42 protein-coding genes and 1 tRNA gene are annotated in these 46061 nt (G+C 56.8%); 21 read left to right on the forward strand and 22 right to left on the reverse strand.

Features of this window, described 5'->3' with window-relative positions; translation table 11 throughout:
- A partial coding sequence (locus AMR42_RS08720) for an AEC family transporter (protein ID WP_099533068.1) occupies positions 1-617 on the reverse strand: 617 nt, incomplete at its 3' end.
- Between the two features lie 454 nt (positions 618-1071).
- Between AMR42_RS08720 and AMR42_RS08725 the strand changes: the two genes are divergently transcribed.
- The 3 genes from AMR42_RS08725 (at position 1072) to AMR42_RS08735 (ending at position 4771) form a co-directional block, all read left to right on the forward strand.
- Positions 1072-2232 (forward strand): sugar phosphate nucleotidyltransferase, encoded by a 1161-nt coding sequence (locus AMR42_RS08725; RefSeq protein ID WP_099533069.1) that lies wholly within the window; start codon positions 1072-1074, stop codon positions 2230-2232.
- Positions 2233-2407: 175 nt separating this feature from the next.
- The gene (locus AMR42_RS08730) at positions 2408-3160 is read left to right on the forward strand and encodes a hypothetical protein (RefSeq protein WP_099533070.1); all 753 of its coding nucleotides are present in this window, start codon (positions 2408-2410) and stop codon (positions 3158-3160) included.
- 129 nt (positions 3161-3289) lie between these two features.
- Positions 3290-4771 (forward strand): tetratricopeptide repeat protein, encoded by a 1482-nt coding sequence (locus AMR42_RS08735; protein ID WP_099533071.1) that lies wholly within the window; start codon positions 3290-3292, stop codon positions 4769-4771.
- Positions 4772-4887: 116 nt separating this feature from the next.
- Here AMR42_RS08735 and thrC read toward each other — a convergent pair whose 3' ends face one another.
- Positions 4888-5991 (reverse strand): threonine synthase, encoded by a 1104-nt coding sequence (gene thrC, locus AMR42_RS08740; protein WP_099533102.1) that lies wholly within the window; start codon positions 5989-5991, stop codon positions 4888-4890.
- A gap of 204 nt (positions 5992-6195) precedes the next feature.
- On the opposite strand from thrC, the gene AMR42_RS08745 reads away from it, so the two are divergent.
- Positions 6196-6888 (forward strand): SAM-dependent methyltransferase, encoded by a 693-nt coding sequence (locus AMR42_RS08745; RefSeq protein WP_099533072.1) that lies wholly within the window; start codon positions 6196-6198, stop codon positions 6886-6888.
- A gap of 160 nt (positions 6889-7048) precedes the next feature.
- Positions 7049-7357, forward strand: a complete 309-nt coding sequence (locus AMR42_RS08750) for a DUF6464 family protein (RefSeq protein ID WP_099533073.1) — start codon at positions 7049-7051, stop codon at positions 7355-7357.
- Between the two features lie 47 nt (positions 7358-7404).
- Here the strand turns inward: AMR42_RS08750 and cbiD are convergent, their stop codons facing one another.
- Together cbiD and AMR42_RS08760 are read right to left on the reverse strand one after the other, a co-directional pair.
- Positions 7405-8490, reverse strand: a complete 1086-nt coding sequence (cbiD, locus tag AMR42_RS08755; protein ID WP_099533074.1) for a cobalt-precorrin-5B (C(1))-methyltransferase CbiD — start codon at positions 8488-8490, stop codon at positions 7405-7407.
- Positions 8491-8629: 139 nt separating this feature from the next.
- Positions 8630-9859 (reverse strand): acyl-CoA dehydrogenase family protein, encoded by a 1230-nt coding sequence (locus AMR42_RS08760; RefSeq protein WP_099533075.1) that lies wholly within the window; start codon positions 9857-9859, stop codon positions 8630-8632.
- Positions 9860-10342: 483 nt separating this feature from the next.
- Between AMR42_RS08760 and AMR42_RS08765 the strand changes: the two genes are divergently transcribed.
- Both AMR42_RS08765 and AMR42_RS08770 read left to right on the forward strand, forming a co-directional pair.
- Entirely contained in the window at positions 10343-10534 is a 192-nt protein-coding gene (locus AMR42_RS08765) for a hypothetical protein (RefSeq protein WP_099533076.1), read from the forward strand.
- Between the two features lie 315 nt (positions 10535-10849).
- The gene (locus tag AMR42_RS08770; protein WP_099533077.1) at positions 10850-11935 is read left to right on the forward strand and encodes a glycosyltransferase family 1 protein; all 1086 of its coding nucleotides are present in this window, start codon (positions 10850-10852) and stop codon (positions 11933-11935) included.
- 224 nt (positions 11936-12159) lie between these two features.
- Here the strand turns inward: AMR42_RS08770 and AMR42_RS08775 are convergent, their stop codons facing one another.
- Positions 12160-12879 carry a heme oxygenase (biliverdin-producing) gene (locus AMR42_RS08775; protein ID WP_099533078.1) on the reverse strand — a complete coding sequence of 240 codons (720 nt, stop codon included), beginning with the start codon at positions 12877-12879 and terminating at the stop codon, positions 12160-12162.
- Between the two features lie 338 nt (positions 12880-13217).
- Between AMR42_RS08775 and AMR42_RS08780 the strand changes: the two genes are divergently transcribed.
- The gene (locus AMR42_RS08780; protein ID WP_158234413.1) at positions 13218-14285 is read left to right on the forward strand and encodes a serine/threonine-protein kinase; all 1068 of its coding nucleotides are present in this window, start codon (positions 13218-13220) and stop codon (positions 14283-14285) included.
- Here the strand turns inward: AMR42_RS08780 and AMR42_RS08785 are convergent.
- From AMR42_RS08785 to serS, 6 genes are all read right to left on the reverse strand, one after another.
- Positions 14189-15313: a glycosyltransferase family 2 protein gene (locus tag AMR42_RS08785; RefSeq protein ID WP_158234414.1), complete on the reverse strand. Its 1125-nt coding sequence runs from the start codon at positions 15311-15313 to the stop codon at positions 14189-14191. The two genes, AMR42_RS08780 and AMR42_RS08785, sit on opposite strands and share 97 nt — an antisense overlap.
- Positions 15314-15610: 297 nt before the next feature.
- The gene (locus tag AMR42_RS08790) at positions 15611-17176 is read right to left on the reverse strand and encodes a phosphatidylserine/phosphatidylglycerophosphate/cardiolipin synthase family protein (RefSeq protein ID WP_143473000.1); all 1566 of its coding nucleotides are present in this window, start codon (positions 17174-17176) and stop codon (positions 15611-15613) included.
- A gap of 141 nt (positions 17177-17317) precedes the next feature.
- Entirely contained in the window at positions 17318-17827 is a 510-nt protein-coding gene (locus tag AMR42_RS08795; protein ID WP_099533103.1) for an inorganic diphosphatase, read from the reverse strand.
- A gap of 377 nt (positions 17828-18204) precedes the next feature.
- Positions 18205-18375 carry a hypothetical protein gene (locus tag AMR42_RS20350; RefSeq protein ID WP_158234415.1) on the reverse strand — a complete coding sequence of 57 codons (171 nt, stop codon included), beginning with the start codon at positions 18373-18375 and terminating at the stop codon, positions 18205-18207.
- Positions 18376-18788: 413 nt separating this feature from the next.
- Entirely contained in the window at positions 18789-19262 is a 474-nt protein-coding gene (locus AMR42_RS08800) for a J domain-containing protein (RefSeq protein WP_099533082.1), read from the reverse strand.
- A 171-nt stretch (positions 19263-19433) separates the two neighbouring features.
- Positions 19434-20729 (reverse strand): serine--tRNA ligase, encoded by a 1296-nt coding sequence (gene serS / locus AMR42_RS08805; RefSeq protein WP_099533083.1) that lies wholly within the window; start codon positions 20727-20729, stop codon positions 19434-19436.
- Positions 20730-20900: 171 nt separating this feature from the next.
- On the opposite strand from serS, the gene AMR42_RS08810 reads away from it, so the two are divergent.
- The 3 genes from AMR42_RS08810 to AMR42_RS08820 all read left to right on the forward strand — a co-directional run bounded on the left by AMR42_RS08810 (position 20901) and on the right by AMR42_RS08820 (position 22557).
- Positions 20901-21242 (forward strand): Dethiobiotin synthetase, encoded by a 342-nt coding sequence (locus AMR42_RS08810; RefSeq protein ID WP_099533084.1) that lies wholly within the window; start codon positions 20901-20903, stop codon positions 21240-21242.
- A 79-nt stretch (positions 21243-21321) separates the two neighbouring features.
- Positions 21322-21954, forward strand: a complete 633-nt coding sequence (gene tsaB, locus AMR42_RS08815) for a tRNA (adenosine(37)-N6)-threonylcarbamoyltransferase complex dimerization subunit type 1 TsaB (protein WP_099533085.1) — start codon at positions 21322-21324, stop codon at positions 21952-21954.
- 111 nt (positions 21955-22065) lie between these two features.
- The gene (locus AMR42_RS08820; RefSeq protein ID WP_099533086.1) at positions 22066-22557 is read left to right on the forward strand and encodes a DUF4168 domain-containing protein; all 492 of its coding nucleotides are present in this window, start codon (positions 22066-22068) and stop codon (positions 22555-22557) included.
- A 121-nt stretch (positions 22558-22678) separates the two neighbouring features.
- Here AMR42_RS08820 and AMR42_RS08825 read toward each other — a convergent pair whose 3' ends face one another.
- Complete coding sequence (locus tag AMR42_RS08825; RefSeq protein WP_099533087.1) at positions 22679-23125, reverse strand: dTDP-4-dehydrorhamnose 3,5-epimerase; 447 nt, start codon at positions 23123-23125, stop codon at positions 22679-22681.
- A gap of 489 nt (positions 23126-23614) precedes the next feature.
- Between AMR42_RS08825 and AMR42_RS08830 the strand changes: the two genes are divergently transcribed.
- Together AMR42_RS08830 and AMR42_RS08835 are read left to right on the forward strand one after the other, a co-directional pair.
- Positions 23615-25384, forward strand: coding sequence for a transglutaminase domain-containing protein (locus AMR42_RS08830; protein WP_099533088.1), 1770 nt, complete (start codon positions 23615-23617; stop codon positions 25382-25384).
- 180 nt (positions 25385-25564) lie between these two features.
- Positions 25565-26650 carry an ABC transporter ATP-binding protein gene (locus AMR42_RS08835; RefSeq protein WP_099533089.1) on the forward strand — a complete coding sequence of 362 codons (1086 nt, stop codon included), beginning with the start codon at positions 25565-25567 and terminating at the stop codon, positions 26648-26650.
- A gap of 32 nt (positions 26651-26682) precedes the next feature.
- On the opposite strand, the gene AMR42_RS08840 is transcribed toward AMR42_RS08835, so the two are convergent.
- The gene (locus AMR42_RS08840) at positions 26683-27405 is read right to left on the reverse strand and encodes an ATP-dependent Zn protease (protein WP_099533090.1); all 723 of its coding nucleotides are present in this window, start codon (positions 27403-27405) and stop codon (positions 26683-26685) included.
- Between the two features lie 80 nt (positions 27406-27485).
- On the opposite strand from AMR42_RS08840, the gene AMR42_RS08845 reads away from it, so the two are divergent.
- Both AMR42_RS08845 and AMR42_RS08850 read left to right on the forward strand, forming a co-directional pair.
- Positions 27486-28241, forward strand: a complete 756-nt coding sequence (locus tag AMR42_RS08845; protein ID WP_099533091.1) for a DUF1995 family protein — start codon at positions 27486-27488, stop codon at positions 28239-28241.
- A gap of 434 nt (positions 28242-28675) precedes the next feature.
- Positions 28676-29434, forward strand: a complete 759-nt coding sequence (locus AMR42_RS08850; RefSeq protein ID WP_099533092.1) for a metallophosphoesterase family protein — start codon at positions 28676-28678, stop codon at positions 29432-29434.
- A gap of 56 nt (positions 29435-29490) precedes the next feature.
- On the opposite strand, the gene AMR42_RS08855 is transcribed toward AMR42_RS08850, so the two are convergent.
- On the reverse strand, positions 29491-30324 hold the full coding sequence (locus AMR42_RS08855) for a M48 family metallopeptidase (RefSeq protein ID WP_099533093.1): 834 nt from the start codon (positions 30322-30324) through the stop codon (positions 29491-29493).
- A gap of 117 nt (positions 30325-30441) precedes the next feature.
- Between AMR42_RS08855 and AMR42_RS21115 the strand changes: the two genes are divergently transcribed.
- The 3 genes from AMR42_RS21115 (at position 30442) to AMR42_RS08865 (ending at position 32738) form a co-directional block, all read left to right on the forward strand.
- Entirely contained in the window at positions 30442-30678 is a 237-nt protein-coding gene (locus AMR42_RS21115) for a hypothetical protein (protein WP_143473001.1), read from the forward strand.
- Positions 30679-30698: 20 nt separating this feature from the next.
- A complete protein-coding gene (locus AMR42_RS08860; RefSeq protein ID WP_199291458.1) occupies positions 30699-31121 on the forward strand; it encodes an Npun_F0494 family protein in 423 nt (140 codons plus the stop codon).
- A gap of 189 nt (positions 31122-31310) precedes the next feature.
- Positions 31311-32738, forward strand: a complete 1428-nt coding sequence (locus tag AMR42_RS08865) for a cobyric acid synthase (RefSeq protein WP_099533094.1) — start codon at positions 31311-31313, stop codon at positions 32736-32738.
- Between the two features lie 61 nt (positions 32739-32799).
- On the opposite strand, the gene AMR42_RS08870 is transcribed toward AMR42_RS08865, so the two are convergent.
- Together AMR42_RS08870 and AMR42_RS08875 are read right to left on the reverse strand one after the other, a co-directional pair.
- A tRNA-Lys gene (locus tag AMR42_RS08870) sits at positions 32800-32871 on the reverse strand.
- Between the two features lie 163 nt (positions 32872-33034).
- Positions 33035-33301 carry a hypothetical protein gene (locus tag AMR42_RS08875; protein ID WP_158234416.1) on the reverse strand — a complete coding sequence of 89 codons (267 nt, stop codon included), beginning with the start codon at positions 33299-33301 and terminating at the stop codon, positions 33035-33037.
- Positions 33302-33305: 4 nt separating this feature from the next.
- Between AMR42_RS08875 and AMR42_RS08880 the strand changes: the two genes are divergently transcribed.
- Positions 33306-34433 (forward strand): GAF domain-containing protein, encoded by a 1128-nt coding sequence (locus AMR42_RS08880; protein WP_158234417.1) that lies wholly within the window; start codon positions 33306-33308, stop codon positions 34431-34433.
- Between the two features lie 249 nt (positions 34434-34682).
- Here the strand turns inward: AMR42_RS08880 and AMR42_RS08885 are convergent, their stop codons facing one another.
- From AMR42_RS08885 to AMR42_RS08905, 5 genes are all read right to left on the reverse strand, one after another.
- Positions 34683-36401, reverse strand: coding sequence for a diflavin flavoprotein (locus tag AMR42_RS08885; RefSeq protein WP_099533097.1), 1719 nt, complete (start codon positions 36399-36401; stop codon positions 34683-34685).
- Positions 36402-36664: 263 nt separating this feature from the next.
- Positions 36665-37954, reverse strand: a complete 1290-nt coding sequence (locus AMR42_RS08890) for a hypothetical protein (protein ID WP_143473002.1) — start codon at positions 37952-37954, stop codon at positions 36665-36667.
- Positions 37955-37970: 16 nt separating this feature from the next.
- Positions 37971-38387 carry a hypothetical protein gene (locus AMR42_RS08895; protein WP_099533099.1) on the reverse strand — a complete coding sequence of 139 codons (417 nt, stop codon included), beginning with the start codon at positions 38385-38387 and terminating at the stop codon, positions 37971-37973.
- A gap of 94 nt (positions 38388-38481) precedes the next feature.
- A complete protein-coding gene (locus tag AMR42_RS21500) occupies positions 38482-39921 on the reverse strand; it encodes a M23 family metallopeptidase (protein ID WP_304441461.1) in 1440 nt (479 codons plus the stop codon).
- 191 nt (positions 39922-40112) lie between these two features.
- A complete protein-coding gene (locus tag AMR42_RS08905) occupies positions 40113-41222 on the reverse strand; it encodes a biotin--[acetyl-CoA-carboxylase] ligase (RefSeq protein WP_234406866.1) in 1110 nt (369 codons plus the stop codon).
- Positions 41223-41415: 193 nt separating this feature from the next.
- Here AMR42_RS08905 and AMR42_RS08910 point away from each other — a divergent pair, with 193 nt between their 5' ends.
- Together AMR42_RS08910 and pgeF are read left to right on the forward strand one after the other, a co-directional pair.
- The gene (locus AMR42_RS08910) at positions 41416-42237 is read left to right on the forward strand and encodes a Uma2 family endonuclease (protein WP_234406868.1); all 822 of its coding nucleotides are present in this window, start codon (positions 41416-41418) and stop codon (positions 42235-42237) included.
- Between the two features lie 152 nt (positions 42238-42389).
- Positions 42390-43178, forward strand: a complete 789-nt coding sequence (gene pgeF, locus AMR42_RS08915; protein WP_099533107.1) for a peptidoglycan editing factor PgeF — start codon at positions 42390-42392, stop codon at positions 43176-43178.
- A 14-nt stretch (positions 43179-43192) separates the two neighbouring features.
- Here pgeF and AMR42_RS08920 read toward each other — a convergent pair whose 3' ends face one another.
- Positions 43193-45844: a glycosyltransferase 61 family protein gene (locus AMR42_RS08920; protein ID WP_143473003.1), complete on the reverse strand. Its 2652-nt coding sequence runs from the start codon at positions 45842-45844 to the stop codon at positions 43193-43195.
- Positions 45845-46061: the final 217 nt, after the last annotated feature.

Consider the following 46061-nt stretch of genomic DNA (forward strand, 5'->3'; position numbering starts at 1 on the left):
ACCAAGGCCAGGGCCACCACAGTCCAAGCGATGGCCGTCAGTCCCCGATCGATCACCTGGGGCAGGGCGATCGATCGCGACCCCAAGCCCGCCAGGGCCCCCCAAACCGCCGGATCCACCAAGCCCGCCCGCACCATGCCCCAACCGTCCCTCGACTGGCCCCCCAGCCGGGCCGCCAGGGCCGAACCCACCCCATAGGCCCCCAAGGTTGTGCCCGCCACATCAAAAAACAGGGCCCAGGCAAATTGCCCACTCCCAACCAAGGCCAGGGCGATCGGGAAGCCCAAATAACCCGTGTTGCCAAACATGCTCCCCAGCCAAAAACTGGCTCGCCGTTGGGGGGCGGTCACCCCTTGCCAGTGCAGCCATCCCCAAGCAAGACAACCGGCCAGGGCGATCGACCCCCAAGCCACCAAGGGAGCCAGCCAGGCCTGGCCGCTCAGATCGGTTTGGCGCAAAAAGGCTACGCAGCTCAGGGGCACGCCCACCCAAAACAACCCTTGCCCGATCGCCCCGGACACCCGCGCCGGGAGCCAGCGGCCCAACAAAACCCCCAAACCCACCCCACCGGCCAAGGTGGCGTATAACTTCCCCAACACAACTGCATCCAACGCCATTCGCTTCCCTGCCTTTGCCCAACAGTTCCCAATTCAGCTCCAATCGCAGACTCAATTCAGATCCCATTCAGACTCAATTCAAATTCAGCTCCCGATCCAATCCCGATCCAATTCCGATCCAATCCAGACCCAATTCAGATTCAGTTCAAAGTCAGTTCAAATTCAGTCCGGTTTAGTTTCGGGCCAAGATTCCACAAAAACTCGCCCGATTTCCATCAAACCCATCCCCACAGCGCCCCAACCGGCCGCCGTTGCCGCCAAACACTTGGGCAATCGCCATTCGATCGATCACATCCTCTCTTTCGCGAACCCCATGGCAAGCGCTACAGTGTCGAAAACCAAATAAGCCACGTCAGAATCTGGCAAGCCTCGCCCATTTCCCTTGGCTTGCTGATCCGACGATCGCACCGTTAAATAAAACGTGAAGCATTCCCGGGGAGAAGCCAGCTAAACCATGAAAGCCATGATCCTTGCGGCAGGCAAAGGCACGCGTGTTCGGCCGATCACCTTCACCGTGCCTAAGCCGATGATCCCCATCCTGCAAAAGCCAGTGATGGAATTCCTGATCGAGCTTTTGCGCCAACACGGCTTTGATCAAGTGGTGGTGAACGTCAGCCACTTGGCTAAGGAAATTGAAGACTATTTCCGCGATGGCCAGCGATTTGGGGTCGAAATTGCCTACTCCTTTGAAGGATTTGTGGAAGACGGCGAGCTGATTGGCAAAGCCCTCGGGTCTGCGGGTGGCCTGCGCAAAATCCAAGACTTCTCCCCCTTCTTTGATGACACCTTTGTGGTGCTTTGTGGCGATGCGCTGATTGATTTGGACTTGACCGCCGCCGTCAAATTCCACAAGGCCAAAGGCTCCCTTGCCACGATCGTCATGAAATCCGTGCCCCGAGATGAGGTGTCCAGCTATGGGGTGGTGTTGACGGATCCGGACGGCCGGATCAAGGCATTCCAGGAAAAACCCGCTGTGGAAGAAGCCCTCAGCACCAGCATCAACACTGGGATTTATATCTTTGAGCCGGAAATTTTCAACTACATTCCCCCGGGCTGTGAGTATGACATTGGGGGCGACTTGTTTCCCAAGTTGGTGGAAATGGGTGCGCCGTTCTATGGCATCACCATGGATTTCCAGTGGGTGGATATTGGAAAAGTGCCGGACTACTGGCGGGCCATTCGCAGTGTGCTGTTAGGGGAAGTGCAAAACGTGGCCATTCCTGGACGGCAGGTGCGCCCGGGGGTTTATACGGGGCTGAATGTGGCGGTCAACTGGGACAAGGTGGAGATCCAGGGGCCGGTGTATATCGGGGGCATGAGCCGGATTGATGATGGGGCAAAAATTATTGGCCCCACGGCGATCGGGCAAAACTGCCACATTTGCAGCGGGGCCACGGTGGAAAACAGCGTGATTTTTGAATATTCCCGTCTGGGCCCGGGCGTGCGGCTGGTGGATAAATTGGTGTTCGGTCGCTATTGTGTGGATAAGACGGGCGCGACGATCGATGTGCAGGCGGCGGCCCTGGATTGGCTGATTACGGATGCCAGACAGGTGATGCCTGCTACACCCACGGAGGAAGGCCAGGCGATCGCGGAGCTGTTGCAGTTGGAGTGAGCCAAGGAGGGCGATCGGGATCGGGCCCCGATCGAGCCAGCCCCTGAAGTGAACTCGGCTGTGGGAATTTCCCGATCGACAATCCAGGAAATTCCCATCGGGTCTGCAAAAGACCGTCTACCCTTTTGCAGGATTGTCAGTTAGCATTGGCGAGAAGTTTTAGACAGGCATCAGTATGGCCGAGGGTCGAGTAGCGTTTTTAGCAGGCTGCGCCATTACGGGATCGCTGGCATTTGCGGTCGCGAAGGGATGGATTGCGGTGGGCGCGCCTCCGTCCTCGGTTCCCGGGCTGTCGGAAAATCCCAGTGGGGTTCCCCTGCTTGAAGGGGGTGGCCAACTGCCCCCGGCCCCCACGGTGACCATGCTGCCCTCACCGCCACCCACGGCCTTGTCCGCCGTCCGCCCCAGTGCCGCTGCGAATGGTGCGGCTGATGCGACGGCCACCCCTCCCACAGGCGACAGCACGATCGCCAAGATTGAGGAGCGGCTGCGGAAAAGCGAAGATCAACTGAAGGAAATTCAAGCGGACTTGCGAGAAGACCGCAAAGATCGGGAGCGTCTAACGGCGGCGGTGGATAAACTGAGCACCGCCGTGCAGGGCCAGGAAAAAAACCTCACTTCCATGGCCTTGGATGACAAGTTGGCGCAAATTGCGGCTAACCGGGGCGAACAGCAACCCCCGGGCCAGTGGGGCAACGGCATCCTTTGGGCCCTGGGGGGCATGGTGCTGACGGTCAGCAGCATTGTGATGGCGGGGGTGATTTCCACCATGGCCCGGCAAAACCGAGGAAGCTATGGTGCGCCGCCCCACAGCCCGCAACCGTTCCACCCCATCCGAGTGGTTCCTACCTATTTACCTCGGGCCCGTCAGGATCAGACGGTGCGCCGGGAGCCGGGGACGGCGGATTTTGTGGAATACGATTACTAATTAGCAAGCGATGGGCCGGTTCTAGGCTTTTGCGAGATAGTTGCAAGGTTTGGGTGGCGATCGAGAAATGACGGTGGGTGGCCTGTGGGTGGCCGGTGATGGCAATGCGTTCCTGATCATGGGGCGGTGATGCACGATCGGGCGTTGAGTTTGGCCCGCCAAGGGGATTGGTCGGGAGCGATCGCCCTGTGGCAACAGATGGCGGCGGCGGCCCCCCATGATGGGGCCACTTGGAAGAATTTAGGAATTGCCTATTACCGATCGGGGCATTGGCTCCAGTCGATCGACTGCTATCAACGGGCGATCGCTCTGCGGCCGGCGGATCCGGGCTTGCGGGTCAACCTGGGAGCGGCCCTCAAACAGGCCCAACAGCTCCCGGCGGCCGTGGCGGAATATGAACGGGCGATCGCCCTGGATCCCAATCATTGGGATGCCCATCGCAACCTGGCCAATGCTTTGGAAAAGCTGGGCGACCTAATTTCCGCCGAAATCCACATTCGGCAGGTGGTGGCAGCGTTGCCCCAATGCGCCAAAGCCCGCCATAGCTTGGGCAACATCCTTTGGGAACAGGGTCGCTATGAGGACGCGATCGCCCAATATAACCAGGCCTTGGCGATCGAGCCGGATTTCCATGAGGCGATCGCCAATCGGGGCATGGTGCAAATGACCCTCGGCCAATGGGAACAGGGCCTGGTGGACTATGAGCACCGTTGGTTTTGTGTGGAAACGGCGCGAGGGCTGCCGCCGGTTCCCTTTCCTCAACCGGTTTGGACGGGAGCGCAACCGCTGGCGGGCAAAACCATTCTGCTCTACTCAGATATGGGCTTTGGGGATGCGCTGAACTTTGTGCGCTATGCTCCCCTGTTGGCGGCCCGAGGAGCGCGGGTGCTGCTGGAATGTCCGAGGCCCCTGGCTCGGCTGTTTGGGACGGTGGCGGGTGTGGCGCAGGTGGTGATTCGGGGGGAAACGCCACCGCCGTTTGATTATTGGTCGCCGTTGATGAGTTTGCCGGCCGCCTTTGGAACCACGCCGGCCACCATTCCAGCGGATATTCCCTATTTTCAGCTAGGCCAATCGCTTCAGTCGCCGCAGTCACTTCCAGGGTTTCCACCGTCAACCCAGGGGCCGATCGGGCCGGAACCTTCACCAATTGCCTCGCCAGCGGGTCAACGGTGGGGATTTGTTTGGGCTTCCGGCAAAACAGGAGCCACAGCCCGCAAGCGATCGACCGCTTTGGCCCAATGGGCGGCCCTGTTGCGATCGCCCGGTTATCAGTTTTTGAGTTTGCAAACGGAAACCAGCCCCGAGGAGCGGGCCTGGCTAGCCGATCGGGGCATTCCCGCCTTGGGCGATCGGCTCACGGATTTTGCGGACACGGCCCACGCGATCGCCCAACTGGATGGGGTGATCACCGTAGACACCGCCACGGCCCACCTGGCCGGGGCGATCGGCAAACCGGTTTGGATTCTGTTGCCGGCCGTGCCCGATTGGCGCTGGCTGCTGAACACCGATCGCACTCGTTGGTATCCCACGGCCCGACTCTTTCGCCAACCGAAAATTGGGGATTGGGCGGCGGTTTTTGACCAAGTACAAAGGGCGCTGGCCCCATGACCAACGCCCCAAAAATAGCCGATTCGCAAGATATGGCATTCGGGCAATTCCCTCCGCCAGACTAACGACTCACGAGAGGGGCCAGCCGGGCGATCGACTCGCCCTAGAAACCCGTCCTAGAAACCCATCGCCTGGGCCACCGCCGCCAACTCTGGCTCAATCCCTTGGTGGTACTGGTTTTGGGAGGTTTTCAGGGCCGTGTCTGGATCCTTCAACCCATTTCCCGTCAGCACGCAAACCACCGTGGCCCCAGCGGGCACTTGATCGCGCACCTTCAGCAGCCCCGCTACGGAAGCCGCGCTAGCCGGTTCGCAGAACACGCCTTCTTCGCCCGCTAGCAGTTGGTAGGCCTCCAGAATTTCCTCATCGGTGACCGCCTCAAAGCCGCCTTGGCTGGCATCCCGCACCGCCAGCGCCTTATCCCAACTGGCGGGCTTGCCGATGCGAATCGCCGTCGCGATCGTGTGTGGATCCAAAACCGGACGGCCCACCACCAGCGGCGCAGACCCGGCCGCCTGGAAGCCCATCATTCGGGGCAACCGCTGGCATCGTTGCTCCTGGTGATATTCACAGAAGCCCATCCAATAGGCGGTGATGTTCCCGGCATTCCCCACGGGCACACAGAGCCAGTCCGGTGCATCGCCCAGGGCATCCACCACCTCGAAGGCGGCGGTTTTTTGCCCCTGAAGCCGATAGGGGTTCACGGAGTTCACCAGGGTGATCGGATAGTCGTTGGCCATTTGACGCACCAACTCCAACGCCCGATCAAAGTTGCCCCGAATCGCCAGCACCTCAGCGCCGTAGAGCAGGGCTTGGGCCAGCTTGCCCAAGGCCACATAGCCATCGGGAATCAAGACAAAAGCCTTGAGGCCACCCCGGCGGGCATAGGCAGCAGCGGCGGCGGAGGTGTTGCCCGTGCTGGCACAAATCACCGCCTTGGCTCCGGCTTCCTTGGCTTTGGTTACGGCCATGGTCATCCCCCGGTCTTTGAAGCTGCCGGTGGGATTCAAACCGTCATATTTCACGTAAACTTTCACGCCACGCCCAATCCGATCGGCCACGGACGGGACGGGAATTAACGGTGTATTACCCTCGTGTAGGGTGACAACGGGCGTGGAGTCGGTAACGGGGAGGTAGCGGCGATAGGTTTCGATCAGGCCGCGCCAGCCTCCCGGGGGCGCTGGAACCTGTGCCGTACTGGCCGTGCGAGGATCAACAATTGAGGCGGATTCGACGACGGGTAAACGAGCGGTCACAGAGCGTCTACAACTCCAACGTGCTTGCAGATTACCCAAACAGTTTAACCTGACAGGCCCGAACGCGGTGACGACGAACCTATCAAAAGCTGGGGTCTAAAAATTGAATCATGGCCGTTGAAATGATGCAAATGGTGATGAAAAGGGTGAGCAAAAGGTGAACAGAATATGGCCTTTCAACTGACGCAGGTGGTTCCTTGGGGGCGATCGTTTGCGGACTATCGGAAAATGTTTTCCCTCACGGGGGAGGATTTGGAGCGATCGATCCTCGACTGTGCCGGTGGGCCGGCCAGCTTTAATGCGACGATGCATCGGTTGGGAAAACGGGTGATTTCCTGCGACCCGATCTATCAGTTTTCGGCGGCGGAAATTGCCCAACGGATTGAGGAAACCTGTCCCAAAATCGTGGCGGGATTGCACGAAAACCACGATTGGTTTGTGTGGTCTGCGGAATTGCCCACGCCGGAAGCTTTGGCGGACTATCGGTTGCAAGCAATGGGGGAATTTCTGGCGGATTTTCCCGCTGGATTGCAAACACAGCGTTACCAACCATGCAGCTTGCCAAATTTGCCCTTTGGGGATGGGGAGTTTGAGTTGGCGCTCTGCTCCCATTTGCTCTTTACCTATTCCGCTCAATTTTCCCTGGAATTTCATCAGCAATCGATCGTGGAATTAGCTCGGGTGGCGCAGGAAGTGCGGGTGTTTCCGTTGCTGGAAAACTATCAGGTGACCCGATCGCCCCATGTGCAACCCACGATCGATCACTTGGTCGATCGGGGCTTGCGGGTGGAAATTGTGCCCACCACCTACGAATTTCAGCGAGGTGGCCATGAGCTGCTGCGAGTTTGGCGCGCACCCTAGCCAGAGCCAACGGGCAAAAAACGCCCTTGATCGTCGGTGCCTGATCGCCAGTGCGATCGAGACTGGCGCGATCGAGGCCAGGGGCAGGAATTAACCACCGGACAAGTTCCCAAAAGCGTGCTATCGATCGGGTGATGTGCCACTCCTTGCTTCGTTATCGATGGTTACTGCTTTGGCGCTATTGATCCTGTTCTCGATCGCCCTGCTTCCACCGTTGCTGTCCCTGCGGGCCGTTCGCCGCTATGAAGCCCTGGTGCAAACCACGGTTGCCCGGGCCCGCCTGACGACCCGATCGCCCCGGCCGTCCTTCCCGGGACCTCAGCCTCCGGAGCTGACCCACATTCCGGGAGCGGGTTATGTCATTGGCAATTTGAGCTGTCGGTTTAATGCCCGATCGCCCCAGTTGCGCTGTGCTGTGAATCCCAGTGGACCCTGTGCGGGTTGCCATTGGTTTGAAGCCACCCCTTAGCAGGTGGTTAATCAGCTAATCAACCAATTAACTAATCAACCAATTAACTAATCAGTTGTTGGAATTGACCAGCGATCGCAAGGGCCGCCCGTGGCCAGAATGTTGCCTGCCCGATCGAACAGGGCCACGGCCACGGCCAAAGGGCGATCGGCGTATTTTTGGGCATAGGCGGCCGATCGCTCACTAATGGCGGCGGCCAGTTGTCCCAAAACGCGCTGGCTCCAGCCCAACCGTTGCAAATCTTGCACCGCTTCGGCCACCGTGCTTTTGGCCAGGATCGATCGCCCCAAGGTGGCATCTCCCCCCGATCGCAGGGCCGCCGCTGCCAAAATTTCCAATTTGCCGTCAGCAATGTGGCTGGAGGTGTTGAAAATGCCCCCAGCTAGCTTCAGCAATTTGCCGTGATATCCCAGCAGCAACACCGATTCTGCTCCCCGCAAGGCCGCTTCCACCAACATGGCCCCAATCCAGTTCCCCACGGGCACAAGGGCGGCGGCGGACAGACCGAGGCGATCGGCCACCTGCTGTCCGTTGCTGCCAATGCAGAAAATCACATGGCGATCGTGGGCCAGAACCGCTGCCAGTCGATCGCGCGATGCATCCAGTTGATCCGTCGCCGTGTGGGGCTGGGAAATGCCACTGGTTCCCAGGAGTGACAGACCCTGCAAAACCCCAAAAGCCTCGTTAGACGTGCGTTTAGCCAAGTCGCGACCCTCTGGCAAAATCAACCGCACCACCGCCACGCGATCGGGCGGAACCAGGGGCAACAGGTTATGTTCCAGGAGCGATCGGGCAAAGCGATAGATCGCCGGCCCCTCAGCCGTTTGCCCAATTCCCTCGCCTCCTTCCAGCCGGAGCGGCGGGCCTTCGCGATCGACGCGATCGATCAATTGCACCCAAGCCCAAACGGGAGTATTTCTGGTCAGATCCAGGTTATCGCCCGGATCGCTGCGGGTGATGGCCAAGGCGGTGCGCTCATCCAACGGGGCGATCGACTCCAGCGCGATTTCTGCGGTTTGTCCGTCCAACAGATCCAGGGTGACCACCGCCGGGCGATCGCCTTGCAACCGCAACAGGGCCCCCCGAGCCGCCGCTGCCGCAAATACCGGTAAGGTGTAGCCCGATCGCGCCATAGTGCTCCTGAAAATGACCCTAACTCACAGTCATTCGATTGAATTTCGATTTGAATTTCGATTTTTGAATTGCGATTGATTATGGATGAAAGGGCGATTAATCAATGCTTATTAATTAATGCCCATTAATCCATAACCGCTAATCAATGGCCATTGGCGATTTACCCACGATCGCCCCCAGCGTTGCCGCCAAAATATCGGGCGTTTGGCCGCTGGTCGCAAAAATGCTAGCCTCGCCCTGCAATCGATAGGCGGGGTTGGTGGCCAAAATGCCTCGCCCCCCTTGGGCCACGAGGGCGACTTGGGTGGCTCGGCCCATCAGGGCGATCGCCTGGGCCCGCAGTTGCAGTTTTTGGGCATAGGGTTTGTCGATCGGGCGGCCATAGACCTGTTGTCGCAATTGGTCAAACTCCCGGCGCAAGGTGTCGTGGGCAACGGCGATCGTCAGCAGGCGTTTTTCCTGGAACAACACCGTTAGCCGATCGAGGGCCGCTTGGGTGCAACCGAGGGCGAAGTAGACCCCTTGCAGGGCGTTCCGGCGATCGAGTTGCTGAATCCAATCGATCGGCTTGAGGCCGATCACGGCCGCTTCGGGAATGAGCCAGCGATCGAACGTGACTGCTGCTGTGTGGGTGGCGTTCATGGCTCCCAACACCATGGGCGGCTGCGGCTGAATGTTGCGATCGCCCGATTCCACCGCCGTCAGCGGCACAATGCCGAACAGCACCCCGGCCGCCGTCGGCACAGCCAACACCGCCTCGGGAAAGTGCCCCACCCCGGTCACCCAAGGAGCCGTGCCCGTAATTTCCCAGCCACCAGCCACGGCACGCCCCTCGATCGGAGGATCATCCGCCCGCCGCAGATGCGAAAAGGCGATGCCCAATTGTCGATCGCCCCGCGCGATCGCCGGTAAATATTGGGTTTTGAGGTTGTCATTGTCTCCGGAGGCAATCAGCGCCGCTGCGGTTTGGTGCTGGGCTTGCAAAAAGGCTAAAGCACCGGAACAGCGAGCCAGTTGCTCCCGAAACCAACCATATTCCGCTTCGTTCAGGCCTTTGCCGCCCCACTCGATGGGCACTTTTAGGGCTAACCAACCCTGTTGCCCCAGCCATTGGAGGGCCGCGGTCAGGGCTTCTGGCTGGCGATCGAGCAAATCGGCCTGGGGCCCCAGGGTGGTCAGCAACTGGGCCGCCGCTTGCTCCAACCAAGGAGGCAAATTGGGCCCGTCCGTCGCGGCCAGCGCCGAGGTCACCGGGTTGGTCTCTGCGTGGTTGGTCTCTGCGTGGTTGGTCTCTGCATGGTTGATGACTTCGCCGTTGGTGTCATGAGGGCCGGTGTTGTTGGGGCTGATGTCTTGAGATGGCTCCACCTTGGTCGATCGGGGATGAGTAGTGGTTTACGGCTATTGTGCTACGGCCGGGAGTTTTCGCCCCCTGGCCAGCGGCGTTTGAGCAGCGTTGTCAACGAAATGTTAACTCTAAAGTTAAGGTTTCTTGCACGAACGAGGCCGCCCGAAACGCACCGTGATAACTTTCTTCTCGGTTAGCAAAGCGCCAACCGCCATCAATATCTCCCCACCCATTCGGAACCTTAATTTCGGTCAATTCGCTTGCTGAAATTAACATCGGAAGATCAGTTCAAGATAATCGCAATTTAATCGCAGATTAATCATGAGCGCTTCCTAAAACTGATGGGTAATACCAATTGATTGGTGAACTATTGATCGTGAATTTCGTAAATTACTGATCAAACTGGTTGACCACATCAATTAGAAATTGGTGAGATCTTGAAGACAGTGACTCCGCTTGCCAACCTGCTTGAATCACGCCGTTTTACTTCTCTGGCAGTAGCGATGTTGACCCACAAAAGCGATGCACCGGTTCGTGAAAGCTTCAGCGATTATGTAGCCGAATTGCAATTGCACATGAGTTTGCAAGCGCGAAACCTGGTTCCTTCATCGGGCCAAGCGGAAGAAAACCGTGATCGCTTGCTGCGAGAAACCCAAGAAACCGTCGAGAAAATGCTATCGCGGCAATTGGGCTAAGGTGCTTTGGTCAAGACATCTTGATCAAGGGGCTTGGTGATTCGCCACCAACAAACCATAACAATCTGAATAAAAACGCTCTTCGGAGTGGTTTTTAAAGCGCAATCAAAACTCAGTTGTTTGTTTTTTCTTTCCTTTTAATTGCTTTTTCAATTCCTTTCTTGAATGCCCGATCGCGCCTTTTTTTAGCGATCACTCTTTTAATTCCGCAAACTACTGTATAACCAAAAGCACGCTCCGATTCTGGGGCGTGCTTTTGGTTTCTGGCCCCAATGAACCTGGGGGGCAATTTTTCCGCTTGCCCGTTTTTGCATCATGACCCTTGCGATTAATTTGAGCTTTGCGATTCCCGAACCAACGGGCTTGGCAACCTACGCGATCGAACTGTTGCCCTATTTGCGATCGCGGGATCCTTTGCTATTTAGCCCCTGGGAAATTGCGGGGTTTCGTAACCAGCTTGTGCCCGCCAACATGACCTCAGACTTAGGCGCAAAGGGTCATCTACGGCGACTGTTTTGGACGCAATTTCGCTTGCCGCAACTGTGCCGTCGATCGGGTGTTGAGCTGCTGTTTTGTCCGGTTCCCGAGGCCCCAATTCAGTTTGGCACTCGGGCCCTGCGTACTCTGGTGATGGTGCATGATTTGATTCCGCTGCGGTTTTTTCCGCCCCGATCGCGCCTGCATCTTTACAGCAAATATTATGTGCGCCGTGTTGCTGAACAGGCCACCCATTTGCTCTGTAATTCCCAGGCTACGGCCGATGATTTGGGCCGTTTTTTCCAAATTCCTGCCCAGAAAATTACTGTCACTCCGTTAGCCCACAACGCCGATCACTATCGATTTTTAAACCTGCCGCGCCGCCCCTATTTTTTCTATGTGGGGCGCAATGATCCTTACAAAAATTTACCGGGGGCGATCGCGGCCTTTGCCCAATTTTTGCGGGCGGCTCCGGCCAACGACTGGCAATTTTGGATTGCTGGGCCCATGAACCCGCGCTATCAACCGGCTCTGGCGGCCCAAATTGCGGAATTGGGTTTGGGCGATCGGGTGCGCTTTTTAGGGTATGTGCCGATCGAGCAATTACCGGTGTTGCTGAACCAGGCGATCGCGTTGGTTTTTCCCACCCGCTGGGAAGGCTTTGGGATTCCGGCCCTGGAAGCCATGGCCTGCGGTACGCCCGTGATCACCTCCAATCTGGCTTCGTTGCCGGAGGTGACGGGCGATGCGGCGTTGTTGATTGACCCGGAGCAGCCCCGTGCCATTGCCGATGCGATGGTGCAGGTGGCCACTGATGACCGACTTTGGCAGGAGCTACACCAACGCAGCCTCGATCGCGCCAGTCAGTTCAGTTGGGCCAAAACCGCAGCCCAAACTCAGGCCGTTTTGAGGCAATTGTTTTAAGGCAATTTCAGCCCCCTTGAAGGCAAGATGCTGGTAATTACAAAACCAGCGAACCCAAGGTGCTGGAATAGCCACTGGTCTGCGCATTCTTCACCACGCCAAGCGCTCAAACAATTCAGGGGACGATCGCCCGATCGCCCCCTGAATCTGGATGCTGGTTTCCTGAGGAAATTGTAATAAATTGTCCCCAGTGTCCGTTATCCAATCAAGCCAATTGACTTAGCCTATTCAGCGGTGGCCAGCTCTTCCGTGCTGCCCCGGCTGCGGCGGCGGGTCAGGGTGTTAAACAACATTTGCCCGATCGCCTTGATCAAATTGCCTTCCAATTCCATGAACATTTTCATGTTCTTGCCAAACGCATCATTGGCTTCATCCACAATGCGATCGGCCGTGGCTTCATCGATCGGCAATTCGTTCAATGCTGCCCGATATTGGTTCTTGAAAGCCTTCTCATCAGAGATGGTTTCAAACTCATAGAAAGCCGTTCCTTGGCCATCGGTCAAGTTCATGGCATTCACGGCAATGTTCTTGAGAATTTGCCCACCGGACAAATCACCCAAATAGCGCGTGTAGGAATGGGCCACCAACAGTTCGGGAGCCGTGGCCGACACTTCCCGCACCCGAGCAATGTAGTCTTGGGCGGCGGTCGAAGGCTTCACTTCTTCACGCCAATTGGAGCCGTAATAGTAAGCCAAATCGCGCTCCAGGCTGCTCTTGCGATACAACTCTTGGAAGTTGATCGGCGCAACAACCGGGTGATCTTTGTGCTTCGTCATTTCCTCTTCCATTGCCGTGTAGACAAAGTAGAGGTTGCCCACCAGTTTGCGATAGGAGCTTTTTTCGACTACGCCTTTCAGAAAGCACTTCACGAAGCCGACATTCTCTGCCATGCTGTGTGATTTTTTCGTGCCTTCGCGTAGTTTGGTTGCTAAATTGACGCTCATGTTAAAGAAGTTGAGAAGTCTGCGAATACCAGTTTGCCAATTTTGTGCGGTTCCTGGGCAAAGGCAGCGGGGGAGAAATCCACACCCCCTACCGAACGCGGGCCCCTAAAACAGTTAGGTTGAAAACAGTTAGGTTGCGACGGTTGCCGACACAGGGCAGCACTTAACCACGGCGAAAGACGGCCAAAGCAAAATCCTGTCTCGATCGCTGGGTGACTCGATCGTTAGATTAGCGGGATTTTCTGAACGTTATGGTTAAGAATCATGACAAGCACCAAAATCATCGGGTTTGATCAAATCAATCATTTTCGTATCTCTCCTCGCTTGAATCCCTGACTGTGAGTTTTTGCCTAAACCCCCAGTGCGATCGCCCGCACAATCCCGATCAGGGGAATTTTTGCCTCAATTGCGGTGCTCCCTTGCTGTTGCGGGGACACTACCGCGCCATTCGCCCCCTGGGCCGTGGCGGATTTGCACGTACCTACCTGGGCATCGATCGCGATCGGTTGGATACCCCTTGCGCCATTAAGCAATTTTTGCCCAGTGCCAAAACCCCCGCTGGCCGCGACAAGGCGATTGAGCTGTTCACCCGCGAGGCCCTGCGGCTGCGAGATTTGGGCGACAATCCCCAAATTCCCGCCCTGTTGGGATTTTTTGAAGAAGGGGGCTACCTCTACCTGGTGCAGGAATATATCGCCGGGGAAACCATCGATCGGGAATTGCAACGATCGGGCCCGTTCAGCGAAGCCAAGCTGCTGGCTTTCCTGCGGGATTTGCTGCCCGTGTTGCAATTTGTGCACGATCGCAGCACGATTCACCGAGATCTAAAGCCCTTGAACCTGATTCGTCGTCAGCGGGATCAGCGAATTGTCCCGATCGATTTCGGCGTGGCCAAAGTGCTGGAAGCCAACACCCAAAGCCGCCCCGGCACGAAAATCGGCACGGCTGGCTATGCCCCCGATGAGCAATTGCGCGGCGGCCAGGCCTATCCCGCCAGCGATCTCTACAGCGTGGGAGCGATCTGCGTGTTTCTGCTGACCGGTGTGGAACCGGAGGAGCTATACAACCCCCTGACGGGCCAGTGGCCTTGGCGAGAACAGTTGGCCCAATGGCGAGATGAACTGTCGGGCAATGGAGATTCGCTAGATGCGTCCCAACGGAAGCACTTGCCGGTGTCTGACTCGGTGAGCGAAGGGCTGGGCTTGGTGCTCGATCGACTCTTGCAACCGGCCGTTGCTGATCGCTACCAAAGCGCTCTGGAAGTGCTGGCGGACTTAGACAACATCATCCGCACCATGCCCCCTTCTCCCTACCGTCGAGAAGAGTCCATGGCGGTCGATCGCGATCGGGCCAAGCGCTTTTGGCTGACTCGAATTGGCACATCTTCCGGCGGCAATTTTTCATAGAACTCGGGCAGTTTGACCTTAATTGTCCAGAGCACTGCCTTTTCGATTTCCAGGTGCGATCGGTAGCGATAAACAAACTTCCAAGCCAACCGATTGGGCAAAAAGATAAAGACCAAAATCTTGGTCAAAATCTTGATGGTGCAATCACGGTTTTCCCGCACAAATTCCCAATTATCACGCCAAATCCAATAGGCCAAATAGCGCAGGGCCAAAAAAGCACGGTTGCGGTGAATTCCCCCATCCATCGCCTTATAAAGCAGAAATTTATAGCGATTATTCAGGGTCATTTGCACCAGCTTGCCAAAACGCTTGCGATCGGCTGGATTTTGACTGAGGCGTTGGCGCTCTCGGTTAATGATCGCCAAGCTCACCTGCTCCATCTTGATCGCATTGGTGGAGGCGGAACCCCTGACCTGGCGATAGTGTACCTGTAATTTCGGCACACAAATAAACTCATAGGATTCCGCCAAGCGCAACCAAAAATCCCAATCCTCGGCCGGGTGCAGCGAGCCTTCGTAGCCTCCCAGTTCAAAATAGGCATCGCGTCGGATCATCGTGTTTGATCCCGACTGCACAATGTCAATCAATAAAATCTGTAAGTAGGTGTTATATTCCGTGTCAATAAAGCCCCCGTCACGAATATAATTTCCCTCCTCATCTACCCAATCAATCCAACTGTAAACGGCTCCGGCTTCTGGGTTGGCTTCAAGGGCATTAACCTGATCTTCTACCTTGTCCGATGTCCACAAATCATCCGCATCAATAAAGGTTAGATATCGCCCTCGGGACACCATGGCCCCATGATTGCGGGCAGCGGCCACACCAGCATTTTCCTGTTCAATCAGCTTCAGGCGGGGGTCTGTGAATTGCCGCACCACGTCGGAGGTGTTGTCGGTGGAACCATCGTTTACAACGATCACTTCGATGTCCCGCAAAGTCTGATTCAGGACGGATTCGATCGTTTCAGCAATGGTTTTTGCCCCGTTATAGGCGGGAATAATAATCGATGCAGTGGGGACGGCATTCATGGGTGGGGCCATCAGAAATCAACTAAACCGGGAAGAAATCGTGCCTTGAGCATAGCCTCAGGCTTGGGGCTGCTGGTAGATCTGGTAGATCTGATTGTCTTCCCCATTTCTGAAGTTCACGCGGAATTGGCCCAATCCGCCTAAAACGCAATTCGTGATTGTTTTCGATCGGGTTTTTGATGGGTCACGATCGGGGCATGGAGGAAGCCGCAAGAACCGCAACGGGCTGGGTCAAGCGCTGAATAAGCTCGGGATGTGCTGAACTCGCTGAATTTACTGAATGGGCTGAGGCAACCCCTAGGAACCACAGCGGGCCCGATCGGCTGCGAGGCGCTCTTTCAGCTTCGGGGTGAGGCCGGTGGTGGCGTTGCTCCAGAGGCGATCGAACTCCCGCTGAAACAGGGTCGCCACGATTGGGTGCTTGACCACCAACAGGGTTTCATCATTGAGGCGATCGGCCGCCGCCGACCAGTTGTGAGAACCGGTCACCACCGTTTGCCCATCCACCAAGCCAAATTTGTGGTGCAGCAGGTCGCCCATGGGCAACTCCGGGGAACCAACGGTGGTGATCGGCGGGTTCCAAGGCCGCTGATTGGGTTCCAGTTCACAGGTTCTGCGGCGCAGGGTCACCCCCAACAGATCCAGCGCTTCGCTATAGTCCCGCGCCAAAAAGCTGGGATCCACCAACACACGCACTTTGGCTCCTCGGCGGTGGGCGGTTTCCATGGCATCCGCGATCGCCTGCTCAGAAAAGACAAACAGGGCCACATCGATCGATCGGGTGGCTGGGCCCACGGTGGCCGCAATCACTCCATTGGTGCGTTCGGCAAAGGGAACGGCGGTTTTCATGGGCGAGAACTGAATGCCAATGGTGGCATCACCCACTTGGGTCGATCGCAGGGGGCGCAGGGGCTTGTTTGTGCCAAAGCGGCTGTCGGGCTGGCCGCCCGGCCCATCTCCCCACATCAGCCCAAATTCCTCCAACAGCCAACCGGCCACCACGGGGCTGTCAATTTCCAACAGATTATTGGGATTGCCACGACTGGCGGGCCGGCCCATGTCGCCATGGACATCGCTGAGGGTGAAGTTGGCGGAGGTGATGATCGATCGATTGCCGTCCACCACGATGAACTTGTGGTGCATCAGGCCTGATCCCTTAGACCCATCGGCGGTGTCGTCGAGGGTGGGCACGCCGGCCTGGGCCAACATCACCATGGCATCGGTTGCCAGCACCTCCGCCTCGCTGACGGTTCCATCGCCGTTGCGATCGCCCAGTCGGAAATAATCTTCAATGCGCGATCGCTCCCGATCGCTCAGTTGCGCCAACTCCTCCGGGCTGTAGCTGCTCCAGGGACGGCTGGCGCTGTTTTCCAAAATTACCCGTACTTGCAGGCCGGCCCGGTGGCGATCGACCAAGGCTTGGGCCAATCGAGGCAAGCGCAATTCCTGCACGGCCACCACCACGGTCGATCGGGCACTTGCGACCAACTGCACCATTCGCCCTTCAAGGTCATCGCCCGATCGCTCAATGCCCCGGTAGGGATCGCGATATTGGCTAGCAGGATTGTGATTAAAAAATGCCCGCACGGGGCCCGGTTGGGCGATCGGGGAAGGACGACTTTCGGCGGAACCGGCTGAGTTGTTGAATTCAGCGGCCGGCGGCAAGGATCCCCCTTGAAACTGAGGGCCCGCCGACCCGCAACCCCACAGGGCGATCACACCCAAAAGGCTAAACGTCCAAAGACTCGCCCAGGATTTCAACCGCCCGATCGCCCATCCGTTCGTTTCCATCACCCCGATCGCCCGTTGAATGGCAACTAGTCCACAACGACTGTTGAGCTGTTGAGCAACTCGTTCAGCCAAAGTTGAGCCACACGAGTTGAGCCAAATCAAGCCAACTTGAATTGAGTCAACTTAAGCAGTTAAGTCAACCTGAATTAAGCCAACTAGAATTCAGCCAACTTGAATTAGACCAACTTGAATTAGGCCAGGTTAACTGTGCAATTACTGGTAAGCAGCCACGCACTTGTCAACCAGCGCCGCCACCTTGTCCGCCTCTTGCCAACCGAGAATTTCCGTCACCTTCTTTTCCAGGTTCTTGTAGGTGCGGAAGAATTCAGCAATTTCTTCCAAGCGGTGGGGGTGAATGTCCTTCAGGGAGTTCACACCGGCATAGCGGGGATCCGCAGCGGGAACACAAAGGATCTTTTCGTCCCGATCGCCCCCATCCACCATTTCCAAGAAGCCGATCGGACGTGCGGCAATCACGCAACCGGGGAAGGTCGGCTCATCCATAATCACCATCCCATCGAGGGGATCGCCATCATCCGCCAAGGTGTTGGGAATAAAGCCATAGTCAAACGGATAGCGCACCGAGGCATACAACACCCGATCGAGGGCGAAGGCTTGCATATCCTTATCGAACTCGTATTTGTTCTTGCTGCCACCGGGAATTTCCACCAGCACGTTCACAATTCCGGGCTTCGGTTGGGCAGGAATGCGCGACAGATCCATGGTCTCGATCCTAAAAGCTTGCTTGAATACTTGCTTGCGCCAGAGCAAACTCCAGTCGATCGCGCCCGATCGTCCATCATCATTGACTCCCTGCAATGGCTGGATTGGGGCCCAGCTTCTTAACCCTCAGGCAATCGAGGGTTGGGCATCGATCCTGACAGACACCGGGCGCGATCGGAGCGCCCCTTTTGGCCCTCCAATAATTGCATGGAGCGCGACCCCAGGGGTAGCAACCGGCGATCGGGCGGCGGAATTGGTCGCTCAGAACGATCGACACTCAGGATCCTGAGCACTGCGAATCTATTTTGCAAATCTGTCCAGTTTGCGAATCTGTCCAGTTTGCGAATCTATCCAGGGCCCAAAGCTCGCTTGAGCGATTAAGGCATTGGCTGTTCCGCACGGAAGACCGCTGGCGTTGGCAGGGCAGTGGAGGGCATTGCATCCCAATTGGAATACACCACCGCCATCCAAGGCAAGGTCAGGGTTAACAGGGCGATCGTCGTTCCCAAACAGCGGGCCCAAACCGCCGAGGGGGGTTCCGTCAACATCGCCGGACGCGACAACAGAACGGGGGACGGAGGATCGTTAGATTTTGAGGCTGAGTTTAGGACAGAGGCTGAGGCTGAATTTTGGGGCGATTTTAGGGCGCGATTGGATGGAGAACGGAGGGGGAAGGCAGAATGCAAAAGCGGTTCGAGCGGACGACTACTACCGTCACTATCCATAGGGAAGTCTGAAATCAGCAATCGGATCTCCGCTGAATAAACCAGCGATCGGGGGCTGGGTTTGACCGTGGCTACGGGTCGATCAGGCAGAAAACCCACCCCTCACAACCCAGCTTGGGCCGCCACCAGCTCGATGGGCGATCGATTCATCCAGTCAAATCGGGCCGCCGGGAGATACCGTGCCGATCATCGTAGCAAGTCCCCGGGCTGGGTTGGTGTTGGGAACTTGACTAAACCTACAATCCAGCAATTTGGGTGAGGGAAATTTCTCCCCGCAAAATTCCCACCACCAACACCAACGCCAAACAGCCCACAAAGGACAGACCCAGCGTAAACAGGGCAAACAGTTCCCCGCCGGATAGGGGGCGATCGGTCGGATCCAAGTACAAATTGGAAGACTCGAAGGAACTGGGGGGCTGCAAATTTTGCCAGGGCTGCACCACCGTCCAGCGGGAATAGCCGATCGAGAGGTCGTATTGCTCCCGGCGATCGGGATTGCTCAACACTGCATAGGCCTGGTTCAACTCTTGAAATTTGACCGTGGCGATCGGGAGCGGCAACTCGGTTGTGTCCGGGTGATAGGCCTTGCTCAGTTCGCGATATTGCCGCCGAATTTCAATCACATCCGCCGAGGGATGCAGCCCCAAAAGGTCGTAGTAGGTCATTTTGGGATCAAGAGAGCCAGACTGTGCCGTTCGATCGCCTGCCATAGTTGACGAACCCAATTTTGATGAACCCAATGCTGAATCAGGGTTAATCAACGGTCAATAGCCGCTAACCAAGATTCCGGTTTGATCGGTTTCCTGATTGTACTGTGATGGCCTCTTCGCCCTTGCTGCGGTGGCGCTGCGGTGGTGCTGCGGTGGTGCTGTGTTGGGCGGCTAACGGGTTGCCGCTCCCAGCACCGTTTTGCCGCCCAGGTAGGGTTGCAGGGCTTCCGGCACAGCGATCGACCCATCCGGTTGTTGGTAATTTTCCAAAATTGCCGCCATCGTTCGGCCCACAGCCAGCCCGGAACCATTGAGGGTATGCAGGAATTGGGTTCCCTTTTTGCCCGCCTCCTTAAACCGCAAATTTCCCCGACGGGCTTGGAAATCGCCACAGTTCGAGCAACTGGAAATTTCTCGATATTTGTTTTGGGAGGGCAGCCAAACTTCCAAGTCGTAGCACTTTTGGGCCGAGAAACCCATGTCTCCCGTGCAAAGTTGCAACACCCGATAGGGCAGCTTCAGGGCCTGCAACACGCCCTCCGCATCCTGGAGCAATTGTTGGTGTTCTGCCTCCGAGGTTTCCGGCGACACAAACTTAAACAGCTCCACTTTGTTGAACTGGTGCAACCGAATGAGTCCGCGAGTGTCGCGCCCATAGCTGCCGGCTTCGCGCCGAAAACAGGGCGTGTAGGCGCAGTGGTAAATCGGCAACTGATCATCGGTCAAGATTTCATCGCGGTAAAGGCTGGTGACCGGCACTTCAGCGGTGGGCGCGAGCCACAGATCATCGCGATCGCACTTGAAACTTTCCTCCGCAAACTTGGGCAACTGGCCCGAGGCGGTTAACGAGGCGGAGTTAATCAGGATGGGGGGCAACACTTCCTGATAACCGGCGGCAATGTGGCGATCGAGCATGAAGCTAATCAACGCTCGCTCCAGGGCGGCCCCTTCGCCAATCAGCGCCACAAACCGGCTTTGGGCAATGCGGGTGGCCCGTTCAAAGTTCAACCAACCTAGTTTTTCGCCAATTTCGTAGTGGGGCAAAATGTCCGATCTCGTGGGGATCAGTGCCTCGCCCCACCGCCGAATTTCCACGTTGTCGTCCTCATCCTTCCCGATTGGGGTGGTGGGGTCGGGCAAGTTGGGAATGGTCATCAGGGCGCTTTCAATTTGCGCTTTCAAGTCCCGTTCCTGGGGTTCCAGCTCTGCCAATTGGGCCTTCAGTTGGTTGCCTTCTTCCTTCAGGGCCGCCACTTCTGCCCCCTGGGGATCGGCCCCTTGCTTCATCTTTTGGCCCACCAGTTTGCCAATTTCGTTGCTGCGGGCCTGGAGATCATTGCGCCGCTGTTCCAAGTCACGCACTGCCTGATCGAGTTCCAAAATCGGAGCAATGTCGTATTGGCCACGGTGGTTCAGGCGTGCTTGGACATCATCAGGATTCGCACGCAGTAGCTTCAGGTCTAGCACGATCGATGGGGGCTGTTTTCAGTAATATCTTGAGGTGCAACCATTCTATCGGCTGGTTTACCCTTGCTCGATCGCCCCGGCCCATTTCTCGGTGTCTTGGGTTAATTAACCGCTGGCCCTGTTGGCATGAACGCTATCTGTTGATTCAACTGATTCAACCCAACCCTGTCTATGGATTACGAAACCGCCCGCGGCTTTTTGATTGGCCAAGGCAACGCGAGTTCTGAAAATGCCGATGCATTTTTGAATCGGCTGAAGGCAGGCAAACCCCCAATTCCCGGACAAGTTACCTCCATTCTGTTGGCCCTGAAAATGGTCTACAACGCTTTGGAAGGAACTCCCAGCCTCAGCCGGGAGCTGGCCGGGCCGCTCTATCGGATTGCGGTAGAAAGTCGCGAGGCCTATGAACAGGGCGATCGACAGGGGGTGAACTGGCCGCCGCTGTTGGATGAAGACCTGGGGCGGATCGCGCGGGCCGCAGGCAGCATCTTTGCCGGAAGCTGGCAAGATTAGAACTTCAACAGTCTTTCCACATTTCAACATCAGCTTTCAAGAGCATTTCAACAGCATTTCAAGAGCACAAGATTGCCGCATGACTGAGGGGAACCGTTGGGGCATCGCCATCCACACCGCCAGCGCCCAGTTGGGATTGGCTAAGGGAGACTCGCCCCGTGACATGGTGGGGCGGGTTTGGGAGCTGGGCACAAAACTATCCAGCGATTTCCACGATCGACTGTCGGAGTTTGTGTATCCCCTGCCTTGGTCGGCGGTGCAGCTTTTGGCGGTGGCGATCGGCCCCGGCGGTTTCACCAGCACCCGCATTGGCGTGGTGGCGGCCCGCACCCTTGCGCAACAGTTGGATCTCCCGCTGTTTGGCTATTCCACCCTGGCGGCGGCGGCCTGGCGACAGCGCCAACGGGCCCAACCGGGTGAATGGCTGGCGGTGCAAATGCCGGCCCGACGAGGAGAATGGCATGGGGGCATTTATGAGGTTACGGCGGCGGGCTTGGTGACCCATTTGAGCGATCGGGTCTTGGCTCCGGAACAGTGGGAAACCACGATCGCCCAGCAACCGGCTCCCTGTGTGATCGTGACGGCAGAGGCAGATTTGGGCCAAGACGCGATCGCCCTTTTGCAACTGGCCCAACAGGATTGGGCAAAGGACGTTCGGCCCCATTGGTCCACGGTATTGCCGCACTATGGCCAACATCCGGTCGATCGATAGGGCGATCAACCGCAATTTCAGCGCCATCGATCGGCTCAAATAAACGGCCCAACTTCATCAGCTAGAACCAATCAGCAGCTCCAGCCCATCAGCACAACCGCAGACAGACCCATGGCCAATCAATCGAGCCAGTTTTCGCGTCTTCCTTGGGGCGATCGCCTCCGCCAAGCCGGGCGATCGGTGGGCAAACTGTTCCTCTCGATCGGGTTAATTGGTTGCCTAATCGGCGGGCTTTGGGGCAGCGCCTTGATCCCCGCCTGGGCCGCCACGGAACCGATCCCGCTGGCCGCGCCCGGGTCAGCCGCCCCGATTTCACCGGATGCCAGCGCCGTGCCGGCCGAAAAGGTGACCCAATTCGTGCGGGCCTATTTGCAAGTGCTGGCCCTGTTGGATCGGCGGGAAGGAGAGCTGCGCCAAGCGGAAACCGAACCGGAAGCCAGCCGCTTGGAGCAGGAAATTGAGCTGGAGGCTTTCGAGGCGATCGAGCAGGCGGGTTTGAAACCCCAGGAATATGTGCAACTCCTGAGCTTGGCGAACAACGATCCCGATTTTGGAGAACGAATTGCAGCCCGGCTTCAGGAATTGGAAGCTGAACCCCGTTGAAGTCAGCGATCTAGGCGATCTAGGCGATCTAAGTGATCTATCTGTTGCGTCAGTCCTGATGTAGCGATCGAGCCAACAACCGATCGAGCGGGCGATTCAAGCGAACGATTCGAGCGGGCGATTAAGCCGCCGCTTCCACACAATTCAACAGCGCCGCCAAGGACTGTTCCGCCACTGCCAAATCGTAGGGAAAGGGTGGTTTCATGGGTCGGTAGTCAAGGCGATGGGCTGCTCCATGACGCACCACAGCATTCACCACCAAACAGGGATCTTGGCTGAAGTTCAAAGCACCATGGGGCACACCGGGCGGAATGGTTAAAACCACCGGCACACGATCGCTCAAAGGAATGTATTGATAGCGACGGTTTTGCAACACCACCATCACAAAACTGCCCCGCACCACCAACAATTGATCGGTCTGAAACCGATGCACAAATAAATCATCCCGCGCCATGGCTGGCACTTGCACCAACATTGTTTCATGGCAGGATTGGGGCGTGTAAAACTCTGCCATTCCCGACTTCATGGAGTCGAGCCGCTTCACTTGGATTGTTTGAGAAAGTCCCATGATCTATACCTCAAGAGCATTTGAGCGATCGATCACAATGGCGCTGGCGGTTAGTCTAACGCATTTTTTAAAAAGTCGTGGGCACTGGTTTTTTCTGGCTAATTTTTAGTTTTTTGATCTTTTTGATACAAAATTTCCGTTAACCCAAGATTTCTCAGCAAAATTCTTAGGCGAAACTTTCCCGTTAAATGCCAACACAGGCTCTGGGTCAAAGCTCAAGATTCGCGCCTCCCAAAAGGTCAGCAAAGGCATGACATAAGCCACGCAATGGTAAACATCGGAGAGCAATTGATCGCGATTGATTCTGAAGGTTTTCTAAAAAGTCTGCTGAAGATTCTGGGGCGTTTTTGGGAGCGATCGATGGCAAACCCCAAGCCTAGCTGTCAGTATTGGAAGGTTTCCAATCCGGTGCAATTGATACAGTCTCCGAGAACGGGTTATCGTACAAATTAATCGCGCCGCCGCCGTTGAGGCTGCCCCCTAAAAACCGTGTTTGCGAAATCCCGTCAGTCGCCATTTCGATCGCCCCATGACACCGATCGCTCCAACGCCGAGGCCACCGACTCCCCGGCCCCGCCCGATCGCCGCCATCGCCTTTGTCGTCCCTTGGCGACCTATGCCTTGCGCGGCCTGGCGATTCATCAGGATCAGGTGCTGGCCTTGGATGCGGCCCGGGGCCATCTGCTGCTGGTGGACTTGGCAACCGACTGCACTGAAGTTCTGAATGTTTATCAGGTTGGGGATTTTCTGGATGCGATCGGGCTGGCCATTGGGCCGCCGTTGGCCGGGGCTGATGTGCCTTCGGTCTGGTTCACGCGCGATCGGGAAGTGCTCGCCTGCAATTGGGGCCAGTGGGAACCCAAACCCATGTACACCCTGCCCGAGTGGGTGGAAGGGGTGGCGATTTATCGATCGACCCTATACGTGTCCTCCCAGCGATCGGGCTGTATCTATGTGCTGGATTTGAACACAGGGCGTGAAATTACCCGGTTCTATGCCCCCGGGATTGGGGTAGAAAATTTGGTGGCAAGGGGCGAAGAACTTTGGGTGTGCGATCGCCTGGAGCAAACGGTTTATTGTCTCGATCGGGCGACGGGGCTGGTGAATTTCAGCGTCCTGACTCCCTACGAATCGCCCACGGCTTTGGCTTTTGATCAAGCGGGAACCCTCTGGGTGGCCTACTCGGGCGAAGAACCCTACATCCGCGACAACCCCAACGATCCGGAACCCCTGCAAGTGGCGTTCCGCGATCGGGTGACGATCGGCCCCCTGGACTATGGCTTTTATCCCGATCGGGGCTATGCCCTCTCCAACGGCTACCGGATTGAGATGTTCTATGTGGAAGAACTGTCACCCTTGGAAGGGGTAGATTTCAGTCTGCTGAAGGATTTGGAGTGGCGCATTTCCTTGCCGGCCAACACCGATCGGCAAACGGTGCAAAGCGTCGAACCCGTGGGGATGCCCTTTGAAATTGAACTGTTGCCCGACGGTCAGCAGGTGGCGGTCTTCAAATTTGGCTCGATCGAGCGGGGTGAAGGGCGGCTGTTTGGTTGGAAAGCGATCATCGATGTGCGGGGCATTCGCTACCAACTCACACCGCCGGATGTGGAACGGTTGCCCTCCCTGGCGGACTGCCAATTGCCCGCAGACTACACCGAAAAATATTTAGTTGATAACGACAATTTGGCGATGGATCAGCCTTCGGTGCGGGCGGCGGCCCGCGAGGCGATCGGCACCGAAACCAACTTGCTGCGGCAAATGTTGGCCATTCGGAACTATGTGTACGATCGCCTGGGTTATAGGATTCGTCGCAGCATTGAACCGCCCGATGCGGTGCTCGATCGCGGCTATGGCTGTTGCGGTGAATATGTGGGCGTGTTGCTGGCCCTGTCTCGGCTGAATGGCATCGCCACCCGCACCGTAGGTCGTTACAAGTGCCCACAACCGGCCGATCGCACCCAAGTGGCGCTCTATCCCGACTACAACCACGTTTGGCTAGAGTTCTTCATTCCCGGGTTCGGCTGGGTGCCCATGGAGTCCAACCCCGACGACATCCAAGAGGGCGGCCCCTATCCCACTCGCTATTTCATGGCCCTGCCTTGGAACCATGTGGAAATTGCCAAGGGATCTCGATTCCAAGGAATCCAGTTGGGTGGGCAACCCCTGGCGGAATTGTCGGATCTGAAGGTGGGTGATTTGGCGCTCAACCATGTGCGGTTCCGAATTTTGGAAGAGCTGGATCCACTCGATCGCCCCTAAAGTCCACGGCATCCGCGAGATCTCGTGTAGATCTCATGGGGATAGATCTACACGAGATCTGCATCGGATCCACAGGCTCCATTTTTGCGCTGATACTTGCAAGTGATTGGCAAGAAGCAAGCGAACGTCATAGGATGACCTGTGGCTGACCTTGCCCTTTGCCTTGTGGATTGCCCGACCATGACCGACGCTGCCGCCCGTTTGGATTTGGCCATTTTGCATTTAGACTGCGTAACCCGTCGCTATCAAACCGGGCCGGCTGCGGTCGATCGGGTAACGCTGACCCTGATGCAGGGCGAACTTCTGGCATTGTTGGGCCCCTCCGGCTGCGGCAAAACCACCTTGCTGCGACTCATTGCCGGGTTGGAAATGCCGAATGAGGGGGCGATCGTACTGTCAGGGCGGCCCGTGGCGGGGCCGGGCGGCTGGGTTCCGCCGGAGCGCCGCCAACTGGGCATGGTCTTTCAGGATTACGCCCTGTTTCCCCACCTGACCGTGGCCCAAAATGTCGGTTTTGGGCTAGATCGATTGCGGAAACAGGCTCCCCAGGCATTACACGATCGGGTGGCCGAGGCGATCGCCCTGGTGGGATTAGAAGGCCTGGAAAAACGCTATCCCCACGAACTGTCGGGCGGCCAACAGCAACGGGTGGCCCTGGCTCGATCGATCGCCCCGCAGCCGTCCTTGATTCTGTTGGATGAGCCGCTGAGTAATTTGGATGCTCGGGTGCGCCAACGGTTGCGCCAGGAAGTGCGAGCCATTTTGAAACGGGCCGGGGCCGCCGCCGTTTTTGTCACCCACGATCGGGAAGAGGCCATGGCGATCGCCGATCGAGTGGCCGTGATGCGTCGGGGCCAAATCGAGCAAATCGACAGCCCTGAAGGTCTCTATTGGGAGCCTGATTCCCGGTTTGTGGCCGGGTTTGTGGCAGAGACTAATTTCCTGATCGCCACCCGATCGGCCCAAGGTTGGCAAACGGAATTGGGGCTAATTTTGCCGGAACAACTGGGCAACGATCCTCCGGGCGATCGGGTGGAGCTGGCGATTCGCCAAACGGATGTGACCCTGGAAGCCGATCCCCAAGGCCACGGCCAATTGCTGGAGCGCCAATTCCTAGGACGGGAATATGTTTACCTGGTGCAATTGCCCAGCGGTGAGCGGTTGCAAGTGGTCACGGACTGGCGGTGCAAGCTGGAACCGGGCGATCGGGTGTATCTCAAAATCACCAGCCCCCGATTGCGGGCCTTCCCGATCGGCCCAGACTAATCCCGCTGCGCAACTCACGCGATTCAGCCAACCTAGGCCGCTTGGGAGGGCTGATCGATCGGGGAGACTTTGTGTTGGTCGATCGCAGCCTTGCATTGGTCGATCGAACCCCGATCGCGCAGTTGGGCCACCAAAGCACCATAGGCCCGCTCATTCTGTTGCAGCAGCGTCTTGGCTCGCAAAATCGACAAATTCATTTGGGCGGTGGCATTGGGGCGGTTGCCTTGGCCCTGGGTGCTGAGTTGGGCCCAAAGGCTCAGGAGTTTTTGGCGATCATCACTGCCGCCTTCCGCGTTGCCATACACCAACTGTTCAGCAGCAATGCCCGCCATCCAAACGGTGGCGTAGTGGCTGAGAATGCGGGCCGGCACTTCACCGCGATCGAGCCATTGGGCCAGTTCCTGATCGGCAAATTGCACTCCACCAGAACCGGGATAGCCCTGCTGAAACGCTTCCCAAGCATTGAGGGCATAGCCAGAAACGGGAATTTCCAACAAGTGGGCCACCAAAAAATGGCCCGCCTCGTGGTGCAAAATGCGATCGCGGTGGGCAGTCGATCGGTTGGCAAACCAGTCCACCAGCAACGTGCCGCCCCGACCTTGCCACCCAAAGCGATCAACCGCCGCCAATCCCAAAAAGCCAGCGGTGAACAGGGCTGGCACTTCCGCCGGGAGGGCAATCAAGGGGCCAAACAGGCTAGACAAGGTGACCACAAACACCCCGATCGCAACCAGATTGAGCGTGATGTTTCCCATAGCGGCGGTGGCAAAGCGGCCAAAAACGGTATAAAGAACAGTATTTGTAGCTTAATAGTTTTTTCATAGAAACCCCTATCATGAGCGGAATTCCCCAGGATTTAGCCGAGGCGATCGCCCAAGCCCGCAGTGCCACCCTTGCCGCTTTGGATGAGGGGCTAACGCTCATTCAGGTGGAATTGGTTTTGCCGGAGCTGAAAGTGATGCCCGTGGCGGAAAGTTTCCTCGCGGCCTTGGAACCCTGGGGCGATCGGCTCAAAATCTTCTTCCCCGATGCGGGGGCGGCCGCCTTGGCCCGGCGCGATTGGGGCGATCGCCCTTTTCGGATCACCGATGTGGGATCGGGGCGCACTCCCATGACCGGCAAGGTGCAACCGGAGGATGGCATCTTTTTGTTCATTGAACCGTCGGCCGTGGAAGTGACTCAGGTGGAGCAACTGTGCCAAGAGGCGGGCGATCGACCCGTGATTTTCCTGAATCCTCGGATGGAAGACCTGGCGATCATTGGCATTGGCTATGCGGGCCGGCAACTGCGCGATCGGTTCTTAAACCGAATTGTCACGGCCTATTATCTGCGCCCCATCGAAGGAGCAGCCGTGCGCCGGGCTTTCCCGGGCCAGTGGGAAGTGTGGCTAGAACCCGCTGACGAGAATGCTGATTATCAATTGGTGGCCACCCGTCCCCAACGGCCCGCTGGCGAGGCCTTGGATGAAATCTTGCTGCAAGCCACTGGCGGTGAGGACACCAACAGCGCCAACGCGGCCGTGAATGCGGCGGCCCAGCGCCAAGGCTTCTTGGGGCAATTGCAAAATTTCCTGAAGGCCCTCAGCAACTAGACCTTCCGCAGTTCGGGCTTTTGCCATTGGGTTAATCAACGAACTGAAGATGAGGGGAGCGGGAAGCGGGTTTGAACACAAGCCATCGGTTCGATCGAGTCCGGCCGCGATGGCTGATTCTTCTAACCCCAACCCACCCAAACAAGGGGTTTAAACCCCTTGTTCCCACGATCGATCTGCCCCCTGCGATCGAACAACGGCAGCTCGATCGGTTGGATCGGTTCAATGCGATCGGCTGGATCGGCTCGATCAGCTACATTCGTCACCGTAACTTGTGACGATTCTCACGGGCGATCGTGGATCAGGTATTAAGCGGTCAAAACCCGATGGCGCTAAGCTGTAAGTCGAATTAACGGCGGTCTGCGAAAAAATCCCCCATCAGATCGCGATCGTGAACTGGCATGTTGGGGCGATCGCACGTCAAGATAATAGGTATGGATGCGACTTCAGCGACTCGAAAAATTGTCATTGGTGATGTCCACGGACAATACGATGGCTTAATGCACTTGTTGGGCTTGATTGCACCTGGCCAGGATGATCAGCTCTGCTTTGTGGGTGATTTAATCGATCGCGGCCCCAAAAGTGCCCAGGTGGTGGATTTCGTGATGCATAGCCCCTACCAATGCTTGCTGGGGAATCACGAACGCATGTTGCTGGACATTTTGCACGAGGGTCAAGTGCTGCAACAACCGCTGCAAGCCTGGCTCTTCAGCGGTGGACAAATGACCCTGGTGAGCTACCAAGATTTTTATGGCGAGCCGGGAATTCCCCACGCGCACTTTGACTGGATGCGATCGCTCCCCCTCTACGTTGATTGGGGTGACTATTGGATCGTCCATGCGGGGGTGGATCCCACTTTGCCCCTAGATGTGCAAGGCATTCAGCAATTTTGTTGGATCCGTGACTCGTTCCACAGCTTCCCCCAGCCCTACTTCAACGACAAAACGATCGTGACGGGCCACACCATCACCTTCACGCTCCCGGGCATTGAACCGGGGCAACTGGCTCGGGGGCCCGGCTGGTTGGACATTGACACCGGAGCCTATCACCCCCGCAGCGGTTGGTTGACGGGCGTTGACCTCACGCAGCAAATGGTCTACCAGGTCAATATTTATCGCAGTGAAACCCGAATTCGGCCCCTGGCGGAAGCGACGATTTCGATCATGCCAGAGGCCGTGGTGGGTCGATTCTAGGGGCGATCGCCTGTTTTCAGTGCCCGTTTTCAGTGCCCGTTTTTAGCGCCTGGCCGTTAGCGCAGGGCCGATCGCACAAATCCTTGATATTCCGCATTGTCCAGCCCCATGCCATTGCTGCCATTGGGGCCAATCAGTTGCAGCAATCGCGCCACCCGTTCATCACTGTTGGGGTGAGTGCTGAGGATGGCAGGCGGTTCCCGCCGACTACGAAGTTTTTGTAAAAAGCTGGGCAACCCGATCGGGGCATATTGGGCCCGTTGCAGCAGGGTTACCCCCACTTGATCGGACTCAAATTCCGCTTGGCGACTGCGGGGCAAATTTAACGCCAACTCCACACCCAGGCTGGTGGCCCGGCGGCGATCGAGACCCGTGGCGCTCAAAATTCCGTCCGACAGGGCCCGGCTCCGCAGGTTTTTCACCACATGGCGCTCGGTGATGTGGCCAATTTCGTGGGCCATCACGCCAGCGAGTTCCGCTTCGTTTTCGGCCGCAACCATCAGCCCCAAATTGACATAAACAAAACCGCCCATGGTGGCAAAGGCGTTGATATCGCGGCTGTTGACCACCCGAAAGGTGTAGGGAATGTTGGGGCGGCTGCTGACGGCGGCGAGGCGCTGCCCGATCGAGTCCACCAGCCGATTGAGGGGACTGTTATTCACCAATCGCAATTGGCGGCTCAGTTCCCGATCGATCTGTCGCCCTAAATCCACTTCTTGGGCATCGGAAAGATTCGAGAGTTGATAAACTTCAAAGCCGCGTCGGAGCAGGTCTAACCAATCGACCGCTTGGACGATCGGTGGCGTGCTGAGGGTGGTGATCACGGCCGCACAAAGGGCCAGCAAACCGTAAATCCAGCGGCGCGATCGCCCGGAGGTGAGGAAAGTCATAGCTTCAGTTCCTTTGCCGATCCCTTTTCCCATCTATCATTGACCGGGATGCCTCAAAACTGCGGGATTCGATCGGCCACTGACGCGATCGACCAATCCTGAACTAGGCTGCTCTGAATGACGGAATTTCCCATTCTCAAGATCCAACGACGCTGTACTTTGGAGATAGAAATCAGCAGGGGTGCATTAGCGGTCGAAATTGCCCAAATTCAACCATTCCCATCGCCAACATTTTCCACCTTCAGCATTTCCAGCATTCTTCAGCATTTCCAACATTCTTCAGCATTGAAAATTCCCAGAATTCAGCATTTCCAGGATTTAGCATTTCCAACACAAGGGTTAACCAACAGCTAGGCAAGGATTGAGGTATTGGCGTGGAAACAGCGGAGCAAGCAAATCAGCAGGTGAACCCAATCCAAATCACCTATCCTGAGAAAACGGTGCATCGAGCCGCGCGTGCTGTCCGTTGTGCGCCGTTTGGGGTGAAGTTCTACGAGTCCATGCGCAGTCGCAGTGTGGCGATCGCGGAGTTGGTGGGTGTGGCGGCTGTGCAACAATCAATGACCCGATCGCCCTTGGGCGAATTGGCCGCAGAAAACGAACTGATGTGGCTAATTCAGGTGGGGATGTTACGACGGGAGGTTGATGGTCAAGGTTTGACCGATCGATTCCGGCTCACGCCCCTGGGGTTTTTGTTGCTCGATCGGTGGCAGGCGAACCCCGCCGCCTGGACTCAGGGCCGATGGGGCGATCGCCTGCGGAATGGTCTGTGGCGCTGGGGACGATGGCCGCTCTAAGTTTCGGTCTCTCGTGATCATTGCTCAGTTTCAGCTTCCAGTTCTGTCGCCCGGCTTCGGCCCGGATTTCGACGCGAACTTCGGCATGAATCCTTCCCCGCCGTGGTGAAGGCTCTTGCCCCTTAAAACATTTCAGTAATCGCAGTATTTGGGATAACCGATCGTTTATCGGTTCCGAAGTTGAAGTTTATGGACACACAGGCTCTCAAAGCAATTTTGTTGATCGGCACAGGTAACGCGGCCGGGAAGTCACTGTTGGCTTCGGCGCTCGGTCGGCTGCTGTATCGACGGGGCCTGAAGGTGGCTCCCTTCCAAGCCCAAAGCACCTCCTCGATGCTCTACACCACCAACCAAGGGGAACAAATCGCCTATTTCCAGGCGGTGCAAGCCTGGGCGGCCCGCACGGAACCCCAAGCGGATTTCAATCCCCGCTGTTCCGGTGATCAGTCTCCGGAACGGGTCTGGGCGGTGCTCAAACAATCCCTTGAGCGGTTAACTCAGTCCTTTGATGTGTTGGTGGCCGATGGGGTGGGCAGCCCGGCCGATGCGTATTTGACGGGGCAGGATGTTTGTAACTTGCACTTGGCGCAAACCCTGAATGCGCCTGTGGTGTTGGTGGTGGATGCCGATCGGGGGGGCTGGTTGGCCAGCGCGATCGGGACGTTGGAGCTGATGGATCCAACCGAAAAAGCATTGGTACGGGCAATCATCATTAACAAATATCGGGGCAATCCCGATCGGCTCAAGCCCGGTCGCGATTGGCTGGAACAGCGCACCGGAATTCCCGTGGTGGGAGTTATGCCCTGGCTCCAGAACCTCTTCCCTTCGCCTGAGTCGATCGACCTGTTTGCTCGCCGTCGTCGTCAATCGGACATTGAAACCACGATCGCCGCCGTGCGCTTGCCCCACATCGCCAGCTTCAGCGATCTGGATCCGCTGTCGGCCGAGCCAACGGTTTCCCTTCGCTACATTGATTTGGGTCAAGAATTGGGCTATCCCGACGCGGTGGTTTTACCGCGATCAAACAACCTGGCCGAAGATCTCCAGACCCTGCACCAATCCGGCTTTGCGGAAGATCTCCAGCAATACGCGATCGCAGGCGGCACTATTTTGGGCATTGGCGAAGGATTCCAGATGCTGGGTCGCCAGGTGGTGCAACTGCAAGGGCTAGACACCGCTTCCCAAGAACTGATGGGACTGGATCTGTTGCCCATCTCCAGCATCACCACAGGCGACTGGATCGATCGGGAACGCCAGGCCACCTCTAACTATCCCCAAGCGGGCTTGCCGGTCACCAGCCGTGAGTTTCGCCAAAGCTACACCCAAATTTTGGACAGCCAAAGCGTGCAGTCCCTCTTTGACGATACCAAGCTGGGCGTGGTGTCCAGCAGCCAACTGGTTTGGGGAACCTATCTGACGGACATTTTTGATAGCAGTCCTTGGCGGCGGGCTTGGCTCAACCGTTTGCGTCACCAACGGGGTCTGTCTTCCTTGCCCACGGGAATTCCCGACTACCGGGAGCACCGGGATATGTTGCTGGACTCACTGGCCGACGATGTGGCGGTCAATATCAATCTCGATCGACTCTGGGCCGCCATCGGCCTTCACTTTAAATAACGCAAAATAACGCAACAGAATGAGCGATTCAAGACGCGACTCAGGATGTTGCTTCAGAAAATGGGTGACCTGGGATTCGAACCCAGAACCAGCGGATTAAGAGTCCGATGCGCTGCCGTTGCGCCAGTCACCCTGGTTGCTTGTGGGTCAAGCTTGTTTATATTGCCAAAGATGCTGAAAAAGTTCAAGCACCTTTGCCAGAATTCACCCAGAATGGGAATGGAAAACACGATCGCCCCCGCCAAGGATCGCGATCGGCCAGCAAATTAGCCCCTCAGCGGCGAGATTCTCAGGTGCTAGACCCTCAAGCGCCAGATTCTCAGCCAGCGCACGACAAGGTTAGTTTGCCGTTTCCAAGCTTGGCATTTCCCGATCGGCTCATCTCCAGCATCCGCCAACCCCCGCGCACCCCGCCCAATCCGCTGCCCGATCGTCCCTTGGCAGCCGCTGGTGGTGATGCCCAGTGGCGAAAAGCGGCCAGTTCCGCGATCGGGGCCCCGCAATTCGGGATGAGTGATACCTTGGCTAGAGTTGGCATTCATGGCGGCGAGTTGGGAGAGCAAGGTTATGAGCGATCGCGATGGGTCCGGCATCTTGGCCAGTCCCGAGGTTTCCAGACTCAATGCTGAAATCGATCGCCTCAATGCCCACAACGCTGCCCTTCGTCTTCAGCAGGAACTGTTGGGCAGTTGGATCGTGACAGCCCGAATGACCACCGCCACCGGCTTGGTGTTGCGGGCCCTGACTCAACAGATCTTGGAAGCCCTGCAATCCCTGTGCCAGGCAGAACAGGGCAGTATTTTTCTCCTCGATGAGCACCTGCAAGCCACGGAATGTTTATTGGCCCGAGGCTCCACCATTCGGGAGCAAAAGCGAGAAATCGTTAACCAAATTCTGAAAGAAGGGCTGGCAGCCTGGACGATTCAGCACCGACAAATCGCGATCGTGATGGACACCATGAACGATGAGCGGTGGTTGCAACTGCCCAACCAGCCCTACACGGTGCGATCGGCCCTTTGCATTCCCATCCAGCGCGGAAAACGGCTGTTGGCGCTGGCCACCCTCATGCATAGCCAACCGCACCACTTCACCCCCTTGCGTGTGGAGCAGGCCCAATTTGCCGCCGACGCGATCGCCCTCAACTTAGAAAACGCCTTGCTCTATGACCAGCTCACCAGCAGCCTAAACGAAAGCAAAGAGGATCCCCTCAGCCACGAAGCGCCGTCCTTTGGGGGCGAGTCCAACGCCTTGCCCTCCTTGGCGAACCCCTTTGAAGACTCGATCGCCAGCTCCAACATTCTCCCCAGCAGTATCCAAAGTGCGGTCAACGCCAGCGAAGCCCGCGGCCTCGAAGAAACCGGCCTTTACATCACCACCGCCGAAGGGCGATTGCGTTACGTTAACCGCTGCTTTGCCCAAATTTTTGGCTATCGGCGGCGCGAATTGGCGCGGGTTGAATCCATCCTGGATTTAATTCCCGTGGACTATCAAGCCATGCTGGTTCACAAGCTGGAAGACTGCATTCGCGACAATCAGCGCCCCTTAAGCTGTTTGCTGCCGGGACTACATCGATCAGGGCGATTGATTGGCCTCGACTTGTACGGTGAGCGGATTCACTTTTCCGGAGAACCGGGCGTGATTGGCATGGTGCGCCGGGTCGATTCATCGCCCTATCGCACGGGCAACACCGTTTAAGGAGAGTGGTTGAATTAGCCAGTGGTCTACGGGTCAGGTGGGCATTGCCCACCCTACTAGCGCGGCTGCCTTAATTTGCTGGGTCAACTTACATGGCTGTTATCGTCACCTGATCGTTAAGCAGCAAGGGGCTTAAGCCCCTTGTTACCACGATTGGCTCCGCAACTTTGACCCAGTGTATTCAGCCTGTTGTGCTACTACCGGCTGTTGATTAACCCTTGACCCGATCGCGCCCCGGAGTCCTGGTGGTTAGTAGTGGTTACCCACTTTGCGGTGGTGAACGGCCGTGAGGGCATTTTCCTTCGAGACCCGACCGTTATCCACGGCGCTGTAGACCAGCCAGTGATCCCCGCAATCCATCCGGCTGCTGACCTGGCATTCCAGATAGGCCAGCGCGTCGCTGAGGATGGGGGAGCCGTTGATGGCTTGCTGGGTTTCCACACCGGCAAACCGGTCTTCACCGGGGCCAAACCGCTTCAGGAAGTGCCGCATCAGGTGGCCGTAGTTGCCCTCTTCCAAGATGTTCAGCACGAAGCGATCGCCCACTTGCATCAGCGACTCGATCGCCCGGTCTTTGGCCACCGCGATCGTAATTCCCAGGGGCTGGAAGCTGGCTTGCACCACCCAAGAGGCCAACATGGCGCTGGCCACATCGCCCTTCTTGGCCGTGATGATATACAAGCCGCCGCTCAAGCGGCCCAAGGCCTTATCCAAATCGGAATCCAGGGACTTCATTTGCTTGACGGTCTCTTTAACCATCAATGCCTGGCCCAAGTCCGTGCCCGCTTCTTCGCAAAGTTGGTAAGTGAACGCTTGGGGCTTGGTGCTAATCCGAATTACGTCAAAGGCTGGCTTCAGTCCCAAATCCCGGAAGCGGTTGAACAGGGGATAGCTCGGCTCGTCTTGGCCACCGCCAGACTCAAACACACCAATTCGCTGCTTGTTGTTGGCCACGGTCAAGATGGTGCCGATCGCCGCTTCGCATTCCCCTTGGGGCGGTGCAGCCAAAACCAGCGCCACCGATCGCTCCACCAACTCCCGCAACTCCTGAGGATCAGCCGCTTTCAGATCCATCATTTCCACCGCCACGCCGGTTTTGGTGATCCCCTTGGCGATCGACTGGGACAGCCGATCGCTGTAGCCATAGTCGGACACATAGAACACGGCGGCAGTGGTTTCCGCTTCAGCCTTGGTTTGGCTCCAGTGGCGATAGCGACCGGTGAGTTCAACCACGTTGTGGCGCAACAGGGGGCCGTGGCCGGTGGCGATCGTGTGGTAGCCGGGGAGGGCATCCATCCGCTTCATGGCTCCCAAGACCGATCGGGCATTGGGGGCCATCAGGCACTCGTAATAGAACCGAAAATCCGGCTCGATCGCCCCTAAATCCGCATCAAACAGGTCATCGCTGCAATAGTGCATCCCAAAGGCATCACAGGTGTAGAGGGTCTGCGTCCCGTGGTCATAGGTAAAAATCGTGTCTGGCCAATGGAGATTGGGCGCATTCAAAAACTCCAGCACATGCCCTTGGCCCAAATCCAGGCTCTCGCCGCTTTTCACCAGCAGTTTGCTGAAGGGCTGGTGAATCAGATTTTCCAGAAACTGAATCGCCACCTTGGAAGCCACCACGGTGATATTAGGATTCAGGGCCAGCAGATCCGCCACCAAGCCGCTGTGATCCGGTTCCGTGTGGCTCACCACCAAGTAATCGATCTGGGCCGGGTCGATCGCGCCCTTCAGGGTATCCAGATAAAGTTGGCGAAATTTGGCGTGGGAGGTGTCCACCAGGGCCACTTTGTCCCCGCGAATCAGGAAGGAGTTATAGGTTGTGCCGTTTTGCAGGCCAAATTCAATATCAAAGCGATCGCGATCCCAGTCCAGCGATCGAATCGTCAGGGTTTGGGCGGCAATCTCGGCGGTTTGAATCGTCAACCGCTTCTCGGTTTGCGGACGTTCTGTGGCGACAACCATGCTCGCACCTCCTGGGCTTGACCGATCTGGATGGGGGATTTGTTAAGTTGTTTTACCTATCTTGACACAAGGGATACAGAAATACTGGGCGATCGGGCGGGGTGATCGTTTGCAGTCATGATGCTGAAAATTGACAAAACTTATCAAAATTTCCAAAATATGTAAGATCTGCTGATTTTAGTGATCAAACCAAATGGCTAACAGTCCAGAACTTAGTACCTAGTCAGGCTTTAAACAGAAAACTGATAAATACGATTGCAGAACTATTTCTTGCTTGAGTCAGATTTGCAATTACTACACTCACTCATGCCTTTAAAAGGAGCCGTGGAAGAGGCAGAGACAATGAAATCTGATATTTCGTCGAGACCGCGTTTTTTAGCCATGATATATCTAAAAGCAAAACCACACCAATCTTGGCATGTGGGGTTATGGTGGTATACCTTCCCCTTTCGACTTGCAATATATTTTATTTTCCAATGATCGCTTAGGTACGCAGCAGGATCGTCTTGCATTCTGCGCTGCTCTTGCCTTAATTTTTCCTGAGAAGTATTGAGTTTCTCTATATTTTTCTCTAGGTCTGCTTTTTGTTGCTGCAAATCCTCATACTTGCTTTCCAATGTAGTTGCCTTGCTGAGAAGTGATTGATATTCAATATCCCGCTGACTGGATTCCTGGCGAAGGCTGTTGTATCTCCGTTGTAGTGAGTTTTCCTCATCCCAAGGATTAGCCATAAATTTCTCAGATATTAAAAAGAGAAATTTTCTAAGGCTTTTCAGCATTTTTAGCTCTTTCATAGAAAGAGATTTCCTGTCCCGATCAATCAAGGCGCTAACTTCCTCAATCAGGTCATATGCTACTAATGAGGAAGGACTACAGATAGATAATGAAGCAATAAGATGATTGATGTAGCTTTCAGCTAGTACCTCAACTTTACTTCGCTTGTTAGCTCTAGATTGTAGATCATATAGCTTTCGATATCGCTCTCGCTTTTCGCTGTCAATTTGACTAGAAAACCAGGATAGTCTTGACTGGTTCTCGGTCAAGAAATCACTAATACTCTCTTGACGATCTTGATTCAAACCAGATGCCAAATTTTGGATTAAATCGAAGCAGAGCTTAATTTGCGCTTCTAAAGCGATTTTTTCTTCCAGCGAAAAACTATTTTTCCCTTGAACTAACTTATTTATCTGCTCGTCATTTTTTGTTTGTAAATCAGCAATGCTCTGCACTAGCTCCCCTTTAAAGCTAGATTGAATTAGATCCCAAGCTAATTCTACAGGCAGCCTAAAGTTTACCTTCCAACCAACAAATAGCCAAAAAATTAATAGCTGAATCAAGAAAAATAGAATTTTCACAAACTGAAAAGGTCGCTCTAGAGGAGGTATCTGTTCTAGAGTATGCCGAAGGAAATTTCCAGTTTTTGATGGATCTCGATAAAGAAAAAATTGAATTAGAGTCTGCTTGACATCTCTGCCTCCTTGAGCAACCTGACCAGAAATACTAGAGTTCTGGATTTGCTGATCTTGCGTTGGCTGTGAATCACTAGAACTCATAAAGACTAACTACTACTTATGCGCTGGTAGAGTTAGTCCAAAGCAAAACTTGATCAATTAATGGTTTAGCTAAATTGTAAATGTCGCTTGCAGAGCGAATTGCATCGAGTGCGCGCTGTAGGCTTCCAGAAATATACGACTTGTCGGGATCGGGTTCAGTTACAGCAACTTTCGCAGCCTCAAGGGAAGATGTAGCCTTGGCTTTATTAGGTTCTGAGAGTGAAGGCGCATTATTAACAATGCTGACAACTTGCCCGAGTAACTCTGCCGCATCAGTTGCAGAAATTTGCTGCTCAGATTGACTTTGTGAAGACTGCATCACTTGATTCAAGTCGCGACCCGCCTGGGCTACTTGACCAGAAACTGATGTATTAGAGATATTTTGCGACTGTGTAGGTTGCTCAGGAGTCTTCTTTTTGCCAAAGCCAAACATTACTCAGTCCTCCCTGCTGAATTTTCCCTAGTTTAGCAAAGAGGATTGAGTCTGTGTTTGATGGCTCACTTGATTAGTTAGACCATTGAGTCCTTTAATTGTTGCTCGATGCCTTGGTTTCGTCGATCACGGCGTATTGGACTTTGTAGGAAGACTTCACCGCCTCGATCGTGGCAGCCATCAACGCTTCAAAGGGATCTTTGGGTTTGTCAGCAGCGGCGATCGGGCTGCTTGCGCCCGCCAGGAACTTTGCCGGATCCGTCACCACCCAACCTTGGGCCGTGAGCTGACGAACTTCAAAGTGCAAGTGCGGCCCCGTGGACATGCCCGTGCTGCCCACACGCCCAATCACTTCTCCTTGCTTAACCGTAGCTCCCGGTTTCACAAAAATTTCCGATAGGTGACCGTAAAGGGTCTTTTGCGTGTCGCCATGATCTAACACCACCGTTAGCCCATAGCCCCCCAAAAAGCCCCCGATCGAGACCTTGCCATCCAACACCGCCACCACGGGCGTGCCCAAGGGAGCCGAAAGGTCAGTGCCCGCATGAAAGCGGCTGTAGCCCAAGATCGGATGCACCCGCCAACCAAAGGAGGAGGAAATTGGAGCCAGGCTGGTGAGCGGAAACAGCATTTTTAGGTTGCCATTGCCCAGCAGGCCCTTGGGGCGACCGCTGCGGAAATAGTAGCTGTTGGCATCGAAGTTCACGCCGTTTAAGCCCACGGTTAGGGGGCCGATTTTGACGGAGATGGGCGATTGGGCCGGCAGGGCGCTGCCCACGGAGCCAAGGCGCATGGGGCTGCCCATTTGGAGGTGGGAACCCCGATCGCCCGTGGGAATGGCCACAATTCCGGGGTGGCCAGCTTGGCCGGGTTGCCCAGGCGATCGGGTCACGGTGCAACCGGCGCTGAGGCGGCCGCCCACACTGGCGCAACCGGTGGAGCGTTCTGTGAACTGAATTTCGCTGGGCGGGGCCTGGCGTTGGGTGGCTCCCAAGTTGAAATCATTGGACTGGTCGATCGGGCCGCGGCTGGTGGAGCGCTCTTCCGGGGAAGGGGCCAGGCGAGGAACGTTCGGCAGTTCCCGTTGGGGAGTCCGCTCCACGGCCGGTGCGGGCCGCTCAATTCGGGCTGGGCGATCGGGCTGGGCGGCGGGCTTCGGTTCCGGCGGTGCAGCGGGTGCTTCCGGGGCCAAGTCTGCGGAACCGCCGCTGGGGGCCGCGTCGATCGCCCGGATTGGGGTTGCCAGTCCGCCGAGCAAGCTGGTCATTGCGCCAACCCACCCGAGACCTTGCAAAATGCGACGGCGACGGCGTTGGAGACGGGTGGGGAAGTTGGGGCGGTGGTTCATGGCGCGGTTGGGAGCGCAATGCATGGCGTAATGGGACGGGGACAGCAAAAACAGCGTGAAAGACCTGGTTCCAGAAGGAGCGCAGTGGGCTTCGGGCGGACGAGCCGCTAGGGAAGCGTCACCGAGCCTTAGACGGCGCGATCGCCCAAAATGTTCAGAAAATGTTGAGCCACGGTCTGAAATCACAGCCAAAAACGGCTGGCGCACCCTTTAACCGGGGCTTTGGAGCCAGGACAGTTGCCAAAGCCTGAGGACGTTACTGCTCTCTTCAGGAATGGCAATGACGGGTCAGGGGGTTCCGGCTCAGTCCTCAGTCATGATAGCAAGGGAAAAAGCAAAAGCGCTTAACACAACCTCGCGGAAATCGAAAAGACTATTCAAGGATTCTTTAAAAAATCCGTAACCTTGCCACCATCTGGGCCGGGGGGTTCAGGCGCTTGGGGCGATCGGGCATAGCCTAATCGCACCGCGCCGGGGGGGAGATGCAGTTCCGCAGCCAGTTGATCGGAAAACTTGACCCGGAGTTCTCCGCGCGAGGTAATGCCCACGGCGATTCCGGTGCGATCGCCCACTTGCACCGATCGCCCGCAGGTTTCCAGCAGTTCCAAATAATCCGCCAAAAAACTTTCGATGCCGCCCGTTTGGAGTTGTCGATCGCCCCGGTCTAAACCCGCGATCGCCAGGGCCGCCAACTCTGCCAGCGATCGAATCGGTGGCCCACCCTCCGCAGGGAAATCAGTCGGCGGCAACAGGGGCGGGGTGTTCATTTGACTCGCCTGATTCGCCAATGCACTGGCCCCATGCAGCGAATTAGAGCCATCAGAAATCTTGGACGAGTTCGATGAGCGATCGACCCAATGACCTGAAGGATCTAGAGGATCTAGGCGATCTACTAATTGACGATCTACTGATTGATCCAATTGATCATGCGATCGTTCTGGAGACCCTAATTCTGGAAACTCCAATTCTGAAAACAACTCCGTGGCATTGATCCCTGTCTCGGGAACCGGATTAGCCCAATTCAACCCCAGCCCCGTAACTGCACGGGCAATCTTGCCACCCACCAATCGGGTTTCCGTCAGCAACCCGCCCCACTTGCGCTCCCGAACCACCAAATCATTGGGCCACTTCAGCGCCACCGGCACACCCCGATCTCGCAGGGTTTGCCCCAGGCCCCAAGCGGCCGCCAAGGTCAGTTGGGCCCCATCCTCCGGTAGCAACTGGGGTGCAAAATAGCGCGAGAGATACAACCCGCCCAAGGGCGACGACCATTGGCGGCCCCACTGCCCCCGCCCCGCCGACTGTTGCAGCGCAATCACGATCGTTCCTGGCTGGGCCCCCGCTTGGGCCAGCTCCCAGGCCACCTGATTGGTGGAGCCGGTCTCCGCTAGCACCTGCAACCTGGGCAACCGCACACCGAGCCGCGCCGTTTCGCGCAACACGGCGGCGCTGAATTCTGCGGGGGCGATCGGGGTGGGTTTCAACACCAATGGTTTTCTAATTGCTTGCTGATTTTTGAGGTCATGCTTGCGGCGATCGCCCCTTACCCTACCGCGATCCGGTCACCCAGCGGATCGCCTCCATTTCATTTCTCCAGCCCAGCCAGCCAAGGGGTTTAAACCCCTTGCCCCCAGCCAGCCAGCACCAGCCATTTTTGGGATCTCTAGAATAGGGATTGAATTGACCCGCGATCGTCCGATCGCCCCGCCGATGTCGAGCTTGTCCACTGCCCAGGAGTCCACCCCTGACAGCGCGATCGCCCCCAACGATTTGGCGCTACCGACTGTCACCATTCATCAACCCCAACCGGCTGATATTGTTTACCCCTCTGCTGATGGAAAACCCTTGGCTGAAACTTACCTTCACCTCAACGCAATCATTGCAATTTTAAAAGCACTGCAATTTCACTTGTGTGGTCAACAAGCGACTGTTTTAGCTGATCAGTTTCTCTACTACAGCCAAGGGTATCCCCGGCTGCGAGTGGCTCCCGATGTGATGGTGATTTTTAATGTGGCTCCCGGTGGCCGAGACAACTACAAAATCTGGGAAGAGGGGGAAATTCCCAGCGTTATTTTTGAAGTCACCTCCCCCGGCACTCGCCAGGAAGACCAACACCATAAACATTGGCTCTATCAACAAATGGGGGTACAGGAGTATTGGTTATTTGATCCCAAAAATGAGTGGATTGAGGGCCAATTACGCGGCTATCAATTAGGGCCGAGTCGCACACCGGACGGTGACCCCTGTGAGGCATATTTGCCCATCACAGACAACCAAAGTGCTGTGTTGGGGTTGCGCTTAGAAGTTTGTGGGCCGCTCTTGCGATTCTTTAATGAGGCCACAGGGCAATGGCTACCGATGCCAGACGAGATCGGTGATGTGTTAGCAGAACGCGATCGGGTGGCGGCAGAATTGGATCAAGAACGTCAAGCCAAAGAAGCCGCGCTGGCAGAGTTAGCAGAATTACGGGAGCGCCTGCGACAACTGGAGACCGACGCATAAAGACGCATAAAAATGCATCAATTTTGTACGCATAGCGCCAATTTCGATCTCCTGAACCATCTCCCGACCCTTGAAACTTTCCAGCATTCAAGTTAGGAGAAATTGCACATTCCACCTATCATGCCAACTCAGAACCCTTGGGAGGCTTGATCGTGACTGGCTGGCATTGGCGCAACTGGCAAGGACTGCCCTATCTCACCTGCTCCCTGTTGGAGCCAATTCCCCACGGTTTTTTTACCCGGCACTTTGCCCCCCGCCCGCCGGCCGAGTTGGCCCCGGTGCTGGATGAAGCGGCTCAAACTTTCCGAGTCAAGCAGGTGCATGGCGATCGGGTGGTGGCTCCGGCGGAAATTGCAGAAATCACAGCAGGGGCCGTGCTCCAAGAGGCGACGGCCACCGCCAGCGAACAATCCACCTATCCCCAAGCCGATGGCCTGTTGAGCGATCGCCCGGGGCAGGTGATGTGGGTTTGCAGCGCCGATTGCACCCCGGCCTTGATTGCGGATTTAAAAACCGGTCAGGTGGCGGCGGTGCATTCCGGTTGGCGGGGAACGGCGGCGGCCATTGTGCCCAAGGCGATCGAGCGGATGCGCCAACAGGGCAGTCAACTGGCGGATTTGCGGGTGGCGCTGGGCCCGGCCATTTCCGGTTCGGTTTATCAAGTGACGGAAGCGGTGGCTGAAGAGGTGGTGGCCTCGCTGGCTGTGCCCCTGAAGGAGGCCCAAGGTTGGGAACAGCCGCCCGTGTTGCCGGATCCGGAACCGGGAAAGGCGCGGTTGGATGTGCGCCAAACGATCGTCCAGCAGGTGTTGAATTTGGGTCTCGATCGGGAGCAGGTTACCATCGCGCCCCACTGCACCTACTGCGAGCGCGATCGGTTCTTTTCCTATCGCCGCGACGGTACGAAGACGGTGCAATGGTCAGGAATTGTTAGCACTTGATTGATGCAAGAGGCCTAATCAATTCCGGCCAACTTCAGCAGGGCCTTTAGGTGATCGAGGTTGATCGTAATGTTCTGTTGCACGGCCGTGGCCTGTTCCGCGCCGGGCGCTAGATCCGCCGTGAGGTGATAGTGCTCCAAGCCGCCCAAGTTGCTCAGGAGCCAGTAGGTGTTTTGGCGGTGACTGGGCTGGAAAATTTCAATCACCTTCGTGCCCGGCTCTGCAAACACCAGGTTCGTTAGCCCGGCCCCATGTACCGCCACAATCACCTTGGCCGCTGCAAAGGCCGCCGCCTGATCAACCAGCGGTAGGCGGGCCGGGTCGATCGCCCGAAAGCCGAACTGTTCCAAGGTTGCAATCACCTCCCGATCATTCAGCACTTGGCGGTAGGCGGCGCTGCGGCGGGTGATGTAGAGGCGATCGGGAAAGCGGGAAATGCGGGCCGGCTCCAAAAAGGTATCGCGCAAAAACTGATGGGCCCAGCGCGATCCCCGATAGATCCGCAACTCGGGAATTGCTGGCACTAACAGCCGATCGGCCGTTAAGTGGGGAATTCGCCCTTGAACCGGATCCACGGAACCAAACCATTCCGTATGGCAGCAGGCCACCACTTTTTCCAGGGGAATTTGCAACCGCTCAAAACTTTGGTGCTGAAAGGGCAATTCATATAGATTGACCACAAAGCGATCGATCGAGTCCCACGCAAAGCCCGATCGCCGCAACACCTCCAACCGAGGCAACAGATCAAACATCCAGTGAAAATAGGTGACCTTGCCCCAGCGCGTGGCCAAAAAAGCCACTGTTCCGGCAAAGTGTTGGGGCGGCGGCAGGTGGGGCGAACTGGCAACGATGGCGCTGTAACCCGTTGAACAGTCGCGAATCACCTGATTTTGGGCATTGAACACCACGCTGCACAGGTTATCGCCCCAGGCTCGCCCCTGGGGAATCGCAACGGTGTAGGCGGCCGGCGCATCCAAGGTATGGTCGATCGCTTGTAATTCCGGCAGGGGATCGCCCAAGCCTTGGGAATCGCGCAGGGGATGGGTTTCCGGTTCAAAGGCGGGAAAACAGTCCGTTCCCGGCAGCTCGGCTGCCACGCCCTGCCAATTGGTGGCCAGGAGGCTGGTGGCTTCCGCCAGACCATCAGGCAGTTGGCAAAACAGGCTCGGGGAAGTGGGCGATGGATCGGCCGGCGGCAATCCGGCGGCCGCCAGTACGGCTTGAATGCCGTCGTAGGCGGGCCAAAATTCCGGCTGATAGCGTAGGGCGGCCATGAAATGGTCGATCGCCCGTTGCCATTGCCCCTGTGACTGGGCCCGGCGAGCCAGGGCCGCTTGGCGCTCCGCTTGGAACCAAACGCTATCGGGGGCGAGCAGACTGGCTTGATCCCAAAACCAGCAGGCCAGCCGCCACCAACCCAATTGTTGCAACAGGGTTCCCCCTTGTCGAAAGGGAATATCCAAACGTCGGCCGGCGAGCAGAATGGCTCGACCGTAGGCGGCTAGCGCCGCGATCGGGTGGTTGGCCGCTTCCAGGGTTTGGCCATAGTTGTCATACACCCGGGGATCGGTGGGGTTATCTTGCATGGCTCGCCGCCACAGGGCCAAACGATCGGGCAATGATGACCGGGGCTGGGATTCGGCATAGGCATAGTAGACCCCGCCCTGATTGGCTCCGGCGGTTAAGGCTCGTTGCCAAGCCAGGCTGGCCAGGTGGTCTTGTCCCGATCGTGCGCAGAGATCCGCCAAGGCGCACCAATCACTGGGTGGGGCCTGCGGATCCAAAGTCAAGGCCCGATCGAGGGCGGCTATGGCCGCTGGCCAATCCCCCGCCTGACTGGCCAGTTGCGACCAGCGGCGATAATCGGCGGCCGTTTCAGGAAAGTCCAAGTCCGGCGCACTCTGCAACATTTGCCAAGCCCGTTGCCATTCTGGGCGATCGGCACATTCACTGACCTGGGGAAACCAACTCCAGGGATCCTTGGCTCCCACTTGCCAGGCCCGCCGCAAACAGCGGTTACCCGTGGGGCGATCGCCGCGTTCCCGGTGGGCTTGGGCCAACCGATGCCAAGTCACGGCCCGATCGCCCCCCAGGGCCAGGGCCGTTTCTCCGGCCTTGATCGCCCCGTCAAAGTCGCGATCGCTCAGGAGCACAAAGCAGAGTGCCTCATGCCAATCGGGTCGATCGCTCGGTTCCCAGGCGATCGCCGTCCACCAAGCGCCCTTGGCCCGCGTCCAATCCTGACGACTGGCCCAAAAGCGGGCTGCCCGTTCCTCTAAGTAGGTGGACTGATACTGATTTTGTTTGGCCTCGTCGTAGGCGCGCATGGCTTCCGACCACTCGCCCATCGCCCAATACAAGTCCCCCAAAGCGGCCCAAGCTCGCCCGGCCACCCGGGGCCGCACAGCCACCAACCGTTGCACCGGTCGCCAGGCCGCCCGTCGATAGCCCGCTTGGCCGTAGGTGTCCAGCAGTTGCCGCACCAATTTGAAGGAGCCAGGCCGCTGGATCACCGCCGTTTCCAGCGCGGCCAAAACCGCTTCCGGTTCGCCCGCTGCGGCCCAAGCCTGGGCCCAACGCCACCAGCGCCCCACAGGGATTCGTTCTTGGGCCCAGCGCGATCGGGCAAAGGTGCAAAATGCGGCCACAGACCAAAACTTCAGCACGATGAATCCTCAAATCCTTGCGGACAGTGCCTCTACCCCCCAAGTGATTGCCCCCGTTGGCTTCCCTTTGGGCAACCCCTGAACTATCCCTTTCATCACTCACTCCATGGCCTTGGTGATCGGTACAGTTCGGCAGAGTTCAGCGCAGTTCGGCCAAATGGCTCGGGGTCACCCCTGGGCCGATCGCCCCCCCAACACCACCAGCACCACCCCCAGC

Origin of the sequence: Limnothrix sp. PR1529 (assembly GCF_002742025.1) — a bacterium.
Lineage (GTDB): Bacteria > Cyanobacteriota > Cyanobacteriia > CACIAM-69d > CACIAM-69d > CACIAM-69d.

Coding starts and splice junctions, on each gene's coding strand:
- AMR42_RS08725 (WP_099533069.1), top strand. CDS start 1,072: ATGAAAGCCATGATCCTTGCGGCAGGCAAAGGCACGCGTGTTCGGCCG.
- AMR42_RS08730 (WP_099533070.1), top strand. CDS start 2,408: ATGGCCGAGGGTCGAGTAGCGTTTTTAGCAGGCTGCGCCATTACGGGA.
- AMR42_RS08735 (WP_099533071.1), top strand. CDS start 3,290: ATGCACGATCGGGCGTTGAGTTTGGCCCGCCAAGGGGATTGGTCGGGA.
- AMR42_RS08745 (WP_099533072.1), top strand. CDS start 6,196: ATGGCCTTTCAACTGACGCAGGTGGTTCCTTGGGGGCGATCGTTTGCG.
- AMR42_RS08750 (WP_099533073.1), top strand. CDS start 7,049: ATGGTTACTGCTTTGGCGCTATTGATCCTGTTCTCGATCGCCCTGCTT.
- cbiD (WP_099533074.1), bottom strand. CDS start 8,490: ATGGCGCGATCGGGCTACACCTTACCGGTATTTGCGGCAGCGGCGGCT.
- AMR42_RS08765 (WP_099533076.1), top strand. CDS start 10,343: ATGTTGACCCACAAAAGCGATGCACCGGTTCGTGAAAGCTTCAGCGAT.
- AMR42_RS08770 (WP_099533077.1), top strand. CDS start 10,850: ATGACCCTTGCGATTAATTTGAGCTTTGCGATTCCCGAACCAACGGGC.
- AMR42_RS08775 (WP_099533078.1), bottom strand. CDS start 12,879: ATGAGCGTCAATTTAGCAACCAAACTACGCGAAGGCACGAAAAAATCA.
- AMR42_RS08785 (WP_158234414.1), bottom strand. CDS start 15,313: ATGAATGCCGTCCCCACTGCATCGATTATTATTCCCGCCTATAACGGG.
- AMR42_RS08795 (WP_099533103.1), bottom strand. CDS start 17,827: ATGGATCTGTCGCGCATTCCTGCCCAACCGAAGCCCGGAATTGTGAAC.
- AMR42_RS20350 (WP_158234415.1), bottom strand. CDS start 18,375: ATGTTGACGGAACCCCCCTCGGCGGTTTGGGCCCGCTGTTTGGGAACG.
- AMR42_RS08800 (WP_099533082.1), bottom strand. CDS start 19,262: ATGGCAGGCGATCGAACGGCACAGTCTGGCTCTCTTGATCCCAAAATG.
- AMR42_RS08810 (WP_099533084.1), top strand. CDS start 20,901: ATGGATTACGAAACCGCCCGCGGCTTTTTGATTGGCCAAGGCAACGCG.
- tsaB (WP_099533085.1), top strand. CDS start 21,322: ATGACTGAGGGGAACCGTTGGGGCATCGCCATCCACACCGCCAGCGCC.
- AMR42_RS08820 (WP_099533086.1), top strand. CDS start 22,066: ATGGCCAATCAATCGAGCCAGTTTTCGCGTCTTCCTTGGGGCGATCGC.
- AMR42_RS08825 (WP_099533087.1), bottom strand. CDS start 23,125: ATGGGACTTTCTCAAACAATCCAAGTGAAGCGGCTCGACTCCATGAAG.
- AMR42_RS08835 (WP_099533089.1), top strand. CDS start 25,565: ATGACCGACGCTGCCGCCCGTTTGGATTTGGCCATTTTGCATTTAGAC.
- AMR42_RS08840 (WP_099533090.1), bottom strand. CDS start 27,405: ATGGGAAACATCACGCTCAATCTGGTTGCGATCGGGGTGTTTGTGGTC.
- AMR42_RS08845 (WP_099533091.1), top strand. CDS start 27,486: ATGAGCGGAATTCCCCAGGATTTAGCCGAGGCGATCGCCCAAGCCCGC.
- AMR42_RS08850 (WP_099533092.1), top strand. CDS start 28,676: ATGGATGCGACTTCAGCGACTCGAAAAATTGTCATTGGTGATGTCCAC.
- AMR42_RS08855 (WP_099533093.1), bottom strand. CDS start 30,324: ATGACTTTCCTCACCTCCGGGCGATCGCGCCGCTGGATTTACGGTTTG.
- AMR42_RS21115 (WP_143473001.1), top strand. CDS start 30,442: ATGACGGAATTTCCCATTCTCAAGATCCAACGACGCTGTACTTTGGAG.
- AMR42_RS08865 (WP_099533094.1), top strand. CDS start 31,311: ATGGACACACAGGCTCTCAAAGCAATTTTGTTGATCGGCACAGGTAAC.
- AMR42_RS08880 (WP_158234417.1), top strand. CDS start 33,306: ATGAGCGATCGCGATGGGTCCGGCATCTTGGCCAGTCCCGAGGTTTCC.
- AMR42_RS08885 (WP_099533097.1), bottom strand. CDS start 36,401: ATGGTTGTCGCCACAGAACGTCCGCAAACCGAGAAGCGGTTGACGATT.
- AMR42_RS08890 (WP_143473002.1), bottom strand. CDS start 37,954: ATGAGTTCTAGTGATTCACAGCCAACGCAAGATCAGCAAATCCAGAAC.
- AMR42_RS08895 (WP_099533099.1), bottom strand. CDS start 38,387: ATGTTTGGCTTTGGCAAAAAGAAGACTCCTGAGCAACCTACACAGTCG.